A 54,003-nucleotide genomic window follows, 5' to 3' on the forward strand; every position below is an offset into this window, starting at 1 on the left:
CACCCCACCCCCGCCGCGGTGTACACCTCCGGGGTGCCGCCGCGGGGGGGGCCCTCCCCCAACGCGGGGGGGGGCGGGGCGCCGCGCCCGCCCCCACCACGGCCCTTCCGGTACCGTTCGCGACTACCAGGCGACGGGCAGCCGGTAGACCCCCTGCACGGAGCCGCCCGGCTTGACGGCGAGCGCCTCGACCGGCTCCGTCGGCCGCAGGCCCGGTATCCGGACCGCCAGTTCGTACAGCGCGATCTCCAGCTCGGCACGTGCCAGGTTCTGCCCGATGCACTGGTGGACGCCGTAGCCGAACGCCAGGTGGCGCCGGTCGGCCCGGCGGATGTCGAGGCGGTCGGGGTCGGAGAAGACCTCCGCGGACCGGTTGGCCGCCGCGTTCGGCAGGTAGACCCCCTCGCCCTCGCGGATGACGACACCGCCGATCTCGATGTCCGCGGCCGCCACCCGCTGCAGCTCGTCCGCGACGGAGAGGAACCTGAGCAGCTCCTCGACCGCACCCGCGGCGGCGCCCTCGTCGGCCCGGAGCAGGGCCAGCTGCTCCGGGTGCACCAGCAGCGTCAGGACGCTGAGCGCGAGCATGTTCGCGGTCGTCTCGTGCCCGGCGACGAGCATGAACATCGCGATCGAGGTCAGTTCGGTCCGCCCCAGCTCACCGGTGGCGAGGCGGTCCGCGATCAGTTCGTCGAGCAGCCCCTCCCCCGGTCGCGCCTGCTTCACCGAGATCAGCTCGTCGAAGTACGCCATCAGTGCGGCGCTCGCCGCGGCCGCCTCCTCCGCCGTGCTGCTGGCCAGCACCATGCGGCGGGTCTGCTCCTCGAAGAACTCGTGGTCGGCGTACGGGACACCGAGCAGCTCGCAGATGACGGTGGACGGCACCGGCAGCGCGAACTCCTGGACGAGGTCCGCCTGCGGCCGCTCCTTCGCCAGCATGGCGTCGATCCGCTCCCCGACGATCCGCCGGATCGCCGGCCGGAGGCCGTTCACCCGCTTCACGGTGAAACTGGGGATCAGCATGCGCCGCTGCACGTCGTGCTCCGGCGGGTCCATGCCCACCAGCGCCGTGAGCTTCGCCGCCGCCATCCTCGGCACGAGCACCGGGAAGTCCGGGCGCGCCCGGTCGGAGGAGAGCCGCGGATCGATCAGCAGTCGCCGCGCCTCCTCGTACCCGGTGACCACCCAGGCCGTCCGGCCGTCGAACAGCCGGACCCGGGCCACCGGACCGGCCTCCCTCAGCCGCCCGTAGCCGGCCGGCGGGTGGTAGGGGCAGCCGCGCGTCATCGGGAAGTCCGGCAGCGTCTCCACGCCCGTCGCTGCGCCCGTCGTCTCACTGGTCATTCGATCCCCAGAACCCTCGGGTGACGGCCGGCTCTCGGCCGAAGCCCCCGGATTCTCCGCCGCCGGGGTAAGGCGGTTCTGAAGCCGGAGGCCCGACGGTCTCAGCGGGTGCGGCGCCTGGTGGGGGCCGGTGGGGTGAGGCGGACGGGCCGGTCGACCGGGGCGTTCTCGATGTCGTCGAGCTGGGCGAGGACCGTGGTGCGCAGGTCCGCGTAGTCCTCGAAGTCGTGGTCGTGGAAGAGGGTGTGGCCCGTCCACATCAGGTTGGCGCACACCCGGGCGGGGACGCGCCCGGTCTGCGCGCCCATGCCCACCAGGGCGACGGAGCGGATGCTGCCGGGGGCCTTGCGGTTCTGCTGGTGGACCGCCTGGAACGCGGCGGCGCACGCGAGGGCCACGTTGAGCGTCTCGCTGACGTTCTGCGAGGACTCCTCCATCGTGGGGGCGGAGATCAGGAACTTCGGGTGCTCCGCCCCGGACGGCACGCACACCGCGGCGCCCACCGGGAGGTGACCGGCGAAGCCGGTGCGTATCGCGCGCTGGACGCGCAGCTGGATGCCGGCGCCGAGGTGGCGCTTGACGGCGGCGTCGGTGCCGCCGTCCATCCGGCCGCGGGAGTTGGTGGGGCTGACCCAGGCGTCGACCTTCTCGTCGAGGATCGAGCCGGTGCGGATCTCGACCCCGGGCGTGTCGGCGAAGGCGGCCCGCCACGCCCGCACCACGGTCGAGTTGAGGTCGGTCAGTACCACCCTGAGCGGCGGCTGCGTGCGGTCCATGGGCGTGCTCCGATCGGGATCGCGTTCGTCATCTCGTTGGTCATCGCGTTCGTCATCGCGTTCGTCGACGGCTTCGTCGTCGCGTTCTTCCAACGGACTCGAAGCTAGCGCGCCGCACCGACAAACCCGGCCGGCGCCGTTGTCGGTGGGTCCTCGTACTGTCGGCAGCGACTTCCCGACGTCAGCACCGCGTGAGAACCCAGGAGTTGTGCCGCCATGAGCGAAGCCACCGCCCAGCCCGACCCGAACGACCCGCTCGCCCTCGCCGACCTGTTCAAGGGCGGCGGCGAGCCCTGGCTGCCGCTGCTCAAGCCGGTCATCGAGGCGCAGCCGGACGCGGCCTCCTTCATCGGCCCGAACCGCGCCCCCGAGGTCGTGCCGGTCCGCGAGCTGACCTTCCAGGCGCTCAAGCCCAACGCGCCGCACCAGTGGAAGGTGGTGGTCTTCGGCCAGAACCCGTACCCCCGGCCGGAGAGCGCCACCGGCATCGCGATGTTCGACAACACCTTCCACGACTGGAAGGACAGCCAGTTCGGCCGGGTCGTCAGCATCCGCTGCATCATCAAGGCCGCGGCGATGTGGAAGTACGGCATCCCCAAGAAGACGCCGATCGCCGACATACGCGCGCTGCTGAAGGAGCGGGACACCGTCCAGCCGCCGGAGTGGTTCCAGGCGATGCTCACCCAGGGCGTGCTGCTGCTCAACGCGGCCCTGACGGCGAGCAGCAGCGGCGGGGCGGGCCCCGACCGGCACACCGCGTTCTGGCGGCCGGTGGCGGAGCGGATCGTCGAGGAGATCCTCAGCGCGAAGCAGCAGGCCGCCGAGGAGGACCGCGCCGTCGTCTTCGCGTGGTGGGGCGCGCACGCGCGCAGCCTGAAGCGGGTCGTGCAGCGGCTGGAGAAGAAGTACCCCGGTGTCGAGGTCCGGCACATCGACCACGCCAACCCGGCCGCGCAGGGGGACATCTTCTGCGACGACGAGCACTTCGGCACGGTGAACGCCGCCCTCGCCTCGCTCGGCCTCGACGAGGTCGACTGGCTGCCGAGCAAGGGCTGGAACCAGCAGGCGGCCGAGGGCGGCCAGGCGGACGACGGCGTCGCCGAGCGCATGGGCGCGTTCATCGCGTCCACGATGGAACTGCACCAGCTGTACCTCGAACGCCTCGCGAGCGTGAAGGACGAGGGCCTCGAACTCCCGGCGATCACCGGGGTGTTCGACACGCCCCTGATGGACTTCCGGGACGCCGTCGGCCCGGTCGCCGAGCTGCTGCGCGGCCTGGGCGGGCACGTCGAGCGCTCGCACGAGTTCGGCAAGCGGCGGGCGGACGCCGACGCGGGCCGGGGGCTCTCCGCCGACGCGATCGCCGCGCTGTACCTCTACACGTGCGAGTCGGCGTTCTACCGCGAGATCAACGCCGTCCTGCGCTCCCCCGACCGTGCGAAGGTCGTGCCGTACCTCCCCTACCTGCGCCTGCTGTTCGCGGCGGTGTCCGGGCTGCCGGCGCGCACCGCGCCGCTGTGGCGCGGGGTGCCGCTGGACCTCCGCGCCCAGTACCCGCTCGGGCGGACGGTGACGTGGTGGGGCGTCTCCTCGTGCACCTCCGAGCTCGGCGTGGCCCGGTCGTTCCTCGGCAGCCGCGGGAAGCGGACGCTCTTCGAGGTGGTTCCGGCCCGGGCGGTGGGCATCCGCGACTTCTCGTCGTTCACGGGAGAGGAGGAGTTCATCCTCCTGCCGGGCACGCAGCTGAAGGTGACGGAGGTGAAGGCCGAGCGCGGCGGCCTGTGCACCGTCCGCCTGACGGAGGTGGAGGAGGAGCCGCTGGTGTCCTGAGTCGGAGCGCGAGCCAATCGCGGTCATGGGCGCGTCGCCGTGCGGCGGGGCGGTCGGCGCGGTTGTCTGTCCGGATGCGGATCATGAACCAGGGGCGACGGGCGGTCGGCCGATGGGTGCTCGTGCTCGCCGTCGGCGGCGGGCTGGCGGCGTGCGGGCCCGCGACGGACGCCACGGACCGGGCCCCGGCGGCCGCGGACCGGCCCGCTCCCGAGGGGCTCGGCCCGGCCGCGCCGACGCGGATCCGGATCCCCCGGATCGGCGTGGACGCGCCGGTCGCGGGGGTCGGGCTCGACGGCCGGGGGCACCTGGAGCCGCCGTCCGAGACCGACCGGAACCTGGCCGGCTGGTACCACGACGGCGTCTCCCCCGGCCAGGTCGGCACGGCCGTCGTGCTCGGGCACGTCGACACCCGTCAGGGCCCCGCGGTGTTCCGGCGGCTGGGCACGCTGCACCGGGGCGACCTGATCGACATCACCCGCGCCGACCGGCACACCGCCCGGTTCGCGGTCGACGCCGTCCAGGCCGACACGAAGGCCGGCTTCCCGGACGACCGCGCCTACGCCGCGGCGGCCGACGCCCAACTGCGGCTGGTCACCTGCGACGGCGACGCCACCGGCGCCCACGGCGACATCGTCATCTACGCCCACCTGGCCGAGACGGACTGACACCACCGGGGCGACGGCCTCACCACGGCCGCGCACGACCGGGCCGCGCACGACCGGGCGGCGCTCACCTCCGCGCGTGCCCGAGGTACGTGACCAACGGCCGGGCGCCCGCCGCGAGGACGAAGTCGACCAGCGGCGGGATCTCGTCGTCGGTGATCCGCCCGGCCCTGCGGGCACGGATCGCCCGGACGAGCGCGCGCGGGTCGCGCGGCTTGAACTCCCGGACGTCCTGGTTGCGCAGGCCGTGGCGGGCCAGGGCCGCGGTCAGTTCGGCCGGGGTGCGCAGCCGGTCGGCGGCGTAGCGGCCCGGGGGCATGATGCGGGTCATCGGGAGGGCCTGGAACGCGCCGAGGTAGACCAGCCGCGCGAGCGGCGTCCGGTTGACGGTGTCGTAGACGAGGGTGCCGCCGGGGCGCAGGACACGGGCGGTGTGCCCGAGGACGCGGTCGAGGTCGGCGGTGACCTCGAAGGTGTCCGCGACGTAGACGAGGTCGAACTCCCCGTCGGAAAACGGCAGTTCCTCGGCGGTTGCGGTCTCGTCGGCGATCGCCAGCCCGTCCCGCGCGTGGGCTGCCCGCGCCGCCGCGGTGGCCACCGGGGACGGGTCGACGGCGGTCACCCGGTAGCCGAGGCGGGCGAGTGCGGCGGCGGGCAGGCCGCGACCGCCGCCGACGACCAGGGCCGGACGCCCGCCGCCGTCCGGGGCGACCTCGGCGAGGTACGCCGTGCGGACGGCCTGGAAGGCGAGGGCGCGGATGTGCCGGCCGTCGATGGCACCGGGGTGCGCTGAGTCGAGCTCGATGTGCGGGGTGGTGCCCATGGCGATGCTCCTAACTGCTCGGGTCCGGGCCCGGTGCCGGACCCGGCCCCCGGATGGAGGTCGGGCCCTGACCCGGAGTCGGGGTCCTGCCCCGGAGCCGGAGTCCTGACCCGGAGTCAATGTTGCGTTCCCTGAGGAAACCTAACAGGGACAGGTTCCCTCAGGGAACCCAGGAACCGGTCTAGGCTGGCCGCCATGACCCGCACCTCCCTCGCCGACGTCGCCTGCTCGATCGCGCGCGCCACCGACCTGTTCGGCGACGCCTGGACGGCCCTGATCATGCGGGACGTCCTCGCGGGCATCGGCCGCTTCGACGACCTGGCGCACGACCTGGGCATCTCCCGCAAGACCCTGGCCGCCCGGCTCGCCCGGCTGGTCGACGAGGGCGTGCTCGTCCGCGAGCGCTACCAGGACCACCCGCCGCGCGAGCACTACCGCGCCACCGAGAAGGGCGCCGACCTGCACGCCGTCCTGCTCGCCCTGATGAACTGGGGCGACCGCTGGTACGCGGGCGAGGCGGGACCGCCGGCCCGCGTCCGCCACCTGGACTGCGGCCACGCCGCCACCCCCGTCATGGCCTGCGGGAACTGCGGAGAACCGGTCACCGCCGCCAACACCACCGCGCTCCCCGGCCCCGGCGGCCGGACCGGTCCGGGCACCCGCGCCCTCGGTCCGCTGCTCGCCGCCCGCGGCCGGGACGACGCGGCTCACCCGATCGTCACCACCCGCGCCCAGGCGGGAGGCCCGGGCGGGGGCTCGTAGTCCGGGTCCTTCTCCGCCCACCTCGGGGTGCCCCGGGGGAACAGCCCGACGACCGTCCGGCACGGCGGCTTGGTCGACGGCCACGGCGTCTGGCCGTCCGTCAGCGCCACGATGACGTCGGGCCGCGTGCGCAGCGCCGCCGTGAACCCCTCCCGCATGTCCGTGCCGCCCCCGCCGATCAGCGGGATGCCCTCGGCCTTGCACAGCGGGTGCACCGTCCCCACGGCCGCGTCGCAGGAGAGCACCGTCACCAGGTCCCGCCGACCGCCTACCGCGCGGGCGATCGCCGCGACCTCCAGCAGGGCGCTGCCCAGTTCGGCGTCGCTGACCGACCCCGAGGTGTCCACCACCACCGCCACCCGGGGCGGACGGCGGCGCAGGCTCGGCAGGACGATCCCGGGCAGGCTCACCGAGCGCCGGGCCGGGCGGCCGTACGAGTAGTCCTGGCCCACACCGCCGCCCGAGGCCGCCGAGCGGACCGCCGCACCGAGCAGCTCCCGCCACGGCTGCGGCGGGTGGAACGCCTCCTCGGCCCAGCGCCGCCAGCCCTCCGGGGCGTTCCCCGGCCGGCCCGCGATGCCCTCGGCCACCCGGAAGCGCACCGCGTCCCGCTCCTGCCGGCTGAGCCCGTGGGCGCCGTCCGGGCCCAGGTCCCACGGGCGCGGCCGGCCGTCGACGCCGCTGCCGCAGTCGAGCCAGGCCAGGTGCTCGGTGAGCTGCCCGATCCGGAACCGCCCGAGGTAGTCCTCCATCAGTTCGCCCGCCGGCAGCTCCAGGTCCACCGGGACGACGGCTCCCTCGGGGCACACGAGGCCGTCGCCGTAGACGTCGTCGTTGATCTCGCAGTCGGCCGCGATGTTCATCCGCAGCTGCTCCGCCGGGCCGGTCAGCCCGTGCCGCTTCGCGTAGCGCGCGCTGCGCCCGTGGTGGTCGCGCAGGAGGTGCGACACCTCGTGCACCCACACCCCGGCGAGGTCCTCGACCGGTGTCCGGGCGACGAAGCCCGGGGAGACGTAGCAGCGCCAGTGGGCGTCGACGGCCATCGTGGGCACGTCCCGCGACTCCGCCACGTGCAGGGCGAACAGCGCCGTCGCCAGGTAGGGGCGGGCCCGGGCGGCCATCAGGCGGGCGGCGAAGAGCTTGTCGACGTCGAGGCCGAGGGCGGCCGCGCTCACCGTCGCCGTCACCGGCCGCCCTTGCCCGCGAGCGCCGCCACCCGGTCCGCCACCCGGCCCGCCGCCGCGTCCGCGCGCCGGGACAGCGTCACCGCCCCGGCGAGCCGGTCGATCGCGGCCGGCACGTCCCAGTCGTCGCGGCGCAGCGAGGCGAGCGTGGTGGCGGGGACGACCACGACGTCCGGGGCGCCGGTCTCCATCGCGCGGACGAGCAACGTCCAGGCCGCGTCCCAGCGTTCGCGCGTCGCCCGGTTGCGGACGGCGGCCACGACACCGTCGAGGACGGCCTGGCGCAGGTCGCCGCGCTCGGGCAGGACGGCGGCGGCCGGGTCGGCGAGGAGGTCCTCCGGGTCCGGCAGGTCCATCCGGTCGATGCTCGCGAGGAGTTCCAGCCCGGGGCCGTCCCCGACGGTGCCGCGCACGAGCAGCGACAGGACGTCCCGCGAGGAGCCGGCGGCCGTGGCGAAGGCGATCAGGCGCAGCGCCATGTCCCAGCTGCGCGGGGACGGCCAGGCGCCGCCGCGGCGGGCCTCGCTGCTCGGCAGCTGGTGGACGAGCTTGGGACGGGCGGCGAGCAGCCCGCAGACGGCGCGCCGGGCGAAGGCCACCGCCTCGGGGAGAGCGGCCCGGTCGAGGCTCGGCAGGGTGGCGCGCGGCCAGGTGCCGCCGAGGCCGCGGACGACGACCTCGTGGTCGTGGACCCACTGGAGGTGGACGAAGCGGTTGGCGAGCGGCGGGCTCAGCTCCCAGCCGTCGGCGGCCGAGGAACGCGGGTTGGCGGCGGCCACGATCCGCACACCGGGCGGGAGTTGGAGGGCGCCGATGCGGCGCTCCAGGACCAGCCGGAGCAGCGCGGCCTGCACGGCGGGCGGCGCGGTGGACAGCTCGTCGAGGAACAGCAGCCCGCGCCCGGCCCGGACGAGGCGCACCGCCCAGTCCGGCGGGGCCAGCGGGACGCCCTGTTCGGCGGGGTCGTCGCCGACGATCGGCAGTCCGGAGAAGTCGGAGGGCTCGTGGACGCTTGCGATCACGGTGGTGAGCGGGAGGTCGAGGGAGGTGGCGAGCTGGGTGAGGGCGGCGGTCTTGCCGATGCCGGGCTCGCCCCAGAGGAGCACGGGGAGGTCGGCGGCCACGGCGAGGGTCAGGGCCTCCAGCTGGTCGTCCGGGCGGAGTTCGGTGGCGGTGTCGGCAAGGAGTGCCAACAGGTCCGCGGCGACGGTGAGTTCGGAGTTTTCGGGCAGGACGGAAAGAGCCATGGGGATCACCTTTTTGACCGAGGGTCAGTAGCAGCGGCTGTGCCGCGAGCACCAGGAGTGGAGGGGACGGGGCCTGGACGGGCAGTGACCGCCGGTCAGGCCGGCGCGGTAGAGGCCGTACGCGATCCGGCGCTGCGCCGCGGCCTCCAGTTCGTCCCGCAGCGGTCCGTCGCGCAGCACGGCGGCCGGGCCGAGCAGTTCCTCGACGACGGCGAGGGCCCCGGCGGTGTCGCCGTGGTCCAGGAGTTCACGGACGCCGTCGAGCCCGGCCGGGCTCCTGTGGGTGAGGTCGATCGCCCGCAGGCACGGCAGGGGCGGGCCCCCGAGGCCGACGAGCAGCTCCTCGCGGCGGATCTCCTCGGGGTCGTGGTCGAGCGCGGCCAACACCCCGTCCACCAGCCCGATCCGGTGCCGGGAGCCCCGGCAGTCGACGAACCGCGGCCCGTCGGGGGGCCGCATCCGGGCCGCCGGGACGTGACCGGCCACCAGGGCGGCGGCCACCAGCGGGTGCAGCCGGTCGGGCTCGACGAGCCCGGCGCGCAGCAGTTCCACGTCCGGCGGGATCCACGTCGCCGCGTCGGGCAGCACCGGCAGCCCGTCCGTCACGCCGGGCGCCGGCGTGCCGTCGACGCCGAGGACGAGCCGGTGGCGGCCCCCGAGCCGGACGGCGACGGGGCCCGCCGGCAGCCCGTCGGCCGCCAGCAGGACGCGCGCCTCCGCCGCCCAGCGGTCGACGGCGCACGGCAGGCCCGGCGGCACGGCCGGATGCACCGGCTGCGCCGCGCCGTCGCCGCCGCGCGCGCCCAACTCGCCTGCGCGGTCGGCGTCCCAGAGGTGCCGGTGCAGGTCGAGCCGGTAGCGGCGGCTCGGCCGCGGATGCGGATGCGCGCCCGCGTCCGCGCCGTCGGACCACAGCGCGAGGCTGATCCGCTGGCCGCCGTCCGCCCACGCGGGCGGGGTGCGGACCACCAGGTGCACGGGGCTCCGCCCGTCGCGCCCGGTGCCGGCGTACCGGGCGAGCGGGACGGTCAGGCCGGCCCGCAGCAGCCCGTCCGGAGCGGTCCTGGGCAGGTGCCAGCGCAGCAGGTCGGGCGCCAACCTACGGAGGTCGGCGCGGAGTTGCTCGACGAACGCACGGCCGTGGGTACGGGCGGCGGTCTTGAGGTCGAGGTCGACGTCGAGCCGCGCGGCGGCGCACGCCCCGGCCCAGTCGCCGGTGCGGCGGCGGGCGGTCGCGGACTCGATCATGGTGGGCGGCACGGCGAACTCGCGCACGCGCAGCCAGCGGAGGAGACGGGGATCCCGGTTCGCGGAGTGAGTGGCCATCAGCACTCACCTTGCGCGGACGGGACCTCCATCCTGAGAGAGGAGTGAGTCGTCATCGCCGGGGAGCATAGCCGCACGGCCGCTGATCCGCCAACGCCTTCCCCGGGACAACCCGTTCACAGCTCGACGAGCACCTTGCCCCGGCTGGCCGCCCGGTCCGTGTACAGGCTCCGGTAGGCGGCCGGGATGCTGTCGAAGCCGCGGTGCACGGTCTGCTCGTAGGCGATCTCGCCCCGGCGCACCAGGCCGCCCACCTCCTCTCGCAGGCCCGCCCAGTTCTCGTCGGTGAACCACTCCGGCGCGAAGATCCCGCGGATCGTCGTCCGTGGGAACATGATCATCGGCAGCAGCCGCGGCCCGGTCCAGTCCCCGCCGACCTGGCTGGCCCACTGCCAGCACACCGCGACCCGGCTGTCGATGTTCAGCATCGTGAACACGACGTCGGTCAGCGTCCCGCCGAGGTTGTCGAAGTACCGGTCGACGCCGGCCGGCGCCGCCTTGGCCAGGTCCTCGCGCAGCCGCTCGGGGTCGTCCCCGTCGCGGTACAGCACGACCGCGTCGAAGCCGAGCCCGCTCAGCCGGGCCACCTTGGCGGGCGAGCCGGTCGTGCCCACCACCCGGGCGCCGCGCAGCCGCGCCAGCTGGCCGACCAGCGAGCCGACCGAGCCGGAGGCGCCGCCGACCACGACGGTGTCCCCGGGCCGGACGTCCAGGAACTTCGTCACCGTCGCCCACGCCGTCATGCCCGAGCCGCCCAGCACGCCGAGCACCGTCGACAGCGGCAGCGCCTCGTCGTAGTGCGCGGGGTCGAGCAGCCGGTACTCGGGGAAGACCATCGGGAACGTCCCGGTCTGCCACGGCGTCGCGGCGCCCGTCCCGATGACGTGGCTGCGCCAGCCGCCGAAGCCGTGCACCAGGTCGCCGACGGCGAACCGCGCCCGCGGCCCCGCCTCGACCACCTCCATGACGGAGTCGCCGCCCGCGTGGTCGCCGATGGGCGTGTCCAGGGTGATCCCGTGGAGGTACGGGTCCACCGAGACGTACCGGGTGCGGAACAGCATCTCGTCCGGGGCCAGCCGGACCTCGACGTCCTCGACCACCTTCTCGTACGTCCGCTCGACGTCCGGTACGCCCTCGACGTGCTCGCGGACGATCCACTTCTCGATCCGAACCACAGGTGTGCTCCTCAGAACTCAGAACCGACCGAAGAACTCAGAACCGACCGACACGGTCGACGAGATGGGTGGGCGGCGGGGCGATGTCGTCCACCGAAGCGGTGAACGGGCGGCCCTCGTCGTGGCAGATGAACTGCATGACGTGCCGGCCGGAGGCGGCGGCCCGGATCAGCCCGCCGGTGGTGGCCCACACCCCGGAGAGGTAGAAGTCGCGCAGGCCGGGCAGCACCGGGCCGTTGCGCTTGATCTCCTCCTCCATGGTCTCGCCGCTCTCCACGAAGGGCTGCCAGCCGAGCACCGAGCCGTCGTAGTTGCCGGTGTAGCGCAGCTGGGTCAGCGGGGTCGACACGTCCTTGACGGTGATCGCGGACCGGATGCCGGGGTGGTGGCGTTCGAGCAGCTCGATGACGGCGTCGCGCACCCGCCGCTTCTCCCGCTGGTACTCCCGGCCGCGCCCGACCGGCAGGGTGTGCAGCTCCTCGCCGCGGCGGATCCGGGCGGCCTGCTCGGGGCCGGTGCTCAGCGCCCGCCAGGGGGCGATGTCGCTGAAGTAGCTCGCGAACACGACGCCGGTGCCGGCCGGGGAGAGCTCCGGGTAGTGGCGGCTGCGGAACTGGATGTTGATGCTCGGGTGCCGGATCCCGGTGAGCCGCCCGGCGAGGTCCTCGTCGAGCAGGTACGTCGTGCACGGGTCGCCGACCGGGAACGGCTCGCGCAGGCCGAGGAAGACGGCGACGTAGCCGGGGAAGACCTGGTCCCGCTGGTCGATGCACTCGGTGTAGAGGCGGCGGTACGTGTCGTTCAGGTAGCGGCCCTTGAGCAGGTCCATCACCGTCGCCCGGCCGTCGCAGGCCGACACCACGACGTCCGCCGGGATCTCGGTGCCGTCGCTCAGCCGCACCCCCACCGCGCGGTCGTCCTCGACGAGGATCTCCACCACCTTGGTGTTGCACAGCAGTTCGCCGCCGAGCCGCTGGTAACGGTCCTCGATCGAGCGCGCCAGCCCGAGCGAACCTCCCTCCGGCACCCCGGCCGACAGGCCCTCGTGGGCGGCCAGCTGGAAGTAGAACGGCAGCACCGGGAAGTTGGGGTGCTTCTCGTAGAGGATGAAGTTGAACGCCTCGCGCAGCAAGGGGTCCTGGAAGCGCTGCGAGTAGTCCGACATGAGGACGCCGAGCGAGCGGCGGATGAGGTTGAAGTACGGGACGAACGACGCCAGCATCCGGTACCGCGCCCAGCGGCTCATCAGCCCGACCGGGCTGAGGAACGGGTAGAGCGTGAGGCAGCGGCGGAACCGGCGCAGGTCCCCGCAGAACTGCCTGATCGGGCGGGCGTCGGCCGGCGAGAGGCCGAGCAGGTGCGCCTCCAGCCGGTCCGGGTCGGAGTAGAAGTAGACCGCCCGGCCGTCCCGCCCGCGCACGACGTTGAAGGCGTCGAAGTTGCGCATCCGCTTGCCCTGGAGGGCGCCCAGCTCCAGCCAGATCTGGTGCATCTCGTTGCCCGGACCGCTGCCGAGCAGCCAGCTGATGGTGGGGTCGAACGTGAAGTCGCCGCGCTCCCAGCCGGTGCAGCAGCCGCCGGGGATCTCGTGCATCTCCAGCACCTTGGTGCGGTAGCCGTTCATCTGGCCGTAGCAACCGGTGGACAGGCCGCTGAGGCCGCCTCCGACGATCACCATGTCCGGCCTGGTCGTCGAACTCATTCCGCCGCTCCCACGGTCGTCTCCACGGCCCCGAGGTCCGCCCGGCCGAGCCGCGGCACCCGGCCCCACTTGCCGGGGTGCCAGGGCTCCTGGTCGTCGCTGGGCCAGGCCCGGAACTCCAGGCCGAGTTCCCGGCAGAGGTACTGGACGGCGAACCGCCCGCTGGTGGCCGCCCGGATCAGGCCGCCCATGCCGACCCACTGGCCCGCCATCGAGAAGCCGCTCAGCCCCGGCAGCCGCATGCGGTCCTTGTTGACCAGCCGGTTGGCGGCGTCCTCGGCGTCGGAGAACGCCTGCCAGGCGAGGATGCTGCCGTAGGTGTTGCCGGTGAACCGCTCGGTCGTGACGGGCGAGGCCACGGTGAGCAGCTCGATCCGGCCCGCCAGCCCCGGGTGCGTCCGCTCCAGGAACTCCCGGACGAAGTCGGCGACTTCCTGCTTCCTCGCGCGGTACGCCCGGCGGTCGGCCGCGCGGAGCGCCTTCCACGAGGCGTGGTCGCTGAAGTACATGCAGTGCAGGATCGACTTGCCCGGCGGCGCGAACCCGTCGCCGTAGCGCGAACGCAGCTGCACCACGAGGCTGTCCTGGAGCGCGCCGGGCAGCCGGGCGCCCTCCTCGGGGGTGAGCAGGTACGTCGTGCTGTGCGCCCCGCCGGGCGGCAGCGGGCCGTCGACGCCGACGAAGACCGAGACGGCGGCCGGGTACAAGTTGCCCGGGCTGTCGAGGAGTTCGTGGTAGAGCCGGTCCGCCGTCGGGCTCGTCCAGCGGCCCTCCAGCAGGCGGTCGACGGTGGTCGGGCCGTCGCACGCGGACACCACGTGGTCGGCGTAGTGCGTGCTGCCGTCCCGCAGCCGCACCCCGACCGCCCGGCCGTCCTCGACCAGGATCCGCTCGACCCGGCGGCGGTAGCCGACCACCCCGCCGAGCGAGGTGTAGCGCTCCTCCACCGAACGGGCCAGGCCGAGCGAACCGCCCTGCGGGAAACCGGCGTTGCCGTTGTGCGCGGCGGCCAGCGTGTACAGGTACGGCAGCAGCGGGAACCCGGCCGGCTCCTGGAGGAACATGTTGGGCAGGGCCCGCCGGAGCAGCGGGTCCTGGAAGCGGTCGGCGAAGCCCCGCATCGGGGTGGTCGCGGTGCGCCAGAACAGCCGGAACGCGGGCAGGACGGCGCGCGCGGTGCGCAGGCGCTGGGCCGCCGTCCGCAGTGGCGGGGGCGTCACCTCCCAGGGCAGGTCGAGCGCGGCGAAGCGGCGGAAGTCCTTGCAGAAGGAGCGGATCAGCGGCGCGTCGGCCGGGGAGGTCTCCAGCAGGTGCCGTTCGAGCCGGTCGGGGTCGTTGTAGAAGGTGACGGCCCGGCCGTGCTCGTCGACGACGCGGTTGAAGACGTCGAACTCGGTCACCGACTTGCCGTCCAGCGCACCGAGTTCGCGCCACACCTGGTGGCCGCCGGCGCCCGGTGCGGTGCCGATCAGCCAGTCGATGCAGTAGTCGAAGAGGTAGCCGTCGCGGGACCACGCGGTGCAGCAGCCGCCGGGCAGCACGTGCTTCTCGAAGATGCGCGTCTCCATGCCGCTCATCTGCGCGTAGCAGCCGGTGGCGAGGCCCGCGATGCCCGCGCCGATGACGATCACCCGGGGCGGGCCGCCGGGAGGGCGCTCCCGGGCGGTCCAGTCCGGGCCGCGGTCAGGCGTGGCCATCGGCGCCGCCTCCGGCCAGGATCGTGCCCGCCAACTCGGCGTTCCGGGCCGCGAATTCGCCGTCCATCATCTCGGCGTGGGTGCCGTGCCCGCCGAGCACCGCGGTGCCGGCGGTGGAGGCGCCCTGCCAGGAGCCACCTGACCCGCCCGTGTGGAGGACCACCTGCTCGCGGTCGCAGACCACGGTGAGCGGGGCGGCGACGGTGCCGGTGTTGGGCGTGCGGCTGCAGAACTCCAGGTAGTCCCGGGCCTGTTCGAGGGTCTCCTGGGCGACGATCGTCGACCCGGTGTGCCGGTGCAGGTGCTCGCGGAGCTCCCGCTCGAACGCGGCGAGGTGCTCCTCGCCGAGCGCGTAGGCCTCCGTGATCCGGTAGGAGTCCAGGACGACGACGGCGCTCACCGCGCGGCCGCGCCGCTCCAGCTCCCTGGCCACCTCGAAGGCGAGGTTGCCGCCGAGCGAGTAGCCGAGCAGGGCGTACGGGCCGTCCTCGTGCAGCGCCTCGACGAGGTCCGCGTACCGGGCCGCCTTGTCGTCCCCGGAGAGGTAGTTGAAGGCGGCGATCCGGTGGCCGGGCAAGTGCGCGGCGAGCTGGCGGTAGACCAGGCCGTGCCCGCCGGCGGGCGGGAAGCAGAACACCGTCCGCTCGGGCGGCGCGTCCCGGTTGAACCACAGGTGGGGCTCGCCGCCCGCCGCCTCGCCGGTGATGATCTGCTCGACGGCGCGCGCCATGCCGTGCAGGGTGGTGACCGCGAAGAGGCGGCCGACCGGGACGGCGATGTTGAACTCGGTCCGCAGGTGGTGGATGAGCTCGATCAACCGGATGGAGCTGCCGCCGAGTTCGAAGAAGTCGTCCCGCAGGCCGACCCCGTCCACCCCGAGCAGCGCCTCCCAGTGGGCGGCCATCCGGGTCTCGTAGAGCGTGACCGGGGGCTCGTGCCGGTCGCCGCCGGCCTCGACGCGCGGTTCCGGCAGCGCGGCGAGGTCGACCTTGCCGCTCGACGTCAGTGGCAGGGCGGGCAGTTCGGTGAACCAGGACGGGATCATGAAGGTGGGAAGCCGCTCGGACAGGTGGCGCCGCAGCTCGCCGCGGTCCAGCACGGAACCCTCCGCCGGGACGCAGTACGCGCACAGGACGGCCTCGCCCGCCACGTCCTGACGGATCGTCACACACACTTGCGCTAGCTCCGGCCGGTCGGCCAACTGGGCCTCGACCTCGCCGAGTTCGATCCGGTGGCCGCGCACCTTCACCTGGTTGTCGATCCGGCCGAGCAGGTGCGCGGTGCCCCCGGCGTCCCAGTGGCCGAGGTCGCCGGTGCGGTAGAGCCGGACCGGCCCGTCCAGGTCGAGGGTGGTGAAGCGCTCGGCGGTCTGCCCGGGGTCGTTCGGGTACCCGTCGGCCACGCCCGCCCCGCCGATCCACAGTTCGCCGGGGACGCCCGGCGGCACCGGCTCGCCGTGGCGGTCGAGGATGTAGAGCGCGCTGTTGGGGAACGGCCGCCCGATGGGCACCATCCGGCCCGGTTCCAGGGCGTCCACCGGCCCCTCGAAGTAGGTGCTGTCCACGCTGGCCTCGGTCAGGCCGTAGGAGTTGACCACCCGGGTCCGCGGGCCGCACAGGGCGCTCAGCCGGGCGTGCTCGCCGGCCTTCCAGAGGTCCGAGCCGACGACCAGCAGCCGCAGGAAGTCCAGCCGCAGGCCCTCGCGTTCGCAGTGGGCGAGCAGGGCGCGGGCGACCGCCGGGACGAACTCACCGCCGTCGACGGCCTCTTCGCGCATCGTCCGGTACAGCCGGGCGGGGTCGAAGAGCAGCTCGCGGTCGACCAGGACGAGCGTGCCGCCCGAGCCGAGCGCCCGGGCGAGGTCGCCGGTGAAGACGTCGAAGGAGACGCCGGCCATCTGCAGGTGCACCCGGACGTCGGTGTCCAGCCGGTACTCGGCCCGCCAGCCCGCGGCGACCGCGGCGAGGCTGCGGTGGGCCACCCGGACGGCCTTCGGGCGGCCGGTCGAGCCGGAGGTGTGGATCACGTACGCGGGCCGGTCCGGGTCGGTGCCGGGCAGCGGGGCGTCCTCGGCCGCCGGCCCCGCGAGGTCCTCCAGGGTCACCAGCGGGACGGGCAGCCCCGCCGGGGCCGGGAGCTCCTGGTCGACGACGACGAGGACGGCGCCCGCGTCGGCGACCTGGTAGGCGAGGCGGTCGGCCGGGTGCCCGGGGTCGAGCGGCAGGTAGGCGGCGCCCGCCCGCCAGACCGCGAGCAGCGTGCCGATCAGCTCGGGCGACTTGGCCAGGCAGACCGCCACCACCGAGCCCTCCCGCACGCCGAGTTCGCGCAGCCGCAGGGCGGCCCGCTGGGAGCGGTGGTCGAGCTCCGCGTAGGTGAGCCGCCGCGCCTCGGCTGGCCCCGTGCGGCCGGGCGCCACCACGGCGACGGCCTCGGGGTGTTCGGCGGCGGCCTTGGCGAACAGGTCGGGCAGCGGCACGTCGTGGTCCAGGACGCGTCCGGCGCCGCTGAACTCGGTGAGCACGAGCCGCCGTTCGTCCGCGCCGAGCATCGGCAGCCGGTCGGTGGGCCGCTCGGCGGCGGCGCGCGTCATGGCGTCCACGAGGTTGCGGTAGTGCCCGGCCATCCGCTCGACGGTCGGGGCGTCGAAGAGGTCGGAGTTGTACTTGAACACGCAGTGGAAGCAGCCGTCCGCCGCCTCCTCGTAGGCGGAGAGCGTCAGATCGAACTGTCCCTCCTCCTCGGGCAGTTCGATGTAGTCGAGGCGGTAGCCGTCGCGCTCGACGGCGACCTTGTGGGTGAGCAGGATGAACATCGCCTGGAACACCGCCGAGCGGCTGGGGTCGTGCTGGAGCCCCAACTGCTCGACCAGCAGCACGAACGGGTACTCCTGGTTGTCCAGCCCGCCGAGCACCGTCTCCCGGACCCGCCCCAGCAGCTCGGCGACCGTCGGCTCCCCGGCCAGGCTCACGTGCAGCGGCAGCGGGTTGACGAAGTACCCGTAGACGGAGGCGAATTCCTCTTGCGTGCGCCCGGTCACCGGGCTGCCGACGATGATGTCCTCCTGCCCGGACCAGCGGTTCAGCAGCAGGTAGTAGGCGCTCAGCAGGACCATGAACGGCGTGGCGTTGTGCGCGCGGGCCAGCTCGTGCACACGCGCACTGAGCTCGGCGTCCAGCTGGAAGAAGACCGACGCGCCGTTGTGCGTCTGCACGGCCGGCCGGGGCCGGTCGGTGGGCAGGCTGAGGATCGGCACCTCAGCGGGCAGGTGGCCGCGCCAGTAGTCGAGCATCCGGCGGGCCTCGGGACCGGCCAGGAAGCGGTTCTGGTGGTTGAGGAAGTCGAGGTAGCGGGCGGGCACCGGCGGCAGCTCGGGCGTGCGGCCCGCCGTCAGCGCCTCGTAGACCTCGAACAGCTCCTCGATGAAGGTGAACGTCGAGATCGCGTCCGACACGATGTGGTGGACGGCCTTCATCAGCACCCAGTGCTCCGGCCCGCGCCGGAACATCCGCAGCCGCACCAGCGGGTCGCGCTCCAGGTCGTACGGCTTGCGGTACTCCGCGACGATCAGGTCCCGGACCTCCGCCCAGGGCCGTCCCTCGACGTCGACCAGTGCCGTGTCGACGACGGCCTCGTCCCGGATCCGCTGCACCGGGCGGCCCTCCTCCGCGGTGAAGGCGGCGCGCAGCGCGGGGTGGCGGGCGACGACGGCGCGGAAGGCCTCGGCGAACAGGCCGGGGTCGATCGCGGTGCGGACCTCGACGGCGCCGCCGATGTTGTAGGCGAAGCCGTCGGGGTGGAGCTGCTTGAGGAACCAGAGCGCCTTCTGGTTGTGGGTGAGCGGGTAGCACCGCTCGTCGGTGTGCAGGTCGACGGCCGCGCGCGCGGCCGTGCCGTCGTCGGCGGCCAGGGCGGCGAGGCCGTCGTGCAGGAGGTCCAGCAGTTCGCCGGCCGGGCCGTTGCTCAGCAGGGCCACCACCGGCAGCGCGACGCCGAGTTCGCCGAGGACGCGGGCGCGCAGCTCCATGGCGAGCAGCGAGTCCAGGCCGTGCGCGCCGAGCCGGGTGTCCTCGTCGATCCGCTCGGCGCCGATCCGCAGCACCGCGGCGACGGCGGCGGCGAAGCGCTCGGCGACCAAGGCACGGCGGCCCGCCGGGTCGGCGGCGCGGAAGGCGGCCAGGAGGCCGCCGGTCTCGGCCTGGGCGGGTTCGGCGGCGCCGGCCGCGAGGTCGGCGACGAGCGGCGGCGGCGCGGGGTACCAGGCGAGGAAGACCGGCCAGTCGACGACGGTCGCGACGAGCAGCTGGGCCCGGTCCTGCCCGATCACCCGTTCCAGGACGGCGGTGCCGGCCTCGGGCGGGAGCGAGCTCATGCCGCGGGCGTCCCGGTAGTGGGCGACGAGGCCGAGCTCCTCGATCATGCCGGTGGCCCACGGGCCCCAGTCGAGGCTGATCGCGGGCAGGCCGTCGGCGCGGCGGTGGTGGGCGAGCGCGTCGAGGAAGGCGTTGCCCGCCGCGTAGTTGGTCTGTCCGGCGGTGGTGAGCAGGGAGGCGACGGAGGCGAACAGCACGAAGTGGTCGAGCGGTTCGTCGCGGAGCAGCCGGTGCAGGAGGTGGCCGCCGGCCACCTTGGGCAGGTAGCCGGCGTCGAAGGCCGCGCGGTCCATCTGCGGGAGCAGGGTGTCGCGGACCTGTCCGGCGAGGTGGAACGCGCCCCGGACGGGCGGGAGTTGGCGGTCCCGGTAGTCGGCGAGCCAGGCGCCGAGGGCGGTCTCGTCGGTGACGTCCACGGGCGCCACGAGGGCCTCGGCGCCGAGTGCCTCCAGCTCGCGCAGGAAGGCGATGCGGGCACCGGCCGGACTGTCGGGTTCGGTGTGCCGCCACTGGTCGCGCTCGGGCAGGGCGGTGCGGCCGAGCAGGATCAGCCGCCGGGCGCCGCGCCGCACGAGGGTGCGGCACAGCAGCCGGCCGAGGGCGCCGAACGCCCCCGTGACGAGGTAGCTGCCGTCGGGCCGCAGGCTCAGCGGCAGCGGCTTGGTGAGCCCCTCGGCGGGGCGCAGCCGGCTGGTGAGGCGGCGGCCGCCGCGCAGGGCGATCTCCTGCTCGCCGTGCGCGGCCGACGCGGTCAGTTCGCGCAGCAGCGCGTCGACCTCGTCGAGCAGGTCCGTGGGGGCGTCGAGGCCGATCGGCCTTCCGTGCCCGGTGGCACCGTCCAGGTCGATCAACGTGCCGCGCTGGGCGACGAGTTCCTGTTGCCACAGCACCCGGCCGAGGCCCCAGGCGGGGGCGCCGAGCGGTTCGACGCGGTCGTCGGGGCCGGTGGCCTGGGTGCCGCGGGTGACGATGTGCAGCCGTCCGTCCGGTCGCGCGGCGGGCAGGGCCTGGGCGAGGGCGACGAGCGAGTAGGCGCCGAGGCCGGCCAGGCGGTCGAGGTCGGTGTGGAGGGAGTCGTCCAGGCGGGGCTGGTCGAGGTTCCAGAGGTGGGCGACGGTGCGGAACGCGGGGTCGAGGTCGGCGAGGAGGCGGGTGAAGTCCTCGGCCGCCCCGGGGCGGACGGTGGAGCCTTCGGGGGTGTGCCGGTAGCCGTCGCCGGGCCGCACGAGGTGGCAGCGGATGCCGCGCTCCCCCGCCCGGGCGGCCAGGCGTTCGGCGAGGCCGCCCGCGTCGGCGAGCAGGACGAGGCCTCCGGCGTCGGTCTCCTCGGACTCCCCGGCCTCCTCGGGCCCCTGCACCTCCTCGGACTCCTGTGCCTCCACCCAGGCGAGTTCGGTGAGCCAGCCATCGATGGTGACGAGGCCCACGGAGGAGGCGGCGCGGGCGACGTCGGCGACGCGGAAGCCGGTGATCCGGCCGAGCGGGGCACCGTCCTCGGCGTACACGGCGAGGTCGCCGAGGAGCTCGTCCCCGGTGTCGCGGGTGACGGTCGCGTGGGCCCAGACCGGCTGGTCGCCGACCGGGCCGAGGCGCACCTCGCCGATCGACACCGGCAGCCGCACGCCGTCGCCGTCGCCCTGGAGCACCTGGGCGGCGAGGAGCGTCTGGAAGCACGCGTCGAGCAGCACCGGGTGCACGTGGTGGCCGGCGGCGTCCTCGACCGTGGGGCTGATCCGGGCGAGCGCCTCGCCGGGTGCCGTCCACACCTCGTCGACGGCCTGGAAGGCGGGGCCGTAGTGGTAGCCCCGGGCGGCCAGCGCGCGGTAGCAGTCGGCCTTCCCGTGACGGGTGCCGCGCGCGCGGACGGCGTCGGCGTCGGCGTCGAGCGCGGGCCCGTGGGCGCGGCGCTGGCCGGTGCGGATCCGGCCGCTCGCGTGCACCACCGGGTCGCCGCCGGCGGGCAGCGACGCGACGCCGAACCGGCCGTCGTCCGGGAGGAAGGAGAACTGCGCCCTGGTGGGCTCCGCGTCGGAGAGCACCAGCGCCCGGGCGAGGTCGACGTCGGCGAGCACCGCGTCCGTCCCGCCGGTCAGCGTCCGGACGGCCTGGGCGGCCATCTCCAGGTAGCCCGCGGCCGGGAACACCGCGCTGCCCTCGATGCGGTGGTCGGACAGGTACGGCAGCTTCTCGACGTCGAGCGCGATCTCCCAGGTCGGTTGCGCGGCGGCGGTCCGGCGGCCGAGCAGCGGGTGGTCCGACTCGCCGCGCCGGACCTGCTCGACCGGCTTCGGCTCGGCCCAGTACCGGTCGCGCCGCCACGGGTAGCAGGGCAGCGGCACCGGGCGGCCGGCCGGGTGGAGGGCCGCCCAGGACGGCTCCACCCCGAGGGTGTGCAGCTCGGCGAGGGTGCGGGCGACGCGCTCGGGCTCGTCCTCGCGGCGGCGGACGGAGGGCAGCGCGCGGACGTCCGGGTCGCGGTCCGCCAGGCACTCGCGGATCGCGTGGCCGAGCACCGGGTGCGGGCCGACCTCCAGGTACAGCCCGTACCCGTCCTCGGCCATCAGCTCGACGGCGGCCTTGAAGCGCACCGGGTGGCGGACGTTGCGCCACCAGTACGCGGCGTCGAGCTCGGGCCCGAGGGCGCGGCCGTCGTCGGCGGTCAGGTAGAGCGGGACCTGCGCCGCGCGCGGCTTGATGCCCGCGAGCGCCGTCAGCAGCTCCTCGCGGATCGGGTCCATCCGCACGCTGTGGTAGGGGACTTCGACGTCCAGGAACTTCGCGAACACCCGCTCCTGCCGCAGTTCCTCGGCGAGGGCGCCGAGCGCGTCGGCGTCGCCCGCGAGGGTGACCGCGCTCGGTCCGTTCACGGCCGCCAGCGACACCCGCTCGCGGTGCGGGCGGATCCGGCGCTCCGCGTCGGCCTCCGGCAGGCCGACGGCGAGCATCGTGCCCGTCCCGGCGAGGCGATGCTGGAGGCGGCTGCGGTGCAGCACCACCGTGACGGCGTCGGCCAGGTCGTACACCCCGGCCTCGTGGAACGCGGCGACCTCGCCGGTGCTGTGCCCGACGACCGCGTCCGGCCGCAGGCCGCGGCTCCGCCACAGCGCCGAAAGACCGACCTGGAGAGCGAAGTTGGCGGTCTGCGCGAGCCAGGTCTCGGCCATCCGCGACTCGTCCTCGCCGCGGGCGAGTTCGTCGAGCAGCGACCACCCGGCCTGCGCGCGGATCTCCCGGTCGCACGCGTCGACCGCCTCGCGGTAGACCGGCTCGCTCGCATACAGCCCGCGACCCATCGCCCACCACTGCGGCCCCATGCCGGTGAACACCCAGGCCAACCGGCGCTGTCGGCGCTCGCGGGCCCGCCCCTGGACCACCCGGGGGTGCGGTTCGCCGCGCTCGTACGCGGCCAGCGCCTCGTCCAGGGACTCCCGGGAGGCGTACGCGACGGCGAGGCGCTCGGGCAGGTGCTCGCGCCGGTGCGCGAGGGTGTGCGCGAGGTCCACGAGGTCCGTGCCGTCGGCGAGTTCACGGCGGATGCCGGCGGCCAGCTCGGGCAGTGCGGCCGCGTCGCGGGCGCTCAGCGGTAGCACCGTGCACGCCGGCGCGGGCAGTGCCGCGGGATCCGGGGCGACGGGCTCGCGCGGCGGCGGCTCCTCCAGCAGGACGTGCGCGTTGGTGCCGCCGAAGCCGAAGGAGTTGACCCCCGCCCGCGCCGGCCCCTCGTGTTCGGGCCAGTCGACGGCGGTGCGCGGGATCTCGAACGGCAGCGCGTCGAGGTCGATGTCGGGGTTCGGCCGCTCCAGGTTGATGTGCGGCGGGATCCGCCGGTGCTCGAGCGCCAGCGCCGTCTTGATCAGCCCGGCCACTCCGGCGGCGGACTCGGCGTGCCCGATGTTGGTCTTGACCGAGCCGACGTAGCAGCGTTCCCCCGGCCGCCGCCCGACCGCGAGCACCCGGCCGAGCGCATTGGCCTCGATCGGGTCGCCGACCGGGGTCGAGGTGCCGTGCGCCTCGACGTACTGCAGGCCGCCGGGCCGCACCCCGGCCTCGGCGCACACCCGCTCGATCAGCGTGACCTGGGCGTCCGCCCGCGGCACGGTGATGCCGTTGGTGCGGCCGTCCTGGTTGACGCCGCTGCCGATGATCACCGCGTGCACCGGGTCGCCGTCGCGCAGCGCGTCCGACAGCCGGCGGAGCACCACCACGCCGACGCCCTCGGCCCGCACGTACCCGTCGGCGGCGGCGTCGAAGGCCCGCGAGCGGCCGTCCGCCGAGAGGAACCCGCCCTTCGTCTCGCCGATCGTGTACTGCGGCGCCATGTGCAGCAACGTGCCGCCGGCCAGGGCGAGTTCGGTCTCGCCGCGGAGCAGGCTCTGGCAGGCCAGGTGCACCGCGACCAGCGAGGAGCTGCACGCGGTGTCGATCGAGACGCTCGGGCCGCGGAAGTCGAAGCAGTGCGAGATCCGGTTCGACACCATCGTCATCATGGTGCCGGTGGCGGTGTGCGCGGCGAGCGTCTCGAAGCCGAGGTCGGCGAACTGGAGGATCTTGTAGTCCAGGGTGAACGCGCCGACGTACACCCCGACGTCCCGGCCCGCGAGCTCCGACGGCCGCTGCCCGCCGTCCTCCAGCGCCTCCCAGGTGACCTCCAGCAGCTTGCGCTGCTGCGGGTCCATGTAGGCGGCCTCGCGCGGGCTGATGGCGAAGAACTCCGGGTCGAAGGTGTCGAAGCCGTCGATGTACCCGCCCCGGCCGCCGATCAGCCGCCCCGGTTTGGCCCGGTCCCGGCTGCCCAGCGACGCGACGTCGTAGCGGTCGGCCGGCGTCGGGACGAGACAGTCCCGGCCCGCCAGCAGGTTGCGCCAGTACGACCGGTGGTCGTTGGCGTGGCCGGGCAGGCGGCAGCCGATCCCGGTGATCGCGATCCGTTCGCTGGGCACGTCGAGGGGCGAGGAGGTCATGGTCCAATCCGGGGGTTCGGTTCGCGTTCACGAATTCCCTGGACGGAGAAACTCGTTTCGACTGCGAACACGCGGTCCTATGGAAATCCGATTCCTAAGAAAATCCGATCACTGCTACCGGCGGGCACAGCGTGATTTATCACGCCTCGAATAATCCGGCAGAGACGGGTGGAAGCGGACATCTGACCCGACGGGCAATGGCGGACAGCACGCGCTCCCAGGCTTTTCGATGGCGGACGAACGGAAACGCCAGTGATGCTAGCCGGAGGCACCCACTACGAAGCTGATTCGACGTGCGGATTACACGAATGGCGGAATATTCCAGAGCGTCTTTGACGATCTTCTGGATCGATCGTGCACACCCCGGCAAAGCTGGTGCCAGACCATTGGCCACGAACCCCCACCCGCGGGGCCGCCGGAGGATCCATGTCCATCGATGAGCGCACGCTGATTCCCCTGCACCGCCGCAAGCCCGCCGCGCACGGCGCGCCCCGGCTCACCGCGCTGCCCAACGGCACGCCCGCCTGGCTGATCACCCGCTACCCCGACGTCCGGCAGGTGCTCACCGATCCGGCGTTCGGGCGGGCCGCGCTGTTCGCGCCGGACGCCCCGTCGCTCGGCTCCGTCTCCGGCCTGGAGGGCGATCCCGGCTTCATCAGCAACATCGACGGCCCGGAGCACCGGCAGCTGCGCGCCCTCATGCAGCAGGCCTTCACCCGCAAGGCCATCGACGCGTGGACGCCCTGGCTGACCTCCGTGGTCGAGCGGCTCGTCGAGGACATCGTCGACCAGGGCCCCCCGGCCGACCTGGTCGCCTCGCTGACCATGCCGCTGCCGGTCGACGTGATCAGCCGCCTGATGGGCGTGGAGGACGTCGACCGGCAGCGGCTGCGCCACTGGACCGACCACCTGTTCGCCGACCGCAGCCAACCCGTCGACGAAGTCCGGGCGGTGCTGGCCGAGTTCTACGCCTTCGCCGCCGAACTCCTGGACCGGCGGCGGCGCGAGCCCGGGGAGGACCTGGTCAGCCGCATGGTGGCGGCGGCCGACCAGCAGGGCGGCGTCTCCGAGGAGCGCATGGTCAAGCTGATCTGCGGGCTGATCGCCGGCGGCCACGAGACGACCGTCGCCACGCTCGGCAACTTCCTGGTCTACCTGCTCGACGAGCGCCCGGACGCCTGGCCGCGGCTCACCTCGGAGGACGCCGCCCAGGCGGCCGCCGACCGGCTGCTGCACACCATCCCGCTCGGCGAGGGGCAGGGCGCCCTGCGCCGGTCCGTCCGGGAGACGGTGGTCGGCGGGGTGACGATCCCGGCCGGCGCGGTGGTGCTCCTGGACCGGTGGAGCGCCAACCAGGACCCCGAGGTCTTCACCACCGGCCTGCCCGACGGACTCTTCGAACCGCTGGAGGCTCCGACGCTCGTCTTCAGCGCCGGACCGCACCACTGCCTGGGGGCCTGGCTCTCCCGCCTCGAACTGCGCCTCGCGCTCCACCGCCTCGCCACCCGCCTCCCGGGCCTGCGGCTCGCCGAGCCGGTCGAGGCCATCGAGTGGCGCTGCGTCTTCTCCACCCGCAGCCCGCGCCGGCTCACGGTGACGTGGTGAGGCCGGGCACGTGACCGGGCCCCCGACCAGGCTTCAGCAGGCGCAGGAGATGCCCGAGCGCGGGGCCGTCAGGTCGTCGATCGGCCGCTGCTCGGTGCCGTTGTCGGTGTCGTACGCGAAGCCCTCCCGGGCCCAGTACTCGAAGCCGCCGAGCATCTCCTTCACCCGGTAGCCGAGCCGGGCGAAGGCGAGGGCGGCCCGGGTGGCGCCGTTGCAGCCGGGGCCCCAGCAGTAGGTGACGACGGTGGCCCCGCGGTCGACCAGCCGCGGGGCCAGCTCCGCGATGCGGGCGGTGGGCAGGTGCAGGGCGCCCGGGATGCGGCCCTGGGACCACGCCACCTCGCTGCGCGAGTCGACGACGACCAGGCCCGGGACACCGGCCAGCAGGTCGGCGCGCACGTCCGAGACGTCGGCCTCGAAGGTGAGGCGGGAGAGGAAGTGGGCGGCGGCGAGGGCCGGGTCGGCGGCGGGGACGGAGAGGACGGCGCTGGTCATCGGGGTGCTCCTGGGGTGGTGGCTCGGTGCGATGTGCTCATCCTGGCCCGCGCCCCGACCCGCCCACGAGTGTCGTGATCGCCTGTCTTCGTCAAGATCCCGCCAGCTCCCGATGGGCCGTACCAGGGAGCTTTCAGGACCCCGCCAGCTCCGCGAGCCGGTGCGCCTCCACCGGCCTGTGCGCAGCCAACCGCTCGCGCAGGCCGCGCAGTTCGCGCCCGACCAGCGCCGGCAGGACCTCCTCCGGTGCCGCCTCCAGCGTGCGGCCGAGCAGCGCGACGGCGGCCTGCGGGTCGTGCGCGCACGCGTGACAGTCGGCGACCCGGACGGTGAACAGCAGCCGCGTGGACGGCAGTTGGGCAGACCCGAGGAGGTGCAGCGCGCTCTCCGCGGCGGCCAGCGCGTGCCGGGCGAGCACCGGGTCGCCGACGGCGGCGGCAACATCCCGCAGGGCCGCAGCCGCGCCGGACTCGACCCGCATCCGCATGGAGGCGATGGAGAGCCACGGCGCGTCGGCCTCGTCGCGCGGCCCGATGTGGTCGAGGTGGAGCCGGGCGCGGCCGATGTGCCGGACGGTCTCGCGGACGTCGCCGGTCAGCGCGTGCGCCCTGGCCCGGCCGATCTGGCCCATCGCCGCCGCCCAGTGCCGCCCGGGCGCGACCCGGCCGGTCTCGCGGGCGTAGCCGAGGGCGGCCGCCGGATCGCCGTCGAGCCGGGCCAGGGTGCTCATGTCGCTGAGCGCGGCGACCTGGGTGGCCGTGTCGCCGGCGAGTTCGGCCCAGGTGAGCGCCCGGTCGAAGCAGGCCATGGCGGTGGCGTTGCGGCCGCCCTGCATGCGCAGCGCGCCTGCGGCGTGCGCGTACTCGGCGGCGAGGCGGGCCAGCGGGCGCCGCTGATCGGCGGAGGCGGACGCGGAGGCGAGCCGGGCGAGGACGGCGCGCAGGGTCCGCTCGACGGCGGCGGCGAGGCCCGGGTGGGCGGCGGACTCGCCGGAGCGCAGCCGGGCGGCGAGGAGCCCGGTGAGCGCGTGCGCGGTGTCGGCGTCCAGGGGCGGGGGCGCGGCGGGGTCGGCCGCGCAGAACCCGGCGTGCAGGGCGGCGAGTTCGGCGGGTGCGGGCACGGCGCAGCCGTCGGCGCCGTGGAGGGGGCAGAGCAGTCCGTAGTCGGGCAGGCGGCGCGGCGGCGCGCACCACGGGGCTTGCGGGCCGCGCTCGTCGGGGTCGCCGGGCAGCGGCGGGCGGGTGAGGCCGGGGGCGAACGGCAGGACGGCGGCGTTGAGTTCGGCCTCCTCGGCCCGCGCGAGGGCGCCGCGCAGTTCGCCCCCGGCGGCGAGGAGGTCGTCGAGCCGGTCGGCGACGCGCGGGGTGACCCGGCGGGTGCCGTGCTCGATCTTGCTGACGGCGGTGTGGTCGTAGCCGATGCCGGCGCCGAGCTGGGCCTGGGTGAGTCCGGCCCGCCGCCGCCAGTGGCGCAGCCGGGCGCCGAACTCGCGCCAGGGCCCGTCCGGTTGGGGCGTCGACGGCTGGGGCGCGGACGGCCTGGGCGTCGACGGCCGGGTCGTCGACGGCTGGGGCGCGGCCACCCGGTTCCGGTGCACGGCTGCCTCCCGCGGTAGCGCTCCAACCCCGGCCCCCGGGACGTTCACGGACCGTCCGACGATGAGGACGGTACTCGATGGCACGCGATCCGTACATGACGTGGTCTCAACCAATTCGGGCTTCCGGACGACCCCGGGCGGACCCCCGGCGCCTTGACGGAATTTGCCAACCCTTGGGCACCTCCGCACCGCCCATTGACCCGGCCATGACGACATGTGAGGGTTCCGGCACCCGAGCGCGGACGGCCCGCAGCGAACGGCCGTCCCCCAGACGCGGCCCGCGGAACGCAGCTCCACGCACCACCACGCCGTCCGCGGTCGAGGACCCCCACGTTCGAGGAGCCTCGATGCAACGCAGACTGACCACGGGCCGGTTGCTCACCACGGCGACCACCCTGACCGTGCTGGCCGGCCTGATCGCCGCCACCGGCGCCGGGCCGGCCGCCGCCGCGGACCCAGGTCCCTCCGCCGCCCCGCCCAGTGCCCTGGCCGCCGCCGTCAACGCCGCCGACGCCGCCGCGGCGGCCGGCCTGGACGCCCTCGCCAAGGGCCCCGGCGAGACGTACGAACGGCGGGCCGTCACCCCCTGGCTGAACGGCCTCTACTCCGTCGCCTACGAGCGCAGTTACCGCGGCCTGCCCGTGGTCGGCGGCGACGCCGTCGTCATAGCCGACGGCCAGGGGCGCGTCCAGGGCCTCCAGTCCGCGGCCACCGGCCCGGTCGGCGGCTCGACGACCCCGCAGGTGAGCGCCGCGCACGCAGAGCAGACGGCCCGCACCCGGCTCGCCGCCGTCGACTCGGTGGACGCGCGCCGGCTCGTCGTCCGGGTCAAGGACGGCGCCGGACGGCTCGCCTGGGAGACCGTCCTGACCGGCCGCACCGACAGCGCGCCCAGCAAGCTGCACGTGTTCGTCGACGCCGCCACCGGCGAGGTGATCGACAGCTACGACGACGTCCGTGCGGGCACCGTCAACAGCAAGTGGAACGGCCCCGGACCGCTCACCATCAACACCACCAACTCCGGTGGCTCGTACAGCCTGCGCGACCCCAACCGGCCCGGCCTCAGCTGTTCCGACTACGACACCGGGCAGGTGCTCACCAAGTCCTCCGACTCCTGGGGCACCGGCGACCCGTCCAGCAGGGAGACCGGCTGCGGCGACGCCATGTGGGCCGCCCAGACCGAGTGGAACATGCTCCGCGACTGGCTCGGACGCAACGGCCACGACGGCAACGGCGGCAGCTGGCCGGTCAAGATGGGCCTGAACGACGTCAACGCCTACTGGGACGGCAGCTCCGTCTCCATCGGCCACAACCAGGGCGGCGAGTGGATCGCCGCGCAGGACGTCGTCGGCCACGAGTTCGGCCACGGCATCGACCAGTACACCCCCGGCGGCGCCAACAACGAGAACGGCCTCGGCGAGGGCACCGGCGACATCTTCGGCGCGCTCACCAAGGAGTACGCCAACCAGCCCTCGCCCTACGACTACCCCGACTACCAGGTCGGCCGGGAGGCCAACCTGCTCGGCCAGGGCCCGATCCGCAGCCTCTACCAGCCCTCGCTCGTCAACAACGACCCCGACTGCTACTCCTCCTCGATCCCGAGCACCGAGGTGCACGCGGCGGCCGGCCCGCTCAACCACTGGTTCTACCTGCTGAGCCTCGGCTCCAACCCCGGTGGCGGCAAGCCCACGAGCCCCACCTGCAACGGCTCCGCGGTCACCGGCATCGGCGTCAAGCAGGCCGGGCAGGTCTTCTACGGCGGCATGCTGCTCAAGACCAGCGGCATGACGTACAAGCGCTACCGCACCACCACCCTGACCGCCGCCAAGAACCTCGACCCCACCTGCGGCTTCTACAACCGCACCAAGGCGGCCTGGGACGCGGTCAGCGTGCCCGCGCAGAGCGGCGACCCGAGCTGCACGCCGTCCGGCAACAACGACTTCTCGCTCGCGCTCGGCCCGGCGTCCGGCTCCGTCCAGCCCGGCTCCTCGACCACGGCGACGGTCAGCACCGCCGTCACCTCGGGCACCGCGCAGAACGTCGGCCTGACCGCCTCCGGCGCGCCGGCCGGCGTCACGGCCACCGTCTCGCCGTCCTCCGTGCAGACCGGCTCCTCCGCGACCCTGACCCTGTCCGCTTCCTCGGGCGCCCCGGCCGGGACGTACGTCATCACCGTCACCGGCACCGCCGGCGCGGCCACCCACACCGCCCAGTACACCCTGACGGTCGGCGGCGGCACGCCCGGCGGACCCGCGCCCGACATCGACGTCGCGAAGATCCAGGCCGACCTCGCCCAGCTCAACACCATCGCCGACCAGAACGGCGGCAACCGCCGGGCCGGCAGCGCCGGCCACAGCCAGTCCGTCGCGTACATCAAGGGCAAGCTCCAGGCCGCCGGCTACACCGTCGCCGAACAGACCTGCAGCTCCTGCGACTACCCGTCCAGCAACCTGGTCGCCGACTGGCCCGGCGGCCCCGCCGACCAGGTCACCATGCTCGGCGCCCACCTCGACAGCGTCCAGGCCGGCCCCGGCATCAACGACAACGGCTCCGGCTCGGCCACCCTGCTGGAGAACGCCCTCGCCCTCGCCCAGCAGAACCCGGCCATGACCAGGCACGTCCGCTTCGCGTGGTGGACCGGCGAGGAGCAGGGCCTCCAGGGCTCCCGCTCCTACGTCGGCCAGCTGAGCTCCGCCCAGCGCTCCGCGATCAAGGCCTACTACAACTTCGACATGGTCGGCTCGCCCAACGCCGGCTACTTCATCAACAACATCACCACCGCGCCCGCCGCCCCCATGAAGGCGTACTGGGACTCGCTCAACCTCCAGCCCGAGGAGAACGTCGAGGGCCAGGGCCGCTCCGACGACTACTCCTTCCAGCAGGCCGGCATCGCCACCTCCGGCTACGCGGCCGGCGCGGACGCCGTCAAGACGGCGGCGCAGGCGGCCAAGTGGGGCGGCACCGCGAACCAGTCCTACGACTCCTGCTACCACCAGTCCTGCGACACCAGCGGCAACATCGACCCGACGGCCCTGAAGCGCAGCGCCAACGGCGTCGCGTACACCATCTGGAAGACCTCGGTCGGCGGCACCGCCCCGTCCAACGACTTCTCGGTGTCCGTCAACCCGGCCAACGGCTCGGTGACGCCCGGCGGTTCGGCCACGGCCTCCGTCTCGACCGCCACCACGTCCGGCTCCGCGCAGAAGGTCAACCTGTCGGCGAGCGGCGCCCCGGCGGGCGTGACGGTCTCCTTCAGCCCGGCCTCGGTGCAGTCCGGCGGCTCGTCGACCATGACGGTCGCCGCCTCCTCCTCGGCCGCCGCCGGCACCTACACCATCACGGTGACCGGCACCGGCACCGCCACCCACACCACCACCTACTCCCTGACCGTCGGGAGCAGCAACCCCGGCGGCACCTGGACCCCCGGCACCACCTACCAGGCCGGCGACGTCGTCACGTACAACGGCGCAAGCTACCGCTGCATCCAGGGCCACACGGCCCAGGCCGGCTGGGAACCGCCCATCGTCCCGGCCCTCTGGCAGCGCATCTGACGTCTCTGACGCGCAGAGGGGAAAAGGAGCTGCGCCGCGGCCCGTCGAGGGGGACGGACCGCGGCGCAGCCGCGCGCGTCGATGACGAGAGGAGAACACCGGGTCCGGTCGTCATTCCATGATCGCCACTGCCCTGCCATAGAGTTCCGTCCGGATCCGACGGACCGACAGCCGCCGCACCGAGGAGCAGCCCGTGGCCACCGAAGCGCTTTCCGTCCCCGAGCTTCCGCTCTCGGCCGTCGAGCAGTGGCGGGCCTCCGGGGCCGACCTCGTCGAGTTGCTCGCGCGGGCGCGGCGGGAGGTCGGGGGGATCGCCGCGGTCCCGCTCGGGGGCGAGCGGGCGACCGTGCTGGTGACGGATCCGGCGGGTGTGCAGCACGTGCTCGGGCGGCATCCGGACCGGTACGTGAAGCGCTCGCACCGGGCGCGGATGCTCGTCGGGGACGGTGTGCTGTCCGCCAGCGGGGATGCGTGGAAGCGTCAACGGCGGCTGCTGCAGTCCCAGTTCACCGGGACGGGCATGCGGCGCTACGAGCAGCGGATCGCCGAGGCGGCGCGGCGCACGGCCGACCGGTGGGCGGGGTACGCCCGCACCGGCGAGACCTTCGACGTCGGCGAGGAGATGCGGCGCTTCGCCCTCGACACGGTGTGGCGGGCCCTCACCGGACACGAGATGGATGACGCGACCGACCGCGAACTCCGTTCGGTGGAACGGGTGGTGGCCGCGATGCCGACCCTGCCCACCAACGCGGCCGACGCCCGCGACGCGGTGGCCGAGGACCTCGCCCGGATCGACGCGATCGCCCAGGCCGCCATCGACGCGGCGCGCACCACCCACGACTCCCCCGGCGTCCTGCACGACCTCCTCGAAGCTTCGCGCCAACACCCCGAGTACACCGACCGGTTGATCCGCGACGAACTCGTCACCCTCATCGTCGCCGGCCACGAGACCACCGCCACCACCCTCACCTGGCTGTATCTCCTCCTCGACCGCCACCCCGAGGCCCGTACGGCCGCCCCCCAGGCGCTCGTCAGCGAGACCCTGCGCCTCTACCCGTCCGCTTGGATGCTCCCTCGGCATGCCACCGAGGACGACGTGATCGCCGGCCACCACATCGCGGCCGGAACGGACGTCCTCGTCTGCCCGTACCTCACCCACCGGGACCCCGCTCTCTGGCCCGACCCGGAGCGCTTCGACCCCACCCGCTTCACCGCCACCGGGACCCGCCCCGCCCACCTCGCCGCCTACTACCCCTTCGGCCTCGGCGCCCGCGCCTGCCTCGGCACCCAGTTCGCCGTCCGCGAGACCACCGCCCTGCTCGAACTGCTCCTCCCGGCGTACACCCCGGCCTTCCTCTCCACCCCCACCGGCGCCGCCTACAGCATCACCGTCCGCCCCGACGGCCCGACGCCGGCGGTGCTGCTCACGTGACCCGGGACGCCTCCAGGGTGCGCACCCGCCTCGCCGCCATGGCCGACGCGGACCCCGAACGCCGCCGCTTCGGCTCCGACCACCACGACTACCGGCTCCGGCCGCCGCTCGCCGAGGAGACCATCCGGGCGTTCGAGCACCGGCACGGCGTCCAACTCCCGTCCTCCTACCGGAGCTTCCTCGCCGACGTCGCCGACGGCGGTGCCGGCCCGGACTACGGCGTCGTCGGACTCACGGAGGTCCTCGACGAGGAGGACGCCATCCACGGCGTGCGCGAGGACGACCTGCGCCCCGGCGTCCTGGCCATGCCGTTCACCGGGCACGGCCCGCACCCGGTCGCGGGAAGCCTGGTCATCGCGGAGGGCGGCTGCGGCATGTGGTCCCGTCTCGTCGTCACCGGCCCGAACGCGGGCGAGGTGTGGCACGACGACCCCGACTGGGGCGGTCTCACCCCGGGCCCGGACTTCCGCGACTGGTACGGGGCCTGGCTCGCTCCCGCCGAAGACACCTGACGGCGAGGCGATGGCCCGTCGGAGTGATCGCGCCGCGGTGTCCGCCCCGACGTCGTCGACCCCCGGTCGGCCGCTGCGACGATGGCGCCACATCGAGCGGTCCGCCGTTGCGGGACCGCGCCACCGAACGGGAACACCCGGCTCGGACCGGGCGGCGCCTCGACGGGCCCCGGGTCCGGGCCGACGAAACGAGGAGTCCATGCGGCCCACCCCACTCATGCGCTTCCTGCTCGCCGTCCCCCTGGCGCTGGCCCTCGCGGCCACCGCCGCGCCCGCGCAGGCCCTGACCCCGGCCGGCGGCGTGCAGCCCGCCGACCCACCGGCCGTGACCGCCGAGCGGGCGTGCGCACCGGCATCGCCCGCGGCGGCGGACGCGCCGACCACGGCCCTGACCACCCCGGACGGCACCGTCGCCGAGGTGCCGTCCGACCTGCGGGGCCCCTGCCTCGCCCTGATCCGCACCGACCTGCCCCCGCTGCAGCGCCTCCAGCCGGACACCGAGCCCCCGGGACTCGGCGCGCGCGACCTCCAGGCCGCCTACAACCTGCCCCGCAACGGCGGCGGGGAACGGACCGTGGCCATCGTGGTGGCCTTCGACGACCGCACCGCCGAGAGCGACCTCGCCGTCTACCGCGAGCAGTACCACCTGCCGCCGTGCACCACCGCCAACGGCTGCTTCCGCAAGATCAACCAGAACGGCGGCAGCACTCCGCCCCCGACCACCGACCCCGGCTGGGTCGTGGAGGCCGCCACCGACCTCGCCTCCGTCAGCGCCACCTGCCCGGACTGCCACATCCTGCTGGTCGAGGCCGACGACGAGCTGCTCCGCAACGAGATCCACGCGGTCGGCCAGGCCTTCCAGCAGAACGCCACGTTCATCTCCATGAGCTTCGGTGCGCCCGAATTCCCCAATCAGACGATCATCGACTCGTTCTTCAACCACCGCGGCATCGCCTTCGTGGCCAGCAGCGGTGACAACGGCTACCCCAACCCGACCTGGCCGGCGGCCTCCCAGTACGTCACCGCCGCCGGCGGCACCAGCCTGCACCGGGTCCGGCCCCCGTTCCCGCCGTTCAACCGCCCGGGCTGGTCCGAGAGCGCCTGGGTCGGCGCCGGTTCCGGCTGCTCCCTCTTCGAGCCGAAGCCGGCCTGGCAGCACGACCCCGGCTGCGCCAACCGCACCATCGCCGACGTCTCCGCCGTCGCCGACCCCGGCACCGGCGTCGCGGTCTACTTCACCGACCCCACCGACGGCGCCGGCTGGCACGTGATCGGCGGCACCAGCGTCGCCGCGCCCCTGATCGCCGGCATGTACGCGGTGGCGGGCACACCCGGCGCCAACGACTTCGCCGCCTCCTACCCCTACGCCCACCCCCGGGCCTTCAACGACATCACCACCGGCTCCAACGGATCGTGCGGCGGCTCCTACCTCTGCACCGCCCTCCCCGGCTACGACGGCCCCACCGGCCTCGGCACCCCCCACGGCGTCCGCGGACTGCGCCGCTGACCCTCCGACGAAAAGGCGTGGCGGTGCGGAGGTGAGTTGACCAGGATGACGCCGTGACGATCACCATCCGCACCGCGACCGCCGCCGACACCGCCCTGCTCGCGCGGCTCAACGACCACGTCCACGCCCTGCACGTCGAACACCGCCCCGACCTCTTCACCCCGTCCCCCGACGCGGCGGCCCACTTCGAGGAGCAGATCACCGCTCCGGCCGTCACCGTCTTCATCGCCGAGGCGGCGGACGGCACACCCGCCGGCTACGCGGTCGCCCGCATCGTCCACTGGCCGGGCAACACCTTCGCCGTCCCCGACGACGTCGTCTACCTCGACCAGCTCTCCGTCTCCCCCGCCGCCGCCCGCACCGGCGTCGGCTCCGCCCTCCTCGACGCCGTCCGCACCCACGGCCGCTCCGCAGGCTGCCGCCGCCTGACCACCGCCGTCTGGCACTTCAACGAACCGGCCCGCGCCTTCTACGAGTCCGCCGGCCTCAGCCCGATGAACCAGCAGATGGATCAACTGCTCTAGTACTGGAAGAGAACTTCCGGGTTGTCCGGCGAGGGGCCGTCCAGCAGCGGACTGTGGATCCCCTTCAGCGTCCGGTCGAAGAACGCTGTCACGTACTCACGCGTGATCACGATTCCACGTTCGGGGTCGAGGGCCGGCGTCGGGAACCCGGCCTGCTCCTCGAGCAGGTCCACGTCGGTGAAGCTGGGGTGGTTGGCGCCGGTGACCGTCAGCCACTTCTTGTAGCCGCCGAGGGCGGCCCAGGTCTGCCCCCACGTGGTGTCGAAGCCGTCGGCCACGTGGGTGTCGGTCTCGCCCAGCATGAGGAACGGGCGGTTGATCTGGCCGGGCACCGGGACCGGGTAGAACTTGCCGTCCATGTTCACCCCGGCCCGTACTCGCGGGTCGGCGATCATCGTGGCGGCGGCCGCCGCTCCGCCGATGGAGTGTCCGGCCATGCCGATCTCGTGCTTGTCGATGAGGTGTGCCAGGGGCCACGCGGTATTGCCGTGCGTCAACTGGTCGATCACGAAGGACACGTCCAGCGCGCGGCCGGCGGTGACCGTGTCCATGTCGAGGTTCGGGTCGTCGCAGATCGCGCACGGCGGCGTCCGGCCGTTCGCCAGCGTTTCGCCGCTGTCCCCGTTGGTGTCGCCGACGAGCGCGACGACGTAGCCCTGACTGGCCAGCTCGGTCGCGAGCGAGGTGAGCACCATGCGCGGGTCCCCGAACCCGGGTGAGAGGACCACCAGCGGATACTTGCCGTGTCGCGGCCGAGCGCCGTCGAAGGCGTGAGTGGTGACGCTGGAAACGTTCTGTGGGGTGATGCCGGAGCTCGCCGGTATCTTCGCGCGCTGGATGTGTCCGGCTGCCTCGGCGAGGGTCATGTAAGGGGCCGGAGTCCCGGTCCCGGGGACGGCCGGGTAGACCATCGTGACGGTCAGTTGGCGGGGGCCGGATGACGGCACCCACGGGTCGGGACGGCTCGCGTCGGTGAGGTGGATGACGTCCTCGCCGGCGGCGTAGGGGCCGGTCGGCGCGGGGAGCGCGCCTTGGAAGGACCGCGTGGGCGCGGTGGCCGTGGCCGGTGCGGCGTCGAACGCGTGCGTGGCCACCGGTGTGGCCGACGGTGTGGTCGTGGCGGCGAACCCGGCGCCGGTTCCGGTGACGAGGGCGGCGAGCGCCAGCATCGCGACGGCGTTGATACGGTGATTGCGTTTCATGGGATCGACGCTAGGTTCCGCGGCTCCGCATCGAATCGGCCCGTGGATGTAAACGTTCCGGTGTCGTTCGTAGCCCCGGCGAGGTACCGGAGTCACCCGCCGGGAGTACGTCGTGCGGCGCGGGGTTCCTCGCGCCGGCATCGTCGAGCGCCGACTTCGTCTTGGCCTCCGACGAACACGACGCCGAGCCCTACCGCCGGACCCACGACGGCAGCCCACTCAAAGCCGCATGAACCCCCGAAGGATCAACGCGGCGCTGCACTAGTGACGGTGGTGGTTGTCGGGCTGGCCCGGGTCGCCCGGGTGTTCCAGTCCGGCTACGAGGGTGAGGCGGGCTGCCCGTTCTCGGTCGAGCCAGCGGGTGAAGGCCGCGCGGCGGGTGGCGTCGTGGACGGTGGTGGTGATGTCGGGGGTGGTCGAGTGCTCGGAGATGAGGGTCGCTGTCCAGCGGCATGCGGTGACTCGTTCTCCTCTCGGGGCCTTGCGCAGGGCGTCGGCCAGGGCCAGCGGGAGCGATTCCGGGGCCGCCTCGCACTCACCGTCGGGGAGCGCCAGGCGCCAGACGACGGACGGCGGGCGGGTCGTCATCCGACGGTAGTGGGCCGATTCGTCCTCCGACGGCTCGACGTCCGCCGTGACGGCCTCGTAGACCGCCCGCACGGCGGCGCTGCCTTCGAAGGCCGCTGCCGTGATGGAGCCCAGCTCGACGGCTGCCTGTTGGTCGAGGTGGACGGGCGCCCCACCCGCCACCGCCAGGCCGCGTTCGGCGGCCACTGCCTCGCACAGGGCCTCGGTCAGCATCACCTGGGCGACCCACCTCGTGAGTTGGCGGTCCTCCGGACTACCGGGTCGTGGGAGGGCCGCCGAGCGGGGGCCGGTTCGGAGGGCGGCCAAACGGTGGTCGAGGTTCCTGCGTGACAGCGGGCGGCCGTCGAGGTGGCCGAGAGTCACCGGCGGACCTCCAGGGCGACGGTCGGGCTGTACTGGCAGCGGCCGAACCACATCACCTTGACCACTGCCCAGTAGGCGCCGGCGTCGGCGTCCTCGGGCACGGTGAGGTCGAACGTGGCGGTGGAGGATTGCCCCGCCGGGACGCGGAAGCCCCGGACGGGGGCTGGGATCGCCGCCCAGGTGCCCCAGGGGGAGACCACTTGCAGCTCGCCCCGGATCTCGCTCCGCGTGCGGTTGGTGAGGGTCAAGGTGAGGTTCGTCCGGACACCGGGAGTGACGGTGAGGGTCTCGGAGGAGACTACGACGTCAAGGCCCGTATCCCGGCCGCTCGTCGCCCTCGTGCCCTGGGTGGCCACCCACTCCTCCGGGGCCTCACCCGGGACGGGCAGCAGGTCGGGCAGGTCGCCGACGGCGATCGTCACCACGTCCTCGACCTCCTGGCCGTCGTGCTCCAGCCGCACGGCGGCGAAGTACAGGCCCGGCGGGACGTCCGCAGGCGGGGTGAGCGTCACCGGGAAGCGCACGTGGCCGCCCGCCTCCAGACGGTACGGGCGGCTGCCGAGGCTCGTCCGCCAGCCCTTCGGCGGCAGGACCACGGCCGTACCCTCGACCGCAGCGTCGCGGAGGTGCGAGGAGAGGACCGCAGAGACCGACACCTGCTCCCCCGCCGTCCGCAGCAGGCCGGGCGAGACGCCCACCGACACCGGCAGATAGCCGAGCGGTGCCGGGCCCCGGTTGTGCAGCCAGTAGCGGGCGTGAACCGGCTGGGCGGCCTCCGCCTCCGGGCCGAGGGCGGGACCCTCCGGGGGTGACGTGAGGGCGGGGGCCGCCAACAGCGTCACGATCTGCGAGCCGGAGAGGTCGAGGTCGGCCGGGCCCGCCGGCCGTTCCAGCAGGTCCGCCTGCCGCAGCTCGCCCAGGCCCAGCGCGCCGCCGAGCGTCACCGTCCGTCCGAAGCCCGTCGACTCCACCAGACGGACAGCGAGATCCGAACCCGCCGACGCCGCCGACCCGTGCGCGATCGGGTTGCCCGCCGGCTTCAGCGCGCTCAGCAGCACCTCCCGCTGCGGCTCGACGCGCAGCCACGACAGGGTGGACGGCAGCGGACCTTCCTGGGCGGGCACGACGCGGCCGTACAGCGGGTGGTTGAACTCCTGCCCCTGCGCGGGCAGCGCCTGCGCCCGCCAGTCGCCCGCTCCCCCGACCAGCGCATAGCTGAACTCGTGTGTCCAGCGCTGGAGTTGGAAAGAGGTGCCGTCGGGCACTGTCCGCCGGGGTGGGTCGATCCAGACGCCGGACGGCCAGCCGGTGCAGGAGCGCATCAGCGAGAGGTGCAGTGCGCCGGTCGTGTCCACCGCGAAGCCGGGCAGGCCGTAGCTCAGCAACGCGACTGTATGGTCGGCCAGTCGGGCGTCCGGATCGTGGACCGGGCAAACGGCCTCGATCCGCGCGTCCGCCAGGTCCGCCGCCAGTCCGGCCGGGTCCGTGACGACGAGCGCCGGGAGCGCCCGCAGGTCCCGCAGGTCGGCGCCGGGCCGCCACGCGTCCGCCAGCGGCGCGACCGCCGGCACCCACACCGCACCGTGCGCCTTGAGCACGCTCGCGTACTCCTCACCCGCCCGCTCGATCAAATCCCTGGCCACAGAGTTGACTTCCGGGCCGCCCACGACGATCCGGAAGTCCGGCAGGTTGGAGTCCACGTCCAGCCAGCCGTACCGGGCCCAGTCGGCGCCCGAGGTGGTGGCCGTGACGCCGACCCGGGCGAGCGCCACGACGAGATCGCGGACGCCGGCCGCCGAGTCCAGCGCCGGCACGACGACCTCCGCCACGCCCAACGCCCGCTCGCCGAGGACCGACCCCGCCGGGTCGCGGAGCACCGCGCGGGCCGTCGCGCCGAGGCCGAACCAGGTGTTGGCCGGGTTGTCGAGCGTCCACGGCGCCTCCGCCGAGTCGACGTCCGGCATCGCGAAGCCCCGCCCGACGACCGCGCCCGCGACCTCGCTGACCGGCAGCGCGCCGGGGAGGTCGACGGGGAAGCGCAGTCGCAGCAAGCGGTCGGCACCGGAGTGGTCGACCACCCGGGTCCGGCAGTCGACCCGGTCGAGCCCGTGCCACAGCGTGACCGTCTGCTCGTAGCGGACGGCGTCCACGGAGCCCGTGATCACCAGCCGCTCCCCGAGCGGCCCGACCTCCCGCCGGACGACAGCCGCCCCCGCACCAGACCCGACCACCGGCCCCTTGGGCAGCAGGTGCCAGGGGCCCTCGCCGAAGTCGGGGTGCTGCGGGTACTCCTCGTAGACGCGCAGCTCGTTGCCGATCGCGCCGTCGCGGATCAACTCCCGTTCGTGCAGCCGGTCGTAGACCGAGGCGAGACCGCCACCGCGCGCCGGATCGGCCCGAACCCGGTAGCGCCCGTTGGCGATCGTCCACCCGTCCTCGGCCGTCCAGGCGTCAACCGGCTCGCCCGCCGGCACCAGCCGCCACGTGCGCCACCCCAGCGCGGGAACGTCCGCCGCCAGGAACCGCAGCGTCCCCCGGTCGACGACGCTCGGCACCTCCGCACCGAGCGGGTCCAGCACCCGTACCGCGCGAACGTCCGGGGGCAGCCGCACGGCGACCAGATCCGTGCGGTCGAACGAGAGCGTGTTCGTCACGACCACCCCAAAACCGGTTCCCTCAAGGGAGATCCGGGCGGCCAGAGCGTCCAGCGCCGCGTCCCGCACCTCCGCCGCGAGGTCGTGCGCCTCGCGCCAGCCGCCGAGCAGGTCGAGGTACACCTGGTCGGACTCGGAGCCGGTGATGGCATCGTGGTGGGCGCCGTACGCGAGGTGGCGCCACACCTTGTCCATCGCCGCCGACGGGTACCGGCCGAGCCCGTGGACGGATGCCAGCGTGGCGAGCTTCTCGGCGTCCACGGCGGCGACCTCGCCCGCGCGCTGGGCCTGCTTGGTGTCGATGTACGAGACGTCCTTGCCGGTGTACACCGGGTTCATGTCGCGTGTCTGCGGGCTCAACTGGCGCCCCGTGGAGGCCAGTTCGGCCCGGACGGCGTCGAGGAAGTCCCTCGGCGTCCCGCACACGAAGCGCGGCCACAGGTACTTGGCGGCCCAGGAGCGGTGGATCGCGGTGACCCACTTGTTGGGCGGGGTGTAGTCCGTCCCGACGGGCAGCAGCAGGTTCCGCGTCGCGCCGACGGGCTTGAGCTTGCGGTACAGGTCGTGGACGGCCCGTTCGGCGGTGGCGAGGTCCGGGGAGGAGTCCATCCACCAGCCGGCCGAGTAGTGGTGCGGCATGTAGTGGGTGAGGACGCCGTCGCCGCTCGGGGCGATCCACTCGAACTCGCTCGGGAACTGCATCACCCGGGCGTCGTCCTTGCCCTCGCGGAAGTTCTTCTGGATCGGGCCCCACTGGTGGAACGGCCCGCGCGCCCAGGCGCTGCCGGTGAGCCCGGCCGCGGCGAGGTGCCCGGGGAACTGCGGGTCGTGCCCGAACACGTCCAGCTGCCAGGCGGTTTGCGGATCGCCGCCGAGGATGTCGCGCTGGTAGCCGATGCCGTACACGATGTTGCGGATGGTCGTCTCGGCGCCGGTGAGGTTGGTGTTCGGCTCGTTGTAGGTGCCGCCGACCAGCTCGACCTGGCCGCGTGCCAGCAGCGTCCGGAGCTCCGCCCGCCGCTCGGGGTGCTGGTCGAAGTACGGTTTCAGGTAGTCGACTTCGGCGAGGACGAACTTGTAGACCGGGTCGCGCAGCGCGAGGTCCAGGTGCGCGTCGACGAGCGCGAAGCCGTTGCGTTCCCAGAGCGGGCGGGTGGTCGCGTCGGCGGAGAGCAGGTCCCAGGGGGAGGTGTAGGCGGCCTGGGTGTTCCACCAGACCGGGTCGTAGTGGAAGTGCGAGACGAGGAACATCGTCCAGCCGGGCTCGGCGACCTCGACGACGGCCTCGACGACGGCCTCGGCCTCGAAGTCCCCGGCCGTCACGGTGACCGGCAGCCGGGCCCCGACGGCGGCGCCGGTGATCTCCAGCGGGACTTCGACCTCCCCCGTGCCGGCCGCCTCGCCGCGCACGCCGGGACCGCTGACGGCGATCCGGGCGGCGGGGCCGTCGACGGTGACTCGCAGCACCTGGCGCGGGGCGTCCTCGGGGCCCACGAACAGGTCGGTGCTCTCGACGGCGGTGATGGTGACCGGCACGGGGAGGGTCCTTTCGGCGGCGATCGGGAGGCTACCTGCCTCGGGCCTCGAAGTCGTGGACGCCGGAGGCGGTGGCGGGCCGGGTGAGCGCGAGGTTGCTGCCGGAGGGCGCGGCCGTCCAGGCCACCGCGGTGGACGCGGCCGCCGAGCGGCCGTACGTCGTCGAGACCGCCTCGACGTCGACCACCGTACTGTCCTCGCCGCCCGCCCGGTCCAACTTGCCGACGAAATAGGCGTCGTTGGGCGTGGCACCGAGGAACGTCCGGGTGCCGTCGGCGTTGCGCCGGTACACCTCGTAGTGGTGGACGTTTCCGCCGGGCGCCGCCGTCCATGAGAGCCGCAGGGACTGGCTGGCGCCGGCCACCACGTCGCTCGCGCCGAGGACGGTGAGCCCTGCGGGCGCGGCCGGAGCCTCCACCGAGCCGTCGTAGACGGCGAGTTGGCCGATCCGGACGTCGTACGCGGGGTCGGACCCTTCGACCCGGAGCCCGATCTGGGCAATCGTGCGGCCCGCGTACGGCGACAGATCGAGGGTGTGGCGCTCCCAGCCCGTACCGGTGTCGGCGCCCACGTCGAGGGTGGTGAAGCTGTCCGGCGCGTCGGTGAAGGAGACTGCGGCCTTGAGCTTGGTCGGGCCGGCGCCCGGAGTCTTCACGACCATCGACAGCCGCGTGTCCGCCGCGACGGGCAGGCTGGTCTGGTAGAGCCGCACGGTGTTGGCGGAGTCGAGCGTGCCGGTGAGGCGCAACGAGGAGCCGCCCTGGTAGGCGTCGGTGAAGTCGACGGACGGGGTGAGCCTGCTGCCGTCGGAGTCGACGATCCAGTGGTAGGTGGGCGGGACGTCCTGGAGGGAGAGGTTGTTCCAGCCGCCGGTGGCCACGCGGGTGCCGCCGGCGTTGTAGAAGTCCCCTTGCCCGGTGTCGAAGTTGGTGACGAACGGCTTGGCCGTGACGGGCGAGGACTCGGCGACGTAGCTGGCGAGGCCGGGCCAGGAGTCGGACAGGTTGGTGTTGGAGGGGTCGGCGTTGGCGCCGACCCAGTAGCGGGAGTCCTTGGCGTAGAAGTCGTTGCGGTCGGTGGCCGACTTCCAGGTCCACTCGGGCCGGTAGAGGCCGAGCGAGGTGGTGTGCGGCTGCCCGGCGGGGAAGAGCGTGTTCCAGTCGACGCTCGTGTTGGAGCCGTTGGCCTCGGTGTCGATGCCGGAGTAGAGCTCGTACTCGCTGCGGCCGAGTTGCCGGGCCAGCGTGCGGGAGGAGTCCAGACCCGACGGCGTCCAGCCGAAGTTGAGGAACATCGAGTCCGAGGTGCGCTTCGAACCATCTTGCAGGAACGGCGAGTTCGCGGTGGTGAGCGCATTCTGCCAGTCGACGGCGCCGGAGGTGGTCATGGCGTCGTACCACATGAAGTCGGTGCCGCCGCTGCGCGCCTTGGTGTACTGCATGAGGTCGCGCAACTGCCCGGCGAGGGCCTGATCGCCGCCGCCCGTCTCCTGGTTGATGAACCAGCCGTCGAAGCCGTAGTACTGGGCGGCCTGGACGAGCTTGTCGGCGACGGGGTAGCGGTCGCCGGATTTCTGGACGAAGTCGCGCACCCACTGCAGTTGGCCGCCGTAGGCCGCGGGCGGGAAGAAGACGGTGCCGTAGACCTTGACGCCGTTGCGGTGGGCCGCGTCGATGACGGTCGGGTTGGGAGCGAGGATGAGACCTTCACCCGCTGAGCCGCCCCAGAAGACGAGCTTGTCGACGTACTGCCAGTAGCCGAAGGCGTAGTAGTTGGGGTCGGCGGAGCCCTGGGAGGGGTTGTTCGAGGTGGGGGCGAAGGAGACCAGGGAGGCTATCTTCCCTTCCCCCGCACGGGCGTTGGGGTTGGCCGCGAGGGACGGGTCGCTGGTGCGCGGCCGGAGGGGGACGCGGGAGCGGTTGAAGCGGGCGTCGGGGTCGGTGGACGGGTCCCAGGTGAGGATGGTGCCGGGGTACCAATACGACGCGTAGGGCTGATTGCCAGCCGCGGCGGCCTTCACCGGCGAGGATGCGGCGGGCGGGGGTGCGGCGGGCGAGGCGTGGGCGGCGGGCACGACGCCCAGCGCGGCGGCGAGCGCGGCACTGAGCAGCAGGGGGAGGCGTCTGGACATGCGCTGACTCCGATCGAGCGGAGGAGGGGGCGGGCCCACCGGCGCGGCGGGCCCGGGTGCATGCGGGCGTGACGATGCGCATCGGAGGAGGCGCCGGCGATCGGCTGACGGTACGCAATCAACGGGCAGGGTGCCGGACCCCCTCGGCGCAGCGAGGCTAAACCGGTTCAGAACCGCTGTCAACGACCCGCGCAACAACCGCCCCCACGGGTGAAACGGCCGCGGCCCCGGGCGGCGCCGTCGACTCCCGGACGGTCAGCCGCGGCGTCGGCATCTGGAGGTCCCGCCCGGGCCCGGCCCCGTCCAGGGCGTCCAGCAGGCTGCGCGCCACCTGCTCGCCGAGGGCGAAGGTGTCCCGGCTGAGCGCGGTGAGCGGCGGGTGGACGATCCGGGCGAGCACCGAGTCGTCGAAGGAGACGATCGACAGCTCGCCGGGCACCGCGACCCCCATCTCGCCGGCGACGCCCAGGCCGGCCACCGCCATCACGTCGCTGTCGTAGACGATCGCGGTGGGCCGCCGGGCGCGCGAGAGCAGCGTGCGGGTGGCCGCGGCGCCCTCGGCGTCGCTGAAGTCGGTCGGCACCGAGACCGCCTCCTCCAGCCCGAGCCGGCGCGAGGCGTCGCGCAGCGCGCGGATCCGCCGCTGGGTGTGCTGGAAGTGCGGGAGCCCGGCGAGGTGGGCGATCCTGCGGTGCCCGATGGCGGCCAGGTAGTCGACGATGGAGAGCATCGCCTCCCGGTCGTCGGCCCAGATCCGCAGCCGGCCGCCGCCCTTGCCGGGCCCGCCCAGGACGACCGCGGGCAGCCCGAGTTCGTCCAGTACGGGCAGCCGCGGGTCGCGGGTCTGCAGGTCGACGACGATGAAGCCGTCGACGCGGTGCTCGGAGGCCCAGCGCCGGTAGACCCCGATCTCGGCGGCGGTGTCCTCGACGACCATCAGGTGCAGCGCGACCGAGCTGGCCGAGAGCACCGCCTGGAGCCCGGAGAGCAGCTGGCCGAAGAACGGCTCGACCCCGATGGTGCGGGCGGGCCGGGCGATCACGAGGCCGACGGCGTCGGCCCGGGCGCCGCCGAGGGCGCGGGCGGCGCTGTGCGGCCGCCAGTTCATCTCCTCGGCGACCCGCAGGATCCGGGCCCTGGTCGCCTCGCTCACGCCGGGTCGCCCGTTGAGCGCGAAGGACACCGCGCCCTTGGAGACACCGGCCTGTCGGGCGATGTCGGCGATCGTCGGTCTGCCCACGGGACCCGACTCCTCTCGTCAACTTCACTCGGCCATGAGGGGCCAAGCTTGCAGGTAGCGCCCAACTGGCTGTTGGGTGGACTCCCACATCCAGCCTCCGCACCCTATGGTGCGGGGGCAGGGGCGGATGACCGCCGCCCCGCGTTCCACGCAGCCTCTGCCCGGTGGGCGATGTTGCGGGAAGCGTTCCGGTCGGCGTGCGCAACGACGCCGCACGACCGGCATGCGAAGGCGGCCTGATCAGGCCGGTTCCTACGGTCTGTGTAGTGGCACACGGAGCATTCCTGGCTGGTGTATGCCGGGTCGACGTACACCACCGGGACGCCGGCCCGTTTGGCCTTGTAGGCGACGAAGGCGCCGAGTTGGGCAAAGGCCCAGGAGTGCAGCGTAACCCGTTGGGGCTTGCGGAGCCGTGCCCGCTGCCGAATACCGGATAGGTCTTCCAGTCCGATTCCGGCAGTGGTGCGTTCAGCCTCGGTCACGATGCGCTTGGAGATACAGTGGTTGACGTCCCTGGCGCGGCGGGACTCCTTACGGGAGAGCCGCTTCAACACCCGCTTGGCTGACTTGGTGCCCTTCGTCTGAAGCTTGGCCCGCAGGTCCTGCATGCGCTTGCGGTGCCGGTTCAGGCCGCGTCCGGCGGCACGGTAACCGATGCTGGTGGTGGCGATGTTGGTGATACCGAGGTCCACGCCGATCCATCCGGTCGGCTCGAACGCCTCAGCCTCGGCTACGTTGCAGGCTGCCATCAGGTAGAACGCGCCATCGCGCGCCACCAAATCGGTTTCGCCCTTACGGTGCTCACGGAGCATCGCAAGGACCTCTGCGGAGCACGCGAAGGGGATGCTCTTCACGCGGCCAGCGGTGGTCCAGATGCTCACCGTCCGATCATCCAGCCGCCAGGACAGGCAGCGGTCGTCGTATGCCTGAGCGGCATCGGGGCGGAAACTGATCGGTTTGGACTCGGCGCGTTCGCGTCGCTTGTCGCCGGGCCCGCCGAGATTCCCGGCGCGGATGTTCGCCGCCAGGGTGGCATAGGCGTCGGCGACCTTGCGTATGACATGCAGCGCGGGCTGCGCGGACAGCCCGGCACCCTTCAGCTTGAGGTAGGCCGCGCTTTGCAAGGCCCTCCGGGACTGCTCCCCCGTACGAAAAGCCAGCTCGGAGACACGGTTGGCCTCTCGGTTGCACGTGGACAGGGTGTCGCGCAGTGCCGTCGCCACATCCGGCGACGGCATCAGCTTGACCTGAACTGCCGTCAACACTGGGTAACCGTAACATGCTTCTGCGTCACTCCAGCGGGTCTCAACCCAGCGCACAGCGAGGGCACAGCACTGCCTACACCTTGCACGCGGACTTTTGGCGCCACCCCCAGCCGCTAGCTCATATTGACAGCCGAGTTAGGTCGGAGCATAGTCCCTGAAATAGCTAGACCGGTTTAGCAAATGAGGTTTCAGGAAGACGGCACACCAGCCGGCGCAATCCCACCTACCCTGGACCGGGAGACCCTCAATGCGAAGAATCTGGGCGGCACTGACGACAACGGCGGTCACCGCCGCCGCACTCGCCGGCTGCGGACTCGGCTCCGGCGACGGCAAGAACGGCGACAGCGTGGCCAGTGCGGCCGCGACCGGCGAGGTCAAGGGGAAGGTCTCGCTCCAGACCTGGGCGCTCAAGCCGAAGTTCACCGACTACATGCAGGGCGTGATCGACGGCTTCAAGAAGAAGTACCCGGGCGTCGAGGTCGACTGGCTGGACCAGCCCGGCGACGGCTACTCCAACAAGGTGCTCAGCCAGGCCGCCGCGGGCGACCTCCCCGACGTGGTCAACCTCCCGCCGGACTTCGCCCTCCCCCTGGCGAAGAAGGACCTCCTCCTCGACGTCTCCAAGGCCGACCCGAAGCTCGCCGACGAGTACGTCAGCGGCAGCGTCGACGCCTACCGCTTCGTCGGCCAGGACGGCGTCTACGGCTACCCCTGGTACCTCAACACCGATGTGAACTACTGGAGTTCGGACCTCCTCAGCCAGAACGGCCTGGACCCGAAGAAGCTCCCCGCCAACCTGGACGAACTCATCGCCCAGGCCCGCGTCATGAAGGACAGGTCCGGCGGCAAGGCCTACCTGATGAGCCGCAAGCCGGGCATCGGCGACCTCTACAACGCCGGCGTGAAGATCATGGCCGACGACGGCAAGTCCTTCACCTTCAACACCCCCGAAGCCGCCGCACTGCTCGACAAGTACCGCGACGCCTTCAAGGAGGGCCTGCTGCCCAACGACGTCCTCACCAACACCTACGCGGGCAACAGCAAGCTCTTCAACTCCGGCACCGCGGCCTGGACCACCGCCGGCGCCAACTACATCACCTCGCTCGCCACCGACAACCCGACGCTCGCCCCCAAGGTCGTCCCGTCCGCCGCGTTCAACACGCCGCCGCTGTACGTCCAGGGCGTGTCCATCCCGAAGAGCACCAAGAACCCGGCCGCCGCGGTGGCCCTGGCCCGCTGGCTCACCAGCCCCGAGAACCAGGCCGGGCTGGCCCACCTGACCAGCGTCTTCCCGTCCACCAAGGCCTCCGCCGACGACCCGTTCTTCAGCAAGGGCGACGGCACCAACGCGGGCGACGCCAAGGTGATCGCCTTCGCCTCGCTGGCCAAGGCGAAGCTCATCCAGCCCGTCGTGATCGACGACGCGATGAGCACGGTCGTCAACCAGCAGATCGCCCTGGCGATCAGCGGCCAGGCGAGCTCCAAGCAGGCGCTCGACTCCGCGGTCCAGCAGTGCGACAAGCTGCTCAAGGGCTGATCCCGCGGGCCCGGACGGCGGGCGCCCCCACCCCGCCGCTCCCGGGAACGACCGCACCGCCCCCAGGCCCCAGGAAGGCACTCCGCATGACCCACCGGCGCTGGTTCACACCCTGGCTGCTCGCCGGGCCCGCGTTACTCTGGCTGGCCGTCTTCAACCTGTGGCCGGCCGTCAACACGGTGATCCTGTCCTTCACCAACGCCAAGCCGCTGGGCGGCGGCACGTTCACCGGCCTGGAGAACTACGGACGCCTCCTCGACGACGAGCAGCTCGCCGACGCCCTGCTCAACAGCATCGTCTTCATGCTGGTCTGCCTGCCCCTCCTGACGGTCCTGCCGCTGCTGCTCGCCCTCCTCGTCCAGCGGAAGGCCCCCGGCATCACCTTCTTCCGCACCGCCTTCTACACGCCCGTCATCGCCTCCGCCGTCGTCGTCGCACTGATCTGGGGCTGGGTGCTGGACGACCGCGGCCTCGTCAACGGCGTCCTCCAGCAGAGCGGACTCACCGACACCCCGGTCACCTTCCTCACCGACCGCTGGCTCCTGCTCTTCAGCGCCATCGCCCTGACCACGTGGAAGGGCCTCGGCTACTACATGGTCATCTACCTGTCCGCCCTCGCCAACGTGCCGCGCGAGCTGCACGAGGCCGCCGCCGTCGACGGCGCGAGCCCGCTGCGCCGGCTGTGGCACGTCACGCTCCCGGGCGTGCGGCCGACGATGATGCTCGTCTCCGTACTCATCTCGGTCAGCTCCCTGCGCGTCTTCTCCGAGCTGTACGTGCTCTCCAACGGCCAGGGCGGCCCCGGCGGCCGGGACATGTCCGTGGTGATGCTCATCCAGATGTACAGCCGCGGCTTCACCGGCCACCTCGGCTACGCCTCCGCGCTCAGCCTGCTGCTGTTCGTCATCACGCTCGGCCCGATGCTGCTCCTGACGCGCCTGAACCGGAAGGCGGACTGAACCCGATGGCGACCCGACGCTCCAGGGCCTTCAACACCCCCACCCCCGCGCGGACGGCGGCACGCTACGCACTCCTCGTCCTCGTGCTGCTCCTCGTCATCGGCCCGTTCCTGTGGCAGCTGTCCACGTCCCTCAAGGGCCCGGGCGAGGACGTGTACACCCGGACGCCGGACTTCCTGCCCGAGGACCTGACCTTCGGCAACTACGGGAAGGTCGCCGACACCATCCCGGTGTGGACCTACGCCCTCAACTCCGTGATCGTGGCCGCGATCTGCATCGCGGGCAACGTCGCCGGCTGCACCCTCGCCGGCTACGCGCTCGCCCGGCTGCGGTTCCGCGGCGCCAAGCTCGTGTTCGGCCTGTTCCTCGCCACGCTCGTGCTGCCCGGCGAGGTCACGATCGTCTCCCAGTACGTGCTCGTGCGCAGCCTCGGCCTGGCCGACAGCCTGGTCGGCGTGGCGCTGCCCGGCGCGCTCGCGATGCTCAACGTGCTGCTGATGCGGACGGCGTTCGCCGCCGTGCCCGCCGAACTCGACCAGGCCGCCCTGGTCGACGGCGCCACCGTGTGGCAGCGGCTGTGGCACATCGGCCTGCCGAACGTGCGCGGCATGCTCAGCGTGATCGTCATCTTCACGTTCATCGGCGCCTGGGACGACTTCCTGTGGCCGCTGATCGTGCTCAACGACCCGCAGAAGTACACGCTCACCGTCGGACTCCAGTACCTCAACGGCACGTTCTCCGCGAACCCCCGGCTGATCGCGGCCGGCACGATGATCGCCTTCCTGCCGATCGTCCTGGTGTTCGCCGCCTGCCAGCGCTTCTTCTTCAAGGGCGTGGAAGAGGGAGCCGTCAAAGGCTGATCCCCACCGTCCCGTCTACTCGTTGAGGATCCATGACCACCGCTCCGCACGTCCCCCGCTTCGGCGTCAACTACACCCCCACCACAGGCTGGTTCCACCACTGGCTCGACTTCGACCTCGACGCCGTCCGCGCCGACCTCGACTCGGTCGCCGCGCTCGGCCTCGACCACGTCCGGGTGTTCCCGCTCTGGCCGCTCTTCCAGCCCAACCGCACGCTGATCCGCCCGCGCGCCGTCGAGCAGCTCGCCGCGCTCGTGGACGCCGCCGGGGAGCGCGGGCTCGACGTCGCCGTGGACGGCCTCCAGGGCCACCTCTCCAGCTTCGACTTCCTGCCGTCCTGGACCCGGACCTGGCACCGGCGGAACGTCTTCACCGACCCCGACGTCCTCGACGGCCAGGCCGCCTACCTGCGCACCCTCGCCGAGGCACTGCGCGAGAAGTCCAACTTCCTCGGCCTGACGCTCGGCAACGAGATCAACCAGTTCGCCGGCGACCCGCACCCCGACCCCGACCGGATCACCCCCGGGCAGGCCGACGCGTGGCTGCGCCGCATGCTCGCCGCGTGCGAGGAGGGCGCGCCCGGCCGGCTCCACCTGCACGCCTCCTACGACGCCGCCTACTACCTCGACGGGCACCCGTTCACGCCGTGGCACTCGGCGCGGATCGGCGCGGCGACGGCCGTGCACTCGTGGGTGTTCAACGGCACCGCCCAACGCTACGGCGCCGCGTCCGCCGCGACCGCGCAGCACGCCGCCTACCTGGTCGAGCTCGCCAAGGCGTGGGCGGACGACCCGGCGCGCCCGGTCTGGCTCCAGGAGGTCGGCGCCCCGGCCCCGCACATCGCCCCGGAGGACGCCGCGCGCTTCACCGGCGCGACCGTCGAGGCCGTCCTGGACTGCCCGGACCTGTGGGGCGTCACCTGGTGGTGCTCGCACGACGTCGACCGCTCGCTCGCCGACTTCCCCGAACTCGAGTACGGCCTCGGCCTGTTGACCACCGACCGGAAGGTCAAGCCGGCCGGCGCCCGGCTCGCCGAGGCCGCCGCCGAGGCTCGCCGCGCGTGGCAGCCGCCCAAGCCGCGGACGACGGCGGTGGTGATCGCCGCCGGCGACGAGGTCACGGCGCCGAAGCGCTCGGTCTGCGGGCCCGGCGGCGCGGTCTTCGAGGCGTTCATGCGCCTCACCGAGGCGGGCGCCCGTCCGACCACCGTCCTCGCCGAGCACGCCGAGGACCGCGCGCACCTGGCCGCACGCGGAATCACCGAGGTGGTCCACCCCGACGACGTACGTTCTCTCTGAGCCGTTCCCCCAGCCAAGCAACGGAGCCGCCGACATGCACGATGACCGCACCCTGGTCGAGTCCCGCCTCAAGCGCGTCCTCGACGAGCGCATCCGCCCCGCCGTGTACCCCGAGTCCGTCCCGCTGACCGTCGGCATCTGGACGGCGCCCGGCGAGCCCGTCCCGGTCGCCGAGGGCCTGGCGGCGCCGCGCTCCCCGATCGCGGTCGGCGACGCCTGGGGCGCGCCGTGGGGCACCAGCTGGCTCACCGTGACCGGCACGGTGCCGCAGGCGTGGGCCGGGCGGACGGTCGAGGCGCTGATCGACCTCGGCTTCGACGCCAACATGCCCGGATTCCAGTGCGAGGGCCTCGTCTACCGCCCGGACGGCACGCCGGTGAAGGGCCTCAACCCGCAGAACCAGTGGGTGCGCGCGGCCTCCCCGGCAGTCGGCGGCGAACCGGTCCTCCTGCACGTGGAAGCGGCGTCCAACCCGGTCATCCTCGACTACCACCCGTTCCTGCCGACCGAGTTGGGCGACAAGGAGACAGCCGGCACCGAACCCCAGTACAAGCTCACCCGGATGGACCTCGCCGTCTTCGACGAGACGGTGTGGCAGCTGGTGATCGACCTGGAGGTCCTCGGCGAACTGATGGCCGAACTGCCGGTCGAGAGCGCCCGCCGCTGGGAGATCCTGCGCGCCGTGGAACGAGCACTGGACGCGATCGACCTGCAGAACGTCAACAAAACTGCCCCACAAGCCCGTTCGGCGCTGAACACCGTACTCTCCACCCCCGCGGCCCCATCCGCCCACCGGATCAGTGCGATCGGCCACGCCCACATCGACTCGGCCTGGCTGTGGCCGCTGCGGGAGACGGTCCGGAAGGTGGCCCGCACCACCGCCAACATGACGGCGCTGTTGGAGGACGAGCCCGACTTCCTCTACACCATGTCCCAGGCGCAGCAGTTCGCGTGGATCAAGGAGCACCGCCCCGAGGTGTACGCACGCGTGCGCAAGGCCGTGGCCGACGGGCGGTTCGTACCGGCCGGCGGCATGTGGGTGGAGTCGGACACCAACATGCCGAGCTCGGAGGCGATGGCACGTCAATTCGTCCACGGGAAACGCTTCTTCCTGGACGAGTTCGGGGTGGAGAACCACGAGGCCTGGCTGCCCGACACGTTCGGCTTCACCGGCGGCCTGCCGCAGATCATCCGCAACGCGGGCTCCAAGTGGCTGCTGACGCAGAAGATCTCGTGGAGCCAGGTCAACACGTTCCCGCACCACACGTTCCTGTGGGAGGGGATTGACGGGACGAGGATCTTCACCCACTTCCCGCCCGTGGACACCTACAACTGCTCGATGAAGGGCAGCGAAATCGCCCACGCCGCCCGCAACTTCAAGGACAAGGGGGTGGCCAGGCACTCGCTCGCGCCGACCGGCTGGGGCGACGGCGGTGGCGGCACGACGCGCGAGATGGTCGCCAAGGCCGCGCGGCTGAAGGACCTGGAGGGCTCGGCGACGGTCCGCTGGGAGCGGCCGGCCGAGTTCTTCGCGAAGGCCGAGGCCGAGTACCCGAGCCCGCCGGTGTGGGTCGGCGAGCTGTACCTGGAGCTGCACCGGGCCACGCTCACCAGCCAGGCGAAGACCAAGCAGGGCAACCGGCGCAGCGAGAACCTCCTGCGCGAAGCCGAACTCTGGTGCACCACCGCGACGTTGCGGACCGGAGCCGCCTACCCGTACGAGGAGCTGGACCGGATCTGGAAGACGGTGCTGCTGCACCAGTTCCACGACATCCTGCCCGGCTCGTCGATCGCCTGGGTGCACCGCGAGGCCGAGGCGACGTACGCGGCGCTGGCCACCGAACTGGAAGCACTCATCGGCCGCGCCCAGCAGGCCCTCGCCGGTGACGCCGCCGGCGGACACGACCTGGTCTTCAACGCGGCACCGCACGAACGCTCCTCGGTGCCCGCAGGCGGAGCGGCAGCAACACCGACCACGCCCGGCAACTGCGCCGCAACCGAACGCCCCGAAGGCGGATTCACCCTCCACAACGGCCTGCTGGACGTCGTCGTCGACACCGAAGGCCTGATCACCTCCGTCACCGAGGTGGCGAGCGGCCGCGAGACCGTCGCCCCCGGCACGAGGGCCAACCTGCTCCAACTGCACCCCGACTTCCCCAACATGTGGGACGCGTGGGACGTCGACCAGTTCTACCGCAACACCGGAACGGACCTCACCGACGTCGACGCGATCACCGCCACCACCCACCCGGACCGGGCGAGCGTCCGGATCGAGCGCTCCTTCGGCTCGTCCCGCGTCGTCCAGACGCTCACGCTGCGGGCGGGCGAGCAGCGCCTCGACATCGACACCGAGGTCGACTGGCACGAGACCGAGAAGTTCCTCAAGGCCGCCTTCCCGCTCGACCTCCACACCGAGCGCTACGCGGCGGAGACCCAGTTCGGCCACCTCTACCGCCCGACCCACACCAACACCAGCTGGGAGGCCGCGAAGTTCGAGGCCTGCAACCACCGCTTCGTCCACCTCGACGAACCCGGGTGGGGCGTCGCCCTCGTCACCGCGTCGACCTACGGCCACGACGTCACCCGGACCGTGCGCGACACCGACGGCGGGACGACCACCACCGTCCGCTTCTCGTTGCTGCGCGCCCCGCGCTTCCCCGACCCCAAGACCGACCAGGGCCTGCACCGCTTCCACCACGCCCTCGTCCCCGGCGCCACGATCGCCGACGCCGTCCGCGAGGGCTACCGCATCGGCCTCCCCGAACGGCGGGTCACCGGCAGCGAGGAGACAGTGACCCCCCTGGTGACGGTCGACAACGACGCCATCGTCGTGAGCGCCGTCAAACTCGCCGACGACCGCAGCGGCGACCTGATCGTCCGCGTCTACGAGGCGAACGGAGGCCGAGCGAGGGGCCGTCTGACCACGTCGTTCCCGCTGGCCGAAGCCCAGCCGTGCGACCTGCTGGAACGCCCGTGGGAGGGCACCCGGGGAGACGTGACAGTGACCGAGGGCACAGTAGACCTGGCCCTCCGCCCATTCGAACTGGTCACCGTGCGCCTGAGCACACAAGGCTGACAGACCGCACCCCCACCCCCACCAGTGCACCCCCTCAACCACCCCCCTCCCCCTCAACCACCCCCCCACCCCATACCGACCCACCCCCCTCAGCCACCCCCCACCCCCAAACCCACCCAAGGCGAGAGGGTCGGGCTGCGGGAGGGGGTGGCGGAGGGGGTGGCCGCGGAGAGGGGCGTGACGGGTGATTTTCAGACTGCCAACGG

The 54,003-nt window shown here is 73.2% G+C and carries 32 protein-coding genes; 14 read left to right on the top strand and 18 right to left on the bottom strand.

Translation table 11 applies throughout. The annotated features are described in order from the left end of the window. Window positions 1-123 precede the first annotated feature (123 nt). Together ACFVSN_RS43380 and ACFVSN_RS43385 are read right to left on the bottom strand one after the other, a co-directional pair. Window positions 124-1,344 (bottom strand): cytochrome P450, encoded by a 1,221-nt coding sequence (locus tag ACFVSN_RS43380; RefSeq protein WP_380436448.1) that lies wholly within the window; start codon window positions 1,342-1,344, stop codon window positions 124-126. A 101-nt stretch (window positions 1,345-1,445) separates the two neighbouring features. After that, window positions 1,446-2,120, bottom strand: a complete 675-nt coding sequence (locus ACFVSN_RS43385; protein ID WP_380506609.1) for a macro domain-containing protein — start codon at window positions 2,118-2,120, stop codon at window positions 1,446-1,448. Between the two features lie 216 nt (window positions 2,121-2,336). On the opposite strand from ACFVSN_RS43385, the gene ACFVSN_RS43390 reads away from it, so the two are divergent. Together ACFVSN_RS43390 and ACFVSN_RS43395 are read left to right on the top strand one after the other, a co-directional pair. Continuing rightward, a complete protein-coding gene (locus tag ACFVSN_RS43390; protein WP_387597116.1) occupies window positions 2,337-3,950 on the top strand; it encodes an ADP-ribosyltransferase domain-containing protein in 1,614 nt (537 codons plus the stop codon). Window positions 3,951-4,033: 83 nt separating this feature from the next. Further along, window positions 4,034-4,618, top strand: coding sequence for a class F sortase (locus tag ACFVSN_RS43395; RefSeq protein ID WP_380436442.1), 585 nt, complete (start codon window positions 4,034-4,036; stop codon window positions 4,616-4,618). Between the two features lie 64 nt (window positions 4,619-4,682). Here ACFVSN_RS43395 and ACFVSN_RS43400 read toward each other — a convergent pair whose 3' ends face one another. Then, window positions 4,683-5,438, bottom strand: coding sequence for a methyltransferase domain-containing protein (locus tag ACFVSN_RS43400; protein WP_380436440.1), 756 nt, complete (start codon window positions 5,436-5,438; stop codon window positions 4,683-4,685). 195 nt (window positions 5,439-5,633) lie between these two features. Here ACFVSN_RS43400 and ACFVSN_RS43405 point away from each other — a divergent pair, with 195 nt between their 5' ends. After that, the gene (locus ACFVSN_RS43405; protein ID WP_380436438.1) at window positions 5,634-6,200 is read left to right on the top strand and encodes a winged helix-turn-helix transcriptional regulator; all 567 of its coding nucleotides are present in this window, start codon (window positions 5,634-5,636) and stop codon (window positions 6,198-6,200) included. Here ACFVSN_RS43405 and ACFVSN_RS43410 read toward each other — a convergent pair. The 7 genes from ACFVSN_RS43410 to ACFVSN_RS43440 all read right to left on the bottom strand — a co-directional run bounded on the left by ACFVSN_RS43410 (window position 6,146) and on the right by ACFVSN_RS43440 (window position 23,865). Next, complete coding sequence (locus ACFVSN_RS43410; RefSeq protein ID WP_387959009.1) at window positions 6,146-7,387, bottom strand: VWA-like domain-containing protein; 1,242 nt, start codon at window positions 7,385-7,387, stop codon at window positions 6,146-6,148. The two genes, ACFVSN_RS43405 and ACFVSN_RS43410, sit on opposite strands and share 55 nt — an antisense overlap. Continuing rightward, window positions 7,384-8,631 (bottom strand): AAA family ATPase, encoded by a 1,248-nt coding sequence (locus ACFVSN_RS43415; protein WP_387959012.1) that lies wholly within the window; start codon window positions 8,629-8,631, stop codon window positions 7,384-7,386. Before ACFVSN_RS43415 ends, ACFVSN_RS43410 begins: the two co-directional genes overlap by 4 nt. A 24-nt stretch (window positions 8,632-8,655) precedes the next feature. Continuing rightward, window positions 8,656-9,957, bottom strand: coding sequence for a hypothetical protein (locus ACFVSN_RS43420; protein ID WP_387959014.1), 1,302 nt, complete (start codon window positions 9,955-9,957; stop codon window positions 8,656-8,658). A 116-nt stretch (window positions 9,958-10,073) separates the two neighbouring features. Continuing rightward, on the bottom strand, window positions 10,074-11,132 hold the full coding sequence (locus ACFVSN_RS43425) for an MDR family NADP-dependent oxidoreductase (protein WP_387959016.1): 1,059 nt from the start codon (window positions 11,130-11,132) through the stop codon (window positions 10,074-10,076). A gap of 37 nt (window positions 11,133-11,169) precedes the next feature. Beyond that, window positions 11,170-12,810, bottom strand: a complete 1,641-nt coding sequence (locus ACFVSN_RS43430) for a phytoene desaturase family protein (protein ID WP_387959056.1) — start codon at window positions 12,808-12,810, stop codon at window positions 11,170-11,172. A 20-nt stretch (window positions 12,811-12,830) separates the two neighbouring features. Continuing rightward, window positions 12,831-14,531 (bottom strand): phytoene desaturase family protein, encoded by a 1,701-nt coding sequence (locus ACFVSN_RS43435; protein WP_387597097.1) that lies wholly within the window; start codon window positions 14,529-14,531, stop codon window positions 12,831-12,833. Then, window positions 14,518-23,865, bottom strand: a complete 9,348-nt coding sequence (locus ACFVSN_RS43440; protein WP_387959019.1) for an amino acid adenylation domain-containing protein — start codon at window positions 23,863-23,865, stop codon at window positions 14,518-14,520. Before ACFVSN_RS43440 ends, ACFVSN_RS43435 begins: the two co-directional genes overlap by 14 nt. Window positions 23,866-24,291: 426 nt before the next feature. Here ACFVSN_RS43440 and ACFVSN_RS43445 point away from each other — a divergent pair, with 426 nt between their 5' ends. Further along, on the top strand, window positions 24,292-25,470 hold the full coding sequence (locus ACFVSN_RS43445; protein ID WP_387959022.1) for a cytochrome P450: 1,179 nt from the start codon (window positions 24,292-24,294) through the stop codon (window positions 25,468-25,470). A gap of 33 nt (window positions 25,471-25,503) precedes the next feature. On the opposite strand, the gene ACFVSN_RS43450 is transcribed toward ACFVSN_RS43445, so the two are convergent. Together ACFVSN_RS43450 and ACFVSN_RS43455 are read right to left on the bottom strand one after the other, a co-directional pair. Beyond that, window positions 25,504-25,965 carry a rhodanese-like domain-containing protein gene (locus ACFVSN_RS43450; protein WP_380496472.1) on the bottom strand — a complete coding sequence of 154 codons (462 nt, stop codon included), beginning with the start codon at window positions 25,963-25,965 and terminating at the stop codon, window positions 25,504-25,506. 133 nt (window positions 25,966-26,098) lie between these two features. Then, complete coding sequence (locus ACFVSN_RS43455) at window positions 26,099-27,562, bottom strand: helix-turn-helix domain-containing protein (protein ID WP_387959026.1); 1,464 nt, start codon at window positions 27,560-27,562, stop codon at window positions 26,099-26,101. A 347-nt stretch (window positions 27,563-27,909) separates the two neighbouring features. Between ACFVSN_RS43455 and ACFVSN_RS43460 the strand changes: the two genes are divergently transcribed. From ACFVSN_RS43460 to ACFVSN_RS43480, 5 genes are all read left to right on the top strand, one after another. Next, on the top strand, window positions 27,910-31,113 hold the full coding sequence (locus ACFVSN_RS43460; RefSeq protein ID WP_387959029.1) for a M28 family peptidase: 3,204 nt from the start codon (window positions 27,910-27,912) through the stop codon (window positions 31,111-31,113). A 193-nt stretch (window positions 31,114-31,306) separates the two neighbouring features. Continuing rightward, the gene (locus ACFVSN_RS43465) at window positions 31,307-32,545 is read left to right on the top strand and encodes a cytochrome P450 (RefSeq protein ID WP_387959031.1); all 1,239 of its coding nucleotides are present in this window, start codon (window positions 31,307-31,309) and stop codon (window positions 32,543-32,545) included. Next, a complete protein-coding gene (locus ACFVSN_RS43470; protein WP_387959034.1) occupies window positions 32,542-33,057 on the top strand; it encodes an SMI1/KNR4 family protein in 516 nt (171 codons plus the stop codon). Before ACFVSN_RS43465 ends, ACFVSN_RS43470 begins: the two co-directional genes overlap by 4 nt. 199 nt (window positions 33,058-33,256) lie before the next feature. After that, window positions 33,257-34,564 carry a S8 family serine peptidase gene (locus ACFVSN_RS43475; protein ID WP_387959037.1) on the top strand — a complete coding sequence of 436 codons (1,308 nt, stop codon included), beginning with the start codon at window positions 33,257-33,259 and terminating at the stop codon, window positions 34,562-34,564. Between the two features lie 53 nt (window positions 34,565-34,617). Beyond that, window positions 34,618-35,088, top strand: a complete 471-nt coding sequence (locus ACFVSN_RS43480; protein WP_387959040.1) for a GNAT family N-acetyltransferase — start codon at window positions 34,618-34,620, stop codon at window positions 35,086-35,088. Here the strand turns inward: ACFVSN_RS43480 and ACFVSN_RS43485 are convergent. The 6 genes from ACFVSN_RS43485 to ACFVSN_RS43510 form a co-directional block, all read right to left on the bottom strand. After that, entirely contained in the window at window positions 35,085-36,290 is a 1,206-nt protein-coding gene (locus tag ACFVSN_RS43485; RefSeq protein WP_387959042.1) for an alpha/beta hydrolase family protein, read from the bottom strand. The genes ACFVSN_RS43480 and ACFVSN_RS43485 overlap by 4 nt on opposite strands. A 261-nt stretch (window positions 36,291-36,551) precedes the next feature. After that, window positions 36,552-37,094 (bottom strand): hypothetical protein, encoded by a 543-nt coding sequence (locus tag ACFVSN_RS43490; protein WP_387959045.1) that lies wholly within the window; start codon window positions 37,092-37,094, stop codon window positions 36,552-36,554. 143 nt (window positions 37,095-37,237) lie between these two features. Continuing rightward, window positions 37,238-41,431 carry an NEW3 domain-containing protein gene (locus ACFVSN_RS43495; RefSeq protein WP_387959048.1) on the bottom strand — a complete coding sequence of 1,398 codons (4,194 nt, stop codon included), beginning with the start codon at window positions 41,429-41,431 and terminating at the stop codon, window positions 37,238-37,240. A gap of 31 nt (window positions 41,432-41,462) precedes the next feature. Further along, window positions 41,463-43,562 (bottom strand): endo-beta-N-acetylglucosaminidase, encoded by a 2,100-nt coding sequence (locus ACFVSN_RS43500; RefSeq protein WP_387959049.1) that lies wholly within the window; start codon window positions 43,560-43,562, stop codon window positions 41,463-41,465. A 157-nt stretch (window positions 43,563-43,719) separates the two neighbouring features. Further along, window positions 43,720-44,802 (bottom strand): LacI family DNA-binding transcriptional regulator, encoded by a 1,083-nt coding sequence (locus tag ACFVSN_RS43505; RefSeq protein WP_387959050.1) that lies wholly within the window; start codon window positions 44,800-44,802, stop codon window positions 43,720-43,722. A 104-nt stretch (window positions 44,803-44,906) separates the two neighbouring features. Continuing rightward, the gene (locus tag ACFVSN_RS43510; protein WP_380446489.1) at window positions 44,907-46,067 is read right to left on the bottom strand and encodes an RNA-guided endonuclease InsQ/TnpB family protein; all 1,161 of its coding nucleotides are present in this window, start codon (window positions 46,065-46,067) and stop codon (window positions 44,907-44,909) included. A 247-nt stretch (window positions 46,068-46,314) separates the two neighbouring features. On the opposite strand from ACFVSN_RS43510, the gene ACFVSN_RS43515 reads away from it, so the two are divergent. From ACFVSN_RS43515 to ACFVSN_RS43535, 5 genes are all read left to right on the top strand, one after another. After that, entirely contained in the window at window positions 46,315-47,604 is a 1,290-nt protein-coding gene (locus tag ACFVSN_RS43515; RefSeq protein WP_387959053.1) for an ABC transporter substrate-binding protein, read from the top strand. Window positions 47,605-47,690: 86 nt separating this feature from the next. Next, window positions 47,691-48,563, top strand: a complete 873-nt coding sequence (locus ACFVSN_RS43520; protein ID WP_380506679.1) for a carbohydrate ABC transporter permease — start codon at window positions 47,691-47,693, stop codon at window positions 48,561-48,563. Between the two features lie 5 nt (window positions 48,564-48,568). Continuing rightward, window positions 48,569-49,423, top strand: a complete 855-nt coding sequence (locus ACFVSN_RS43525) for a carbohydrate ABC transporter permease (protein WP_380446495.1) — start codon at window positions 48,569-48,571, stop codon at window positions 49,421-49,423. A 32-nt stretch (window positions 49,424-49,455) separates the two neighbouring features. Further along, entirely contained in the window at window positions 49,456-50,721 is a 1,266-nt protein-coding gene (locus ACFVSN_RS43530; RefSeq protein WP_387597051.1) for a glycosyl hydrolase, read from the top strand. A 34-nt stretch (window positions 50,722-50,755) separates the two neighbouring features. Beyond that, the gene (locus ACFVSN_RS43535; RefSeq protein ID WP_387597048.1) at window positions 50,756-53,797 is read left to right on the top strand and encodes an alpha-mannosidase; all 3,042 of its coding nucleotides are present in this window, start codon (window positions 50,756-50,758) and stop codon (window positions 53,795-53,797) included. Window positions 53,798-54,003: the final 206 nt, after the last annotated feature.

It is taken from the genome of Kitasatospora sp. NPDC057904, assembly GCF_042887925.1.
Taxonomy (GTDB): Bacteria; Actinomycetota; Actinomycetes; order Streptomycetales; family Streptomycetaceae; genus Kitasatospora.

Coding starts and splice junctions, on each gene's coding strand:
- ACFVSN_RS43380 (WP_380436448.1), bottom strand. CDS start 1,344: ATGACCAGTGAGACGACGGGCGCAGCGACGGGCGTGGAGACGCTGCCG.
- ACFVSN_RS43385 (WP_380506609.1), bottom strand. CDS start 2,120: ATGGACCGCACGCAGCCGCCGCTCAGGGTGGTACTGACCGACCTCAAC.
- ACFVSN_RS43390 (WP_387597116.1), top strand. CDS start 2,337: ATGAGCGAAGCCACCGCCCAGCCCGACCCGAACGACCCGCTCGCCCTC.
- ACFVSN_RS43395 (WP_380436442.1), top strand. CDS start 4,034: ATGAACCAGGGGCGACGGGCGGTCGGCCGATGGGTGCTCGTGCTCGCC.
- ACFVSN_RS43400 (WP_380436440.1), bottom strand. CDS start 5,438: ATGGGCACCACCCCGCACATCGAGCTCGACTCAGCGCACCCCGGTGCC.
- ACFVSN_RS43405 (WP_380436438.1), top strand. CDS start 5,634: ATGACCCGCACCTCCCTCGCCGACGTCGCCTGCTCGATCGCGCGCGCC.
- ACFVSN_RS43415 (WP_387959012.1), bottom strand. CDS start 8,631: ATGGCTCTTTCCGTCCTGCCCGAAAACTCCGAACTCACCGTCGCCGCG.
- ACFVSN_RS43420 (WP_387959014.1), bottom strand. CDS start 9,957: ATGGCCACTCACTCCGCGAACCGGGATCCCCGTCTCCTCCGCTGGCTG.
- ACFVSN_RS43430 (WP_387959056.1), bottom strand. CDS start 12,810: ATGGTGATCGTCGGAGGCGGCCTCAGCGGCCTGTCCACCGGTTGCTAC.
- ACFVSN_RS43435 (WP_387597097.1), bottom strand. CDS start 14,531: ATGGCCACGCCTGACCGCGGCCCGGACTGGACCGCCCGGGAGCGCCCT.
- ACFVSN_RS43440 (WP_387959019.1), bottom strand. CDS start 23,865: ATGACCTCCTCGCCCCTCGACGTGCCCAGCGAACGGATCGCGATCACC.
- ACFVSN_RS43445 (WP_387959022.1), top strand. CDS start 24,292: ATGTCCATCGATGAGCGCACGCTGATTCCCCTGCACCGCCGCAAGCCC.
- ACFVSN_RS43450 (WP_380496472.1), bottom strand. CDS start 25,965: ATGACCAGCGCCGTCCTCTCCGTCCCCGCCGCCGACCCGGCCCTCGCC.
- ACFVSN_RS43460 (WP_387959029.1), top strand. CDS start 27,910: ATGCAACGCAGACTGACCACGGGCCGGTTGCTCACCACGGCGACCACC.
- ACFVSN_RS43475 (WP_387959037.1), top strand. CDS start 33,257: ATGCGGCCCACCCCACTCATGCGCTTCCTGCTCGCCGTCCCCCTGGCG.
- ACFVSN_RS43485 (WP_387959042.1), bottom strand. CDS start 36,290: ATGAAACGCAATCACCGTATCAACGCCGTCGCGATGCTGGCGCTCGCC.
- ACFVSN_RS43500 (WP_387959049.1), bottom strand. CDS start 43,562: ATGTCCAGACGCCTCCCCCTGCTGCTCAGTGCCGCGCTCGCCGCCGCG.
- ACFVSN_RS43515 (WP_387959053.1), top strand. CDS start 46,315: ATGCGAAGAATCTGGGCGGCACTGACGACAACGGCGGTCACCGCCGCC.
- ACFVSN_RS43520 (WP_380506679.1), top strand. CDS start 47,691: ATGACCCACCGGCGCTGGTTCACACCCTGGCTGCTCGCCGGGCCCGCG.
- ACFVSN_RS43525 (WP_380446495.1), top strand. CDS start 48,569: ATGGCGACCCGACGCTCCAGGGCCTTCAACACCCCCACCCCCGCGCGG.
- ACFVSN_RS43530 (WP_387597051.1), top strand. CDS start 49,456: ATGACCACCGCTCCGCACGTCCCCCGCTTCGGCGTCAACTACACCCCC.
- ACFVSN_RS43535 (WP_387597048.1), top strand. CDS start 50,756: ATGCACGATGACCGCACCCTGGTCGAGTCCCGCCTCAAGCGCGTCCTC.